Origin of the sequence: Streptomyces changanensis (genome assembly GCF_024600715.1) — a bacterium.
Lineage (GTDB): Bacteria > Actinomycetota > Actinomycetes > Streptomycetales > Streptomycetaceae > Streptomyces > Streptomyces changanensis.
The window spans coordinates 1-57,671 of the sequence record NZ_CP102332.1 but is presented as its reverse complement, the minus strand read 5'-3'; the positions used below and the strand labels follow the sequence as shown (position 1 = coordinate 57,671).

The 57,671-nt window shown below is 71.2% G+C and carries 34 protein-coding genes and 9 pseudogenes; 24 read left to right on the top strand and 19 right to left on the bottom strand.

Annotated elements, in window-relative coordinates; genetic code table 11:
• Positions 1 to 65: 65 nt before the first annotated feature.
• The gene (locus tag NRO40_RS00215) at positions 66 to 683 is read right to left on the bottom strand and encodes a DUF1707 SHOCT-like domain-containing protein (RefSeq protein ID WP_058940133.1); all 618 of its coding nucleotides are present in this window, start codon (positions 681 to 683) and stop codon (positions 66 to 68) included.
• 582 nt (positions 684 to 1,265) lie between these two features.
• Between NRO40_RS00215 and NRO40_RS00210 the strand changes: the two genes are divergently transcribed.
• Positions 1,266 to 4,793, top strand: a complete 3,528-nt coding sequence (locus tag NRO40_RS00210; RefSeq protein ID WP_257375302.1) for an ALF repeat-containing protein — start codon at positions 1,266 to 1,268, stop codon at positions 4,791 to 4,793.
• A 7-nt stretch (positions 4,794 to 4,800) separates the two neighbouring features.
• A complete protein-coding gene (locus NRO40_RS00205) occupies positions 4,801 to 5,211 on the top strand; it encodes a barstar family protein (RefSeq protein WP_058940090.1) in 411 nt (136 codons plus the stop codon).
• Between the two features lie 159 nt (positions 5,212 to 5,370).
• Here NRO40_RS00205 and NRO40_RS00200 read toward each other — a convergent pair whose 3' ends face one another.
• Positions 5,371 to 7,008, bottom strand: a complete 1,638-nt coding sequence (locus tag NRO40_RS00200) for a PfaD family polyunsaturated fatty acid/polyketide biosynthesis protein (protein WP_058940091.1) — start codon at positions 7,006 to 7,008, stop codon at positions 5,371 to 5,373.
• Positions 7,009 to 7,930: 922 nt separating this feature from the next.
• Here NRO40_RS00200 and NRO40_RS00195 point away from each other — a divergent pair.
• The gene (locus NRO40_RS00195; protein WP_058940093.1) at positions 7,931 to 8,428 is read left to right on the top strand and encodes a peptidylprolyl isomerase; all 498 of its coding nucleotides are present in this window, start codon (positions 7,931 to 7,933) and stop codon (positions 8,426 to 8,428) included.
• 1,231 nt (positions 8,429 to 9,659) lie between these two features.
• Complete coding sequence (locus tag NRO40_RS00190; RefSeq protein WP_257375301.1) at positions 9,660 to 11,243, top strand: FG-GAP-like repeat-containing protein; 1,584 nt, start codon at positions 9,660 to 9,662, stop codon at positions 11,241 to 11,243.
• Positions 11,244 to 11,515: 272 nt separating this feature from the next.
• Here NRO40_RS00190 and NRO40_RS00185 read toward each other — a convergent pair whose 3' ends face one another.
• Positions 11,516 to 11,716: a hypothetical protein gene (locus NRO40_RS00185; protein ID WP_079046738.1), complete on the bottom strand. Its 201-nt coding sequence runs from the start codon at positions 11,714 to 11,716 to the stop codon at positions 11,516 to 11,518.
• A 765-nt stretch (positions 11,717 to 12,481) separates the two neighbouring features.
• Between NRO40_RS00185 and NRO40_RS00180 the strand changes: the two genes are divergently transcribed.
• Positions 12,482 to 13,453: an arabinan endo-1,5-alpha-L-arabinosidase gene (locus NRO40_RS00180; RefSeq protein WP_198549240.1), complete on the top strand. Its 972-nt coding sequence runs from the start codon at positions 12,482 to 12,484 to the stop codon at positions 13,451 to 13,453.
• A gap of 654 nt (positions 13,454 to 14,107) precedes the next feature.
• Here NRO40_RS00180 and NRO40_RS00175 read toward each other — a convergent pair.
• Positions 14,108 to 14,584 (bottom strand): Lrp/AsnC family transcriptional regulator, encoded by a 477-nt coding sequence (locus tag NRO40_RS00175; protein WP_058940095.1) that lies wholly within the window; start codon positions 14,582 to 14,584, stop codon positions 14,108 to 14,110.
• Positions 14,585 to 14,694: 110 nt separating this feature from the next.
• Here NRO40_RS00175 and NRO40_RS00170 point away from each other — a divergent pair, with 110 nt between their 5' ends.
• Positions 14,695 to 15,651, top strand: coding sequence for an SMP-30/gluconolactonase/LRE family protein (locus NRO40_RS00170; protein ID WP_058940096.1), 957 nt, complete (start codon positions 14,695 to 14,697; stop codon positions 15,649 to 15,651).
• A gap of 1,393 nt (positions 15,652 to 17,044) precedes the next feature.
• On the opposite strand, the gene NRO40_RS00165 is transcribed toward NRO40_RS00170, so the two are convergent.
• From NRO40_RS00165 to NRO40_RS00145, 5 genes and pseudogenes are all read right to left on the bottom strand, one after another.
• The gene (locus tag NRO40_RS00165) at positions 17,045 to 17,398 is read right to left on the bottom strand and encodes a hypothetical protein (protein WP_058940097.1); all 354 of its coding nucleotides are present in this window, start codon (positions 17,396 to 17,398) and stop codon (positions 17,045 to 17,047) included.
• Positions 17,399 to 17,802: 404 nt separating this feature from the next.
• On the bottom strand, positions 17,803 to 18,309 hold the full coding sequence (locus tag NRO40_RS00160; protein ID WP_058940098.1) for a DUF6624 domain-containing protein: 507 nt from the start codon (positions 18,307 to 18,309) through the stop codon (positions 17,803 to 17,805).
• Between the two features lie 138 nt (positions 18,310 to 18,447).
• Positions 18,448 to 19,058: pseudogene (locus NRO40_RS00155) on the bottom strand (IS5 family transposase); the annotation flags it as partial.
• Between the two features lie 663 nt (positions 19,059 to 19,721).
• Entirely contained in the window at positions 19,722 to 20,552 is an 831-nt protein-coding gene (locus NRO40_RS00150; protein ID WP_058940099.1) for a hypothetical protein, read from the bottom strand.
• A 131-nt stretch (positions 20,553 to 20,683) separates the two neighbouring features.
• Positions 20,684 to 21,100: pseudogene (locus NRO40_RS00145) on the bottom strand (transposase); the annotation flags it as partial.
• A gap of 523 nt (positions 21,101 to 21,623) precedes the next feature.
• Between NRO40_RS00145 and NRO40_RS00140 the strand changes: the two are divergent.
• On the top strand, positions 21,624 to 22,949 hold the full coding sequence (locus NRO40_RS00140) for a pentapeptide repeat-containing protein (protein WP_232790913.1): 1,326 nt from the start codon (positions 21,624 to 21,626) through the stop codon (positions 22,947 to 22,949).
• A gap of 695 nt (positions 22,950 to 23,644) precedes the next feature.
• On the opposite strand, the gene NRO40_RS00135 is transcribed toward NRO40_RS00140, so the two are convergent.
• The gene (locus NRO40_RS00135) at positions 23,645 to 24,550 is read right to left on the bottom strand and encodes a LysR family transcriptional regulator ArgP (protein ID WP_058940136.1); all 906 of its coding nucleotides are present in this window, start codon (positions 24,548 to 24,550) and stop codon (positions 23,645 to 23,647) included.
• A 70-nt stretch (positions 24,551 to 24,620) separates the two neighbouring features.
• Between NRO40_RS00135 and NRO40_RS00130 the strand changes: the two genes are divergently transcribed.
• From NRO40_RS00130 to NRO40_RS00115, 4 genes are all read left to right on the top strand, one after another.
• Positions 24,621 to 25,247 (top strand): LysE/ArgO family amino acid transporter, encoded by a 627-nt coding sequence (locus NRO40_RS00130; protein ID WP_058940101.1) that lies wholly within the window; start codon positions 24,621 to 24,623, stop codon positions 25,245 to 25,247.
• 514 nt (positions 25,248 to 25,761) lie between these two features.
• Positions 25,762 to 26,913, top strand: coding sequence for a methyltransferase domain-containing protein (locus NRO40_RS00125; RefSeq protein WP_058940102.1), 1,152 nt, complete (start codon positions 25,762 to 25,764; stop codon positions 26,911 to 26,913).
• Between the two features lie 309 nt (positions 26,914 to 27,222).
• Positions 27,223 to 27,549, top strand: coding sequence for a dienelactone hydrolase family protein (locus NRO40_RS30490; RefSeq protein ID WP_107114965.1), 327 nt, complete (start codon positions 27,223 to 27,225; stop codon positions 27,547 to 27,549).
• Between the two features lie 424 nt (positions 27,550 to 27,973).
• Positions 27,974 to 30,250 (top strand): FG-GAP repeat domain-containing protein, encoded by a 2,277-nt coding sequence (locus tag NRO40_RS00115; protein WP_157901773.1) that lies wholly within the window; start codon positions 27,974 to 27,976, stop codon positions 30,248 to 30,250.
• 776 nt (positions 30,251 to 31,026) lie between these two features.
• On the opposite strand, the gene NRO40_RS00110 is transcribed toward NRO40_RS00115, so the two are convergent.
• Complete coding sequence (locus tag NRO40_RS00110; RefSeq protein WP_058940105.1) at positions 31,027 to 31,329, bottom strand: helix-turn-helix domain-containing protein; 303 nt, start codon at positions 31,327 to 31,329, stop codon at positions 31,027 to 31,029.
• A gap of 66 nt (positions 31,330 to 31,395) precedes the next feature.
• Between NRO40_RS00110 and map the strand changes: the two genes are divergently transcribed.
• The 8 genes and pseudogenes from map to NRO40_RS00070 all read left to right on the top strand — a co-directional run bounded on the left by map (position 31,396) and on the right by NRO40_RS00070 (position 46,083).
• The gene (map, locus tag NRO40_RS00105) at positions 31,396 to 32,178 is read left to right on the top strand and encodes a type I methionyl aminopeptidase (protein WP_058940106.1); all 783 of its coding nucleotides are present in this window, start codon (positions 31,396 to 31,398) and stop codon (positions 32,176 to 32,178) included.
• A 497-nt stretch (positions 32,179 to 32,675) separates the two neighbouring features.
• A pseudogene (locus NRO40_RS00100) lies at positions 32,676 to 33,387 on the top strand (transposase family protein).
• A 401-nt stretch (positions 33,388 to 33,788) separates the two neighbouring features.
• Positions 33,789 to 34,697: a neutral zinc metallopeptidase gene (locus NRO40_RS00095; RefSeq protein ID WP_257375300.1), complete on the top strand. Its 909-nt coding sequence runs from the start codon at positions 33,789 to 33,791 to the stop codon at positions 34,695 to 34,697.
• Positions 34,698 to 36,215: 1,518 nt separating this feature from the next.
• Positions 36,216 to 37,598, top strand: a pseudogene (locus NRO40_RS00090) (DUF7507 domain-containing protein); the annotation flags it as partial.
• A gap of 1,332 nt (positions 37,599 to 38,930) precedes the next feature.
• A complete protein-coding gene (locus NRO40_RS00085) occupies positions 38,931 to 40,154 on the top strand; it encodes a PLP-dependent cysteine synthase family protein (protein WP_257375299.1) in 1,224 nt (407 codons plus the stop codon).
• A 1,280-nt stretch (positions 40,155 to 41,434) separates the two neighbouring features.
• Positions 41,435 to 42,574 carry a magnesium and cobalt transport protein CorA gene (locus tag NRO40_RS00080; protein ID WP_079046744.1) on the top strand — a complete coding sequence of 380 codons (1,140 nt, stop codon included), beginning with the start codon at positions 41,435 to 41,437 and terminating at the stop codon, positions 42,572 to 42,574.
• Positions 42,575 to 42,777: 203 nt separating this feature from the next.
• Positions 42,778 to 44,760: an APC family permease gene (locus tag NRO40_RS00075; protein ID WP_198549236.1), complete on the top strand. Its 1,983-nt coding sequence runs from the start codon at positions 42,778 to 42,780 to the stop codon at positions 44,758 to 44,760.
• 969 nt (positions 44,761 to 45,729) lie between these two features.
• Positions 45,730 to 46,083 carry a hypothetical protein gene (locus tag NRO40_RS00070; protein ID WP_232790914.1) on the top strand — a complete coding sequence of 118 codons (354 nt, stop codon included), beginning with the start codon at positions 45,730 to 45,732 and terminating at the stop codon, positions 46,081 to 46,083.
• A gap of 280 nt (positions 46,084 to 46,363) precedes the next feature.
• On the opposite strand, the pseudogene NRO40_RS30720 reads toward NRO40_RS00070, so the two are convergent.
• The 4 genes and pseudogenes from NRO40_RS30720 to NRO40_RS00055 form a co-directional block, all read right to left on the bottom strand.
• Positions 46,364 to 46,527, bottom strand: a pseudogene (locus NRO40_RS30720) (IS5/IS1182 family transposase); the annotation flags it as partial.
• Positions 46,528 to 46,561: 34 nt separating this feature from the next.
• A pseudogene (locus NRO40_RS00065) lies at positions 46,562 to 47,047 on the bottom strand (alpha/beta fold hydrolase); the annotation flags it as partial.
• Positions 47,048 to 47,121: 74 nt separating this feature from the next.
• Complete coding sequence (locus NRO40_RS00060) at positions 47,122 to 49,365, bottom strand: glycoside hydrolase family 9 protein (protein WP_058940113.1); 2,244 nt, start codon at positions 49,363 to 49,365, stop codon at positions 47,122 to 47,124.
• Between the two features lie 154 nt (positions 49,366 to 49,519).
• Positions 49,520 to 49,861: pseudogene (locus NRO40_RS00055) on the bottom strand (galactose-binding domain-containing protein); the annotation flags it as partial.
• 251 nt (positions 49,862 to 50,112) lie between these two features.
• Between NRO40_RS00055 and NRO40_RS00050 the strand changes: the two are divergent.
• Entirely contained in the window at positions 50,113 to 50,745 is a 633-nt protein-coding gene (locus NRO40_RS00050) for a carbonic anhydrase (RefSeq protein ID WP_058940115.1), read from the top strand.
• 83 nt (positions 50,746 to 50,828) lie between these two features.
• Here NRO40_RS00050 and NRO40_RS00045 read toward each other — a convergent pair.
• Positions 50,829 to 51,688 (bottom strand): IS5 family transposase gene (locus NRO40_RS00045; protein WP_257375298.1). Its coding sequence is split into 2 segments (ribosomal slippage): positions 50,829 to 51,346 and positions 51,346 to 51,688, totalling 861 coding nucleotides; the frame shifts between segments, so codons are not numbered across the junction.
• 219 nt (positions 51,689 to 51,907) lie between these two features.
• Between NRO40_RS00045 and NRO40_RS00040 the strand changes: the two are divergent.
• Positions 51,908 to 52,063 (top strand): annotated as a pseudogene (locus NRO40_RS00040) (IS701 family transposase); the annotation flags it as partial.
• A 567-nt stretch (positions 52,064 to 52,630) separates the two neighbouring features.
• Here NRO40_RS00040 and NRO40_RS00035 read toward each other — a convergent pair.
• Complete coding sequence (locus NRO40_RS00035; protein WP_058942471.1) at positions 52,631 to 52,909, bottom strand: GlsB/YeaQ/YmgE family stress response membrane protein; 279 nt, start codon at positions 52,907 to 52,909, stop codon at positions 52,631 to 52,633.
• 1,178 nt (positions 52,910 to 54,087) lie between these two features.
• Between NRO40_RS00035 and NRO40_RS00030 the strand changes: the two genes are divergently transcribed.
• Together NRO40_RS00030 and NRO40_RS00025 are read left to right on the top strand one after the other, a co-directional pair.
• Positions 54,088 to 55,080, top strand: a complete 993-nt coding sequence (locus NRO40_RS00030; protein ID WP_058942472.1) for an ArsR/SmtB family transcription factor — start codon at positions 54,088 to 54,090, stop codon at positions 55,078 to 55,080.
• 156 nt (positions 55,081 to 55,236) lie between these two features.
• Positions 55,237 to 55,692, top strand: coding sequence for a peptidase inhibitor family I36 protein (locus NRO40_RS00025; RefSeq protein ID WP_157901857.1), 456 nt, complete (start codon positions 55,237 to 55,239; stop codon positions 55,690 to 55,692).
• Between the two features lie 196 nt (positions 55,693 to 55,888).
• Here the strand turns inward: NRO40_RS00025 and NRO40_RS00020 are convergent, their stop codons facing one another.
• Complete coding sequence (locus NRO40_RS00020) at positions 55,889 to 56,092, bottom strand: hypothetical protein (protein ID WP_408056966.1); 204 nt, start codon at positions 56,090 to 56,092, stop codon at positions 55,889 to 55,891.
• Between the two features lie 28 nt (positions 56,093 to 56,120).
• Between NRO40_RS00020 and NRO40_RS00015 the strand changes: the two genes are divergently transcribed.
• Complete coding sequence (locus NRO40_RS00015) at positions 56,121 to 56,369, top strand: hypothetical protein (protein ID WP_198549352.1); 249 nt, start codon at positions 56,121 to 56,123, stop codon at positions 56,367 to 56,369.
• Between the two features lie 649 nt (positions 56,370 to 57,018).
• Here NRO40_RS00015 and NRO40_RS00005 read toward each other — a convergent pair.
• Positions 57,019 to 57,671: pseudogene (locus NRO40_RS00005) on the bottom strand (transcriptional regulator); the annotation flags it as partial.

Genomic DNA, 57,671 nt, shown 5'->3' with positions numbered 1-57,671 from the left:
GGCGCACCGCAGCCGGGCCGCACGTCCGCCTACGACTCCGATGCCCCCGACTCCGCGGAGACGGCCTAGCCCTGCGCCGGGTTGTCGTGCAGCTTGCGCCGTTCCCCCCGGTTGGGGTGGCGGATCGCCACTCCTCCCGCGCCGCCGGAACCAGTGAGCCGGATCAACGGAGTCCCCGGTAGCCGGTCGGGGGTGGTCTTGTCCGTCAGGCCGCCGACGCCGGGATCCATGCCGCTGGTGTCTGCAGCCCAGGCGTCGGGGATGACGATCGTGACACCGGACGTCTCCCCGTACGCCTCCACTGTGACCTCCGTGCGGCGGCACTCGACCCGGGTGAAGTCGATCTTCACACCCCCCAGGCCTCCGCGAGCGATCACGTGCCCGGGAACTTCCCAGCGTCCGGGGCCGCGAGACGCGCCGTACATGCCGCCCTTGAGTACCAGTGGGGACTGGCTCTCAGGGGAGGTCAGCCTCGGCAAGTCGGCGGTCAGAACGGCCAACTCGGCGTGGGTCTTGGCCGTCAACGCCTGCTCCAGACGGGAATCCAACTCATCGAAATCGATTCGCCCCTCGGCTGCCGCATCGCGCAGCTGCTCCACCACTGCTTCCCGGTCATCGTGAGAGGCGCGGAGTTCTTCTGACGGGGCGGGTCGCGGAGAGGGCTCCGGAGGCTGGGTAGTCATGGCCATGAGGATAAGCGGCCGGCGAACCGGCCGACCGGGACCGGGATCGGGCGGACTGGGCGGGCGGAGACGGCACATTCCAGGTGGTGCCGATGAACGCGCCGGTCTTCCGTGGCCGGCGGGATGAACGACCGCGCCGAGCCTGCCCCCTTCCGTAACACTTTCGACTTCTGCGGCCCCTTGTGTGATCATCCTCAGGCCGTCGCCGCGCTCGCGCCCCGGAAACGGACGGGGGAGGGGACGGGGCAGCGTGGCAGCGCCTCGACCAGGGCGCCCGGCACATCGCGCACGGCGCACGCACGTCATCGAGGACGTCACGCGCCGAGGGGGAACCAGAGGCCCGTTCCGGCCGCGGCCACGAGCGGCTGCCGGAGCCCGGGACGTCAGGCGACCCGCCGTCACATCCACCCGCCGTACCGCCGCGGGCCCCTCGACCAGCGCCGCCCCACGACCACGGGACGGCCGACCACCCGGGGAGGGCCGGGGCGGCGACGCGCGGCGCGTCCCCTCCGAACGACCCTCCGAGAAAGAAGAAGCACCGTGCACATGACGTCACGCGCCGCGCCCAGCAGGCGTGGCATCGTGGCAGCGCTGATGGCCCTGGCGATGGTCCTGGGCATCGACACGCGTCCTGCCGCAGCGGAAGGAGTGCCCGAGTACGACAGATCCGACGTACTCGAGGCGTGGAAGTACGGCGGGCCGGGGGTTCGCAAGGCCGCCGAAGCCGTCCTGACCGGCTCGGACGCGGACGTGCGGACCTTCATGGCCGACCGGCTGCCCGGCATCCACGAGCACGACCTGCGCGTGCAGGTCATGCAGGCCATGGCGATGGGGGGCCCGGGCACCCGGGCCGCCGCCGACGCAGCGCTCGACCATGGAGTGGACGAGCTCCAGGCGTTCCTCGACGACGGGATCCTGCGCCCGTACGACGAGGACCTGCGCGTCCGGGTCATGCAGATCATGGCCAACGGCGGACCCAGCGTGAAGAAGGCCGCCGGCACGGCCCTCCAGGGGTCGTCCGACGACTACCTGGCGTTCATCAACACGGGACAGTTCCCGCCCCGCGCGGACGACAACCGCGTCCAGCTCATGACCCTGATGGCGACGGGCGGGCCGAACGTCAAGAAGCTCGCCCAGCAGGCGATGGACGGCACTGCCGAGGACGTCCAGGAGTTCCTGGACCACGGCTGGCAGGTCGCCGCCGCGCGCGACCAGGAGAACCTGTCCATCGCGCAGCTGGCCGCCCTCGCCGACCGGGCGCAGAAGCAGGCCACGGCGCTGACCGAGACGGCCAAGGAGGAGGCCGCCAAGGCCGAGGCCGCCACCCGCAGGGCGAAGGAGGCTGCCGAGGAGGCGGCCCGCAAGGCCAAGGCGGCCCAGGAGTCGGCCGGTGAGGCGTCCGCGGCCGCGGCCCAGGCGGCTGCCGCCGCCCGCCGGGCGGCCGACTCCGCCCGCACCGCCATCTCCGCGGCCGCGGCGGCCAACCGCTCCGCCCGTGTCGCCGCCACCGCCGCCGCGCAGGCCGCCTACGCGGCCACCCGCGCCGGCAGCGCCGCGTCGGCGGCCCACTCGGCCGCCGCGGCGGCCGCCGGGGACGCCACCCGGGCCAAGCAGGCCCGGGTCGCCGCCGAGAACGCCCGCACCGCCGCGGCCGGCGCCACCAAGGCCGCCGACGCCGCCGAGCAGGCCGGTGTGGCCGCCGACAACGCCGCCAAGGCCGCGGGCGCCGCGGCCAGCGCCGGCACGAACGCGGCAGCGGCGGCAGCGGCCGCCGCGGAGGCCGGCCGCTGGTCCGGACAGGCCGGCGGCAAGGCCGCCGAGGCGCAGGCCGCGGCCGACGCCGCACAGCGCCAGGCCGCCCAGGCCACCCGTGCCGCCAACGCCGCCCAGGCCAACGCCACCCAGGCCGCCGCCGCGGCGCGCCAGTCCCGCAAGGCCGCCAACGACGCCGCCACGTACGCCAGGGCCGCGGCCACGGCCGCCGACAAGGCGGCGGACGAGGCGGGCAAGGCGGTCGACGCCGCCAAGGCGTCCACCGCGGCCGCCAACGCCGCCTCGCAGGCCGCCACCCTCGCGAAGAACGCCTCCGACCAGGCGAAGACCGTTGCCGCTCTCGCCCGCAAGACCGACGCCGAGCGGCTCGCGCAGCAGCAGTTCGAGAACGTCCTGGCCGCCGAGGAGGCCAAGAAGGCCCATGACGAGCACGTCGAGGCCGCCCAGGCGGAAGCCGGGCGCGTCCAGCGGCTGAACGCCGAGACGCAGAAGCTGTGGCAGGAGGCCGCCGCGGCGGCCGACGTCCGCGAAGCGGCCGGCAAGGGCCGCCAGGTCGCCGTCAACCTGCTGGGCTCCTCGGGCCAGTGGGTGCGTACCCAGGCGGAGATCGCCCTCGTGGGCGGCGACGACCAGGCCGCCGCGTTCGCGCGTACCGGGCTCGCCGTGGCCATGGAGCAGGACGACCGCGCCGCCGTGGCGCACGTCGCCGCCACCACGGACAAGCCGGCGCAGCAGCAGGCCGCCCTCGCCGTGCTCGACAAGCCGATCGGCCAGGTGCGCGAGTTCCTCCGCACCCGCCACTACCCGGGCAAGGAGGACGACGACCGCGTCGCCGTGGCCCGCATCATGGCCGCGGGAGGCCGGGGGGTACAGGCCGCGGGCAGCAAGGCACTCGACGGAACCGCCGCCGACCTGCACGAGTTCCTGGAGGTCGGCCAGTACAAGGCGCGCGAGGACGACGACCGCGTCGCCGTCAACCAGGCACTGGCCACCGGTGGCCCCGAGGTGAAGGCGGCGGCCCAGGCGGCCCTCAGCGGTCCCCCCGCGGCGCTGCGCGCGTTCCTCCGGACGGGCCTGCCCCGGGCCCAGCAGCGTGACGCCAACGCCGCCGCGCACGTCGCCGAGATCGACGTCCTCCTCGCGTCGGCGGCCCGGTCGGCCGCCATCGCCCAGCGGGACGCCGCCGAGGCGCAGCGCGTCGCGGCGAACGCCCGCAAGAACGCGGCCGACGCCGTCAAGTGGGCGAACGAGGCGAAGGAGTCCTCCGCCCGGGCGAACACGTACGCCCAGCAGGCGGACGCGGCGGCGGACGAGGCCGAGGCATCGGCGGCCCGCGCCGCGGAGTCGGCGAGGCAGGCGCAGAACGCCGCCGCAGCGGCCCGGGCGGACGCCCGCGCCGCAGGCGTCTCCGCGCAGCAGGCCCAGCGTTCCGCCAGCCGGGCCGCGACGTACGCCACGCAGGCCAACGCCTCCGCCTACCAGGCGCAGGTGTCGGCGCAGGCCGCCGACAAGGACGCCGCGGCGGCGGCCAAGGCGTCGACCGAAGCGCTGAAGATCGCGGCCGAGAAGCTGGTCGCAGAGCTGAAGAAGCAGGTCGAGCAGGAGCTCCGCGAGGCCAGCAAGCCGATGACCGACGCGGAGCTGCGCAAGGTCCTCGAGAAGCGCCTGGTGAAGTTCCGGGGGAACCTGCTGAGCGAGGGCGAACTGAAGCCGGGCGAGGTGCTCCTCGTGTGCGGTGCCGACGGCGCCGGAGGCATGGGCTGCATCACCACCACGTACCTCGACCGGCTCATCGCCTGGTTCGTGGGCGCGGAGGACATCGAGCGCTGCCTCAACGAGTTCGAGCCGTCCTGCCTCACCGACCTCGCCATGAACGCGCTCAAGGTGAAGGCGCTCAAGAAGGTCCGGCCCTCCTGCCCGAAGGCCCGTTCGTACAGCGGTGCGGGCACCGTGAAGATGCGGATGGCGTCCGTCTCGGCCGCCTCGTCCACGCCCGCCCCGGGCAGCAGCCCGTGCGTGCCGTGGATCCAGCCCGGATCGCTCCCCGCGGCCGAGGAGCGCGCCCTGACCGACACGCTCGCCCACCTCGACGCCGGTACGGTACCCACCGGGCCGACCGCGACGAAGTGGGGCACGAAGTTCAAGAACTGGGGCAACGACCTGCCCGGCGCCCAGGGCCCGCAGTCGCCCTACCGCGAGTACCGTGTGACGCCGCCGCCGGGCGTCGGCGGCGCGGGACCGCTCCGGGTCGTCAAGAACATCCAGACGGGAGAGGTGTACTACACGTGGACCCACTACGGGGACTCCGGTCCGCCGGCGTTCGTACGCATCCGGTGATGCCGCGGTGAACCTCGAACCGGGCGTGACGTCCGTCCGTACGCGGGACGTCGGACGGATCGTCGAGGCGGCGGAGGCGGAGGACTGCCCGCTGTACCAGTTCTCCACGGAGGACCACCGGGGCGCCCGGGCCTTCTTCGACGCCGTCCGGCACACCCTGCCGCTCGACCCGCCCGTCGTCGGCTCCGGCAGCTGGGACGCCCTCTCCGACTCGTTGTGGGAGGGTATCCACACGCTTCACCGCCGCCGGGTCGCCCTGCTGTGGCGGGACGCGACGGCCTTCCGCGACGGGAGTCCCGAGGACTTCCGGATCGCGGTCGCCGTCCTGGCCGACGTGGTCGAGACGCTGGCGGATCCCACCGCGACGGTGGGCCGCCCCACGGACGTGTGCGTGTACATCGCCGCGGACGACGACTGAACCGGGCGGGCGGTCACCGCGCCGCGGTGACCGCCCGCCCCACGATCCCCCCGGCACCGTTGCACGCCGCCGGATGTGTCCCCGGACACCGTCATCGCGGCCGGCTGACCGGCCGGACGAGCCCGGCCGCGCAGTACGGCCGGGCTCGTCCCAGACCGCTCACGAGCGGGGGCGTGGAGGACGAGGTCGTCGCCGCCGCGCGCGTGGATCACACGGGGGGCAGCGGTACGCGGCGCAGGCAGCCGGAAGGCGCAGTCCCGTCACCCGCAACTGGGTCACCCGCGTGTGGAAGGCCGCGGCACGCATCAGATGGTCCGCGATGGAGACGACCTGGCGATTGTCGGGCAGCGCGAGGGCGGTGCCCGCCGTCCAGCCGTTGAAGGCCCCCATCGCCGGCCCGCACCAGATCTGCCAGTCACCCCGGCGCTCCTCGGCACCGGAGATCGCCCAGCGGCTGGCCATGGCGAGGTACCAGCGGAAAACCATGGCCATGCGGTACTTGGGGTCCTGCTCGGCCCGGCGGTGCCAGTCCGGCTGGTGGGCCAGCAGGTAGTCGGCCGTGTCCTGCCAAGCCGTGGCCAGGGGGCGTCTCAGGATCCGTTCCTCGACGTCGCGGCGCTCTCGGGCCGGGAGCTCGTCGAGACCGGCGTGCTCCCGGTAGAGGCGGTACAGCCGTGCGGCGGTGCCGGCGAACCGGGTTCCCCGGCTGAGGACCTGCACCGTGCCGCCCTGCTCGAACAGATCGGCGGCCGGAGCCATGGTGTAGTCGGTGAGCCCTGCCTGGGCCAGCAGCCGTTTGACGCCAGGCGACGTGCCCGCCTCCGTCGCGCTCTGGTTGACCGACCCCGTGACGACGTAACAGGCTCCCAGCGTGAAGGCGGCGGTGATCGCTTCGGGAGTCGCGATCCCTCCCGCCGCGCCGATCCCGATCCGTTCGGCGGAGGGGTGTTCACGGGCCACACGGTCACGGAGCCGCAGGATGGCGGGGAGGGCGACGACCAGTGGGCGGCGGTCGGTATGGCCGCCGGAGTCCGCCTCGACGGTGATGTCGTCGGCCATGGGAAGGTGGCGGGCGAGCTCGGCCTGGAGCTGAGTCACCTCGCCCCGGGCCACCAGGTCCGCCACGAGATCCTCCGGAGCCGGCCGCATGAAGAGCTCCGCGACTTCCTGGCGGGAGACCTTCGCCACGACGCGGTGTTCGGCGCGTACCCCGCCGGCGGAGTCCCGCCGCAGCCCGGTCAGCCGGTAGCGGACCAGGTCCGGGGTCAGTCGGACGAACGCGGAAGCCTCCACGCAGGGCACTCGGTGCCGCAGGCACGCGTCGACGCAGGCGCGTTCCTGTTCCGGAGAGACCGGATGGTGGATCAGGTTGCAGGCGTACGGCGTCCCGGTGCCGCCGAGCGAGCGCGCCAACCGTGCCAGTGCCTGGTCCACGCGGTCCTCCGGCAGACCGGCGGCGCCGAACGAGGCGAGGTAGCCGGCCCTGGCCAGGCGCAGTACCAGCTCCTCGGAGGCGATGCCCCCGGCCATCGCCCCGGCCATGTACGCGTATCGCAGGCCGTGCCGACGTCGGAAATCCGATGAGCCGAGCCGCTCGGGCGGCTGCGGGGCCGCAACCGCGAGGAGCGTGGTCCCGTTCCCCGGCCCGGGTGGGTGAGGCGTCACACCGACCCGGCCTCCACTGCCGACGACGTAGCACGGGCGGTCGAGATCGGCGAGGACGGCGTACACACCGTCGGCCTCGTAGTGGACATCGGTGTGGTCGCCGTCCTGCCGGACGGTCGTTGGCGTGGTCATCGGGTCTCCTCGGCCGGCTGTCGCAACGCCGCTGGACGGATGTCGAGTTCGGTGGGCCCGGGCTTGGGCGCGACACCGGTGGGCCCGGCTGCGGCGACCGTCGTCCGCAGGCCGGAAGGGGAGTCGCCCTGCGGCGCGACAGGTCCGTGGTCGTGCCGCGTGCCGGGCCGAGAGCCGGGCGCGCCGGCCCGCCTGATCAGCCACGCGTCGATGGCCTGGTGCGCGGTGAGGACCTCACTGTGTGCGCGCTGGACTTGCCGCGCCAGGCGCATGATGAGGGCGGCCGCCTCCGCCTCGGCGTCACAGCCGGCTCCGGCCCGCAGCGCCGTCAGTACGGGCGCCCGGCGGGCGGGCGGTCGCCTCGGACACGACCGGTGCGCCCGGGGTGGGCCCGGACGGGACGGCTTCGGCCCCGGGGGCTTCGGGCGGGGACGACGCGGTGCCGGGCGTGGGTGTGCCGGCGGGCTGGTGGCACCCTCACGCCGACGGAATGGCGGACCTACCTCCCGGGCGTCCCGTACCGGCGGGTGCTGAGCGCGGCGGCGGCCCGGTCCGTGGGGCGCCGCGGTCGGCTCAGGACGCCGCTCGACTGCCCGGGCCGGCCGCCGCCGGAGCCGGCCCGCTGCCACGCCGCACGCCATCGTCCCGCGACCGGTACACCCGCCTCGTCGGACCGCGCTCACCCGCCCCGCCGGACGCGGGCCTTCGCCGGGGCGGGGTGGGCCTCGCACGCGCCCGGCGCCCCCGCCGGGCCCGGCTCACGGCCCGGTGGCCGCCCGCACGTCGCCCGGTCCGCGTGCCGGCTCCCGGCGACCCGGGGGCCCGGCTCCCACCCCTCCCGCCCGGCGCCGATCTGCTGCCGTTCCGCCCCTGGACGGGTCCGCGTGCACGACACGCGCCAGAGCCTGGCAGGATCCTCCTCATGTCCACCAACGTTTTCTTTGACATCACCATCGACGGCGACGCCGCGGGCCGGATCGTCTTCAAGCTGTACGACGACGTCGTCCCCAAGACGACCCGGAACTTCCGTGAGCTGGCCACCGGCGAGCACGGCTTCGGCTACGAGGGCTCGGGCTTCCACCGGGTCATCCCCGACTTCATGCTCCAGGGCGGCGACTTCACCCGGGGCGACGGGACCGGCGGCAAGAGCATCTACGGCGAGAAGTTCGCCGACGAGAACTTCACACTCAAGCACGACAAGCCGTTCCTGCTGTCCATGGCGAACGCCGGCCGGAACACCAACGGCTCCCAGTTCTTCATCACCACGGTGCTCACGCCGTGGCTGGACGGCAAGCACGTGGTCTTCGGCGAGGTAGTCGAGGGCCAGGACCTGGTGACGAGGATCGAGTCGCTGGGCTCGCCCTCCGGTGCCACCCGGGCGAAGATCGTCATTGCCTCCTCGGGCGTCGTGGGCGAGTAACGACGAAGTCCGGGCATCACCGCGCCCAGCCGATCCCAGGCTCGGCGGGCGCGGTGAGCGATGCCACACCGCCGGCCGGCGCGCCGTCCCCTCCGCCGGCGGGGCGACGGGGCCGAGGGCCGTTGGCGGGGGCGAGGGCCTGACGAACTGCTCCGGTCGGCCCCCGCCGCCCGTCGTCCGGCGCCCCGGCCCGCCCCGGGCGGCCGTGCCACCGGCCGTCCGGCATCCCGTACGCGGGCCCGCGCCCCCCGGCCCCTTGGGCTCCCCGGTTCCCCGGGCTCCCGAGGCCTGCCGGGCCGGACGTTCCTGCGGGCGCGCGCCGGTTGCCCCCGAGCCCTCGGTCGCGGGTGCCGAGTCGATGTCCGCCTGCCTGGCGGGCGGTCGACTACCCGGTTGCCGTCCCGTGACCGCCCGCCGCCTGAGCACCCGTCATCCGGTGGGAGAGCAGCAGCGCATGCTGCTTCGGGCGGACGACGGTCACCGTGCCCGGCGGCCGCCCGTTTCCGTCGTTCCCTGCGCGCCCTGCCCGACGCGCGGGCCAGGCCCGCCTACCCGCACCGCGCGCTCGTCCGGCCAGACCGTCAGATCCCCGACTGTCCGCGTCCTGGCGTTCGGCGAGAGACCGGCCCACCCGCCCACCGTCTGTCCGTCGTCCAAGTCGTCGCCAGGACAACGCCGGGGCCGGGGCCCGCTCCGCTGGTCCCGCCCGGGCCGGTGCTGTCGTTCGGTACCGGATCCGCCCGCGCGGACCTGCTGCTGCCGACGGGAGTGCGGCGGTACGGCCGCGTCGCCCGACCCCCGGCGCGCGGCCGACCTCTCTCACGCGCCGAGCCCGGGAACATCCACAACCCGGCCGACGCGGGGCCCCGCGTCGTCTCCTGCCCGACAGCACCTCCCTGTACGGCGGCACCTGCAACGCCGAGAGGGGATGAGTCGCCGATGTGGCGGAACGTCAACTCAGCCGCCGTGGCGCCACACCGACGCCTCCTGCCGAGGGCACTTGGTGAACAAGGAGGCCATCGTCTGCATCATTTATAAGATCATCTTGTCTCCAGCTTTCCCTCGACACGTCCATAAGGAAGCAGCCATGTCGCGTGCTCGTCCCTTCCGTTTAGGCACCTCGCGGCCTCGGCCGCGATGACATCGCCATGCCCTTGGTGTTGACCACCACCTCCGGTCACGCGGTCACCGGTACGGCGTCCACCGGCACCGCCCACGCGTTCACCGCGAGGTGGAGATCGGCGAGGGTGACAGCCAGCGCGCCTGCTCCGGCGTCCTGATCGACCCCCGGTGGATCATGACGGCCGCATCCTGCTTCGGCAACGGCCTCACGGAGGTCGCGCCCGGCAAGCCCTCGGTGAAGACCGTTGCGACGGTCGGCCGTACCGACCTCACCACCACCGCGGGGCTCGTCACCGATGTCGTCGAGCTCGTTCCCAGACCCGGCCGTGACCTGGTACTGGCCCGCCTGGCGGCCCCCGCGACCGGGGCCGCCCCCGTGCCCGTGGCCACCACCCCGGCCACCGCCGGTGAAACCCTCATCGCGGCGGGATTCGGCCGGACCAAGACGGAATGGGCCCCGCTCCGGCTCCACACCGCCACCTTCCACGTGGACGGGGTGGCGGACACCACCATCGACATCACCGGCAAGACGGCGGGGGACGCCATCTGCAAGGGCGACACCGGTGGCCCCCTGCTGCGCCAGCGAGACGGCCGGTTCGAACTGGTCGGCATCAACAGCCGCTCCTGGCGGAGCGGCTGCTTCGGAGCCGACCCGGCCGAGACCCGCACCGGCGCGATCGACACCCGGGTCGACGGGCTCGGCGCGTGGACCGCCCTGACGACGGGCGCACGCTGGGGCCAGGCCGGCGAGAGCGCCGACGCCTCCCAGGAACTCGCGGGCGACTTCGACGGTGACGGCAAGGCCGACACCGCCGTGCTCCACACCTACCCGCCCGCCGCGGGCGGCGCCAACCACACCGGCCTGTGGACGTTCTCCAGCACCGCCACGAGCACGTACAACCCGGTCAGGCCCTGGGACAACCTCGCCGCCGGGCCGGGATCGTGGAATGGGGACGCGTCCAAGCCTGTGACCGGTGACTTCGACGGTGACGGCAAGACCGACGTCGCGGTCCTGTACGACAACGGCCGGCAGGCGGACGGTACGTACCGCACCACCCTGTGGACCTTCACCGGCAATGGCGCCGGTTTCGACGCGCCGGTGGTGAAGTGGAACTCCGGCACCGGCTCCTGGAACTGGGACCGGTCGAAGCCTGTGGCCGGTGACTTCGACGGTGACGGCAAGACCGACGTCGCGGTCCTGTACGACAACGGCCGGCAGGCGGACGGTACGTACCGCACCACCCTGTGGACCTTCACCGGCAATGGCGCCGGTTTCGACGCGCCGGTGGTGAAGTGGAACTCCGGCACCGGCTCCTGGAACTGGGACCGGTCGAAGCCTGTGGCCGGTGACTTCGACGGTGACGGCAAGACCGACGTCGCGGTCCTGTACGACAACGGCCGGCAGGCGGACGGTACGTACCGCACCACCCTGTGGACCTTCACCGGCAATGGCGCCGGTTTCGACGCGCCGGTGGTGAAGTGGAACTCCGGCACCACCTCGTGGGACTGGAACCGCTCCAAGCCCGTGACCGGTGACTTCAACGGCGATGGCAAGACCGACCTCACCGTCCTCTACGACAACGGTCAGCAGGCGGACGGCGCCCACCGCACCGCCCTGTGGCGGTTCGCCGGCACCGGAACCGGGCTCGCCAACCCCACGCGAGTCTGGGACAGCATCAACATCGCCCGCTGAGCAGGCCGTCGCCCGCCTGGGGACGGTTCCCGCGACCGGCACCGTCCCGGGCGACGCGGGCCCGCGCCCGCTGAGGCACGCTTGCCCGTACGAGGAGGCCCCGGGTGTTCCCGCCCGGGGCCTCCGGCGTGGGCGGGTTCCGTAGGGAGGGCCAGTCCGCGGCCGGCCGCCCCCCGAGCATCCCGGACCACCTCTCGGGATCTCGCGGCACTCCGGACCTGCGCGCCGGGGAAGAGAACGGTGACAGCCCGGGGTAGCTGCGGGTCGGCGGGTCAGAAGAGGGCGTCCTGGTCGGGCTCCTGCCGGGGCAGGTCGGCGCCGTCCTCACCGCGCCACTTCGCCTCCAGGTGCCGCCGCCACCCCGGCGGCGGCGGAAACGGGATGCCCCACTCCGCGAGCTGCTTCTTCGTCCACCCACCGTTCTCGGTCATCGCGGCGGTCACTTCATCCGGGGAGGGCACGTAGCTCGGCACGCGTCCATCATGCACGGCCCGGTACCCCTCCGGGACGCCTTTTCGCCTGCACGGGATTGCCGGTGGCGACGCGGTCCTGGAGGGGTTTAACGCCGTTGCGTCGCCAGGGCGGCCCCTTCGTCGAGGGAGCTGATGGTTCTGCCGGCGCAGGTGGACTGGGGCCCAGCGGCGCATGTGCGTGGCGAGGACCGGACGCTTCCCGGGAACGGCTGCCTTCTCGTCTTCCCCGACGATGACGTCGCGGCGGAGTCCAGCTTCGCGCCTGGCGATGATGGCTGCCGTGTCCTGCATGTGGCGGCCGGATCCGGCGCTTCGTGTGGGGGAAGCAGAAGCCGGCACCGCCTGGGGCGAGATCGTCAACGACTCCTTCCGGACCCGTGGCGAGGACCCGAAAGCCGGGCACCTCCGCAACGTCCGCCGATCCTATGACGTCGCATGACCCCTCCCGCCGAGCACGGCAGACCGTCCGGGGCCGGACGCCTCTGATCACCCGAACCGGCGAGAGCTGCGCGCCGGGCAGCCGGGGACCGACCGTCTCCCTCTGCCCGGGGGCAGCGGCTGTAGGCAGGTGTTTCGGCGGGACGGCAACCGTTCTCGAGTCTGCGGCAACTGTTGGGCAGCCCGTTCCTCACGGGCGCCCCCCACGTACGGACAGATGGGTACACACGCATGACAGAGCTGAACGGCCGCGGCAAGGCGCGGCACCGCCGAAGGAAGACGGTCCTGCTGGCAGGGATTCCGCTGGCGCTGGCCGCCGCAGGGGCCATGGCCTACGGCACGGCTTTCGGGGTGTTCGGAGAGGAGGCACAGCCGAAGGCCGCGGCGGCGCCCTCGAGCGCGTCCGCCTATCCCGGTCCCGGGCGGGTCACCGGTGACGTCGTCGTCCACGATCCGACCATGTTCCGTGCGCCCGACGGGCGTTACCTGCTCCACTCCACCCACGGCAACCTGGAGGTCCGCACCTCCACCGACCGCGTCGCCTTCAGCCGCAAGGGCGACGCCTTCTCGAAGCCGCCCGCTTGGTGGTCGCGCTACTCGGCCGAAAACGACCCGTGGGCACCCGACCTCTCCCATCACGGCGGCCGGTACCTGATGTACTACTCCGTCTCCAAGTTCCACTCCAACACCTCCGCCATCGCCCTCGCCACCTCCACGACCGGCCTGCCGGGCAGCTGGAAGGACCAGGGCATCGTCTACTCCTCGACGGCCGGCAACGACTACAACGCGATCGACCCGGACCTGTTCGTCGATGACGACGGCAAGTGGTGGCTGGCGTTCGGCTCCCACTGGAGCGGGATCAAGATGATCCGTCTCGACCCGGGGACCGGCAAGCAGTACGCGGGGGACACCACCCGCCACTCGCTCGCCTCGCGTTCCGCGGCGCCGAGGGCGGTGGAGGGCCCGACCGTGGTCAAGCGGAACGGGTACTACTACCTTTTCGCCTCGTATGACACCTGTTGCAGCGGTACCGCCTCCACCTACAAGATCAAGGTCGGCCGGGCCACCAAGCCCACCGGGCCCTACTACGACCGCAACGGCGTCGCGATGAACAACGACGGCGGCACCGTGGTCATGGCGTCACACGGATCCGTGATCGGCCCCGGCGGCCAGGACATCATGCCCGACGGCGGCAAGGACCTGCTCGTCTACCACTACTACGACGGCAAGGGCAAGGGTGCTCCGAAGCTCGGGGTCAACCTGCTGAACTGGAGAGGCGGCTGGCCCACCACCTACTGACCGGCGCTCGGCCGCGAGGAGACGGTGGTCCGACGCAAGGACCGCCTGCGCTGCTCCCCGTGCGCGGGGATCGGCCCCAGCCACAGAGGTGGATCTGTGGCTGGGGCCGTCGTACGCGCGCCGCGTCGGGACATGGACCGGGCTGGTCGTACGGTCGTCCCCCTTTACTCGACGTGCCGCTCGGCAGCCTTGCCCGGCGCGTTGTCGTGCTGCCGGCCGGACCGGATGGCAGCTCCCCGTTGCGACGCCGGCCGCTGTCCGGCCGCGCGCGGCCGTGGCGCGCCCAGCCCCAGCCCCGGCCCAGGCCGGTGCCTCCTGCCTCTTCTTCGCGGTCTGCCTGCCGCTGGCCCGCGGACCGCGGCCGTTGCCGCCGCCCTGCCGCCGCGGCACCGTTCTGCCATCGAGCCGCCGTCCCGAAGGCCGCGAGCCCGCTGGGCCGTCGCCGTGTCGCGGGTGCGTCCGCCGTAGGCGTCGTTGTTCCGCCACCGCCTGGCCGGCGTTCACCGGTGGTGCCGGCTTGGGCTGCCGTTCCGTTCCCGGCTCGGCCACCGCGTCCGTCCGTTCCCCTGGGCGGGGCGGTGTTGCCCCGTCCGGTCGCCCCCGGGGTGTCTCGTCCACCGCCGCGCCGCCGGGCGGGTTTGGGCCAGGTACCGCTCAGCCGGCGCTCTGCGGGGAGACGTCCTGCGGATCCGCGGGGAGTGCGGAGACCGGGCGCTCGAAGAAGGTCTCCAGGACGACCGTCGCCTGCGTCCCGCTGACGCCGTCGATCGCGTAGATCCTGCGCAGTACGTCCTGGAGCTGCTCGGTGGTCGCGGTTCTCACCTTCACCAGCACCGACGCGCTGCCCGCGATGACGTGTGCCTCCATGATCTCGGGGAGTGCGGCGAAGCTCTCCGCCGAGTCTCCCATCCATGAGGTCGACTCGACCATCACGTAGGCCAGGACGCCGCACCCGACCGCCGCCGGGTCCACCTCGGCCATCGTGCGTCGGATGACCCCCCGTTCCCGCAGCTTCCTGACCCGCTCGTGAGCGGCACCGGCGGACAGGCCGGCGGCCCGGCCGAGCGCGGCGTACGACTGGGTGGCGTCCTGCTGAAGCTGCGTCAGCAGGATGCGATCGATGTGATCCACAACTCTCCGTTCGGCATGACCTTGTGCAGACCATATGCCATCCTGCAATCTCGCACTTGAGTCGAACCAGATTCTCCATGGTCGCCATTTGTTGGACGGAAGGACACCCGATGTCCGGTGAGAGCCCCGCGCTGTACGAGAGCTTCGACGACCGGTTCCGTGCCGGACGGTGCACGAACGGTGACGAGGGCCTCGAGGTCCTGTACACCGGCTGCCGCTGGGCCGAAGGGCCGGTCTACCTGCCCGCCTGGCGGCAGCTGATCTGGAGCGACATTCCCAACGACCGGATGCTGCGCTGGGACGAGGAGACGGGCTCCGTCAGCGTCTTCCGCCGCTCCGCCGGGCACACGAACGGCAACACCCTGGACCTCGAGGGGCGACTCGTCACCTGCGAGCAGGGAAACCGCCGGGTGACGCGTACCGAGCACGACGGCACCATCACCGTGCTGGCCGACCGCTGGCAGGGAAAGCGCCTGAACAGCCCGAACGACGCGACGGTGAAGTCCGACGGTTCGATCTGGTTCTCCGACCCGGACTTCGGGATCACCAGCGACTACGAGGGCTACCGTGCGCAGAGCGAGATCGGCTCCAACAACGTGTACCGAATCGACCCGGCCACGGGCCGGGTAAGCCTGGTCGCCGACGGCTTCGGCGCGCCGAACGGCCTCGTCTTCTCGCCCGACGAGCGGCAGTTGTACGTCTCCGACACCCAGGCGGGGTTCATTCGGGTCTTCGACGTACGGGACGACGGCACGCTGTCGGACGGCCGCGTCTTCGCGGCGGCCGGAGCCCGCGCGGCGGCCCGCTTCGACAACCTCCGCTTCGATGAGGACGGCCGACTCTGGGCCGCCGCGATGGCGGACGGCGTGCACTGCTACGACCCTGACGGCACACTGATCGGCCGGTTGCACGTGCCGGAGGCGGTGGCCAACATCTCCTGGGGCGCCGCCAAGCGCAACCGTCTGTTCATCACGGCGGAGACCAGCCTCTACTCACTGGTCATGGGCGTCACGGGGACACACCCGACAGGACCCGGGCGCAGGCCCTGGCTGGATCCGGCGCGCTGAGGCACTCGGCCGACGGACGGAGACGGGCGGACGGAACCGTCAAAGGGAACGCGCCCTAAGGGACGGTCGGATACCGGGCCTTCCCGGCACCGGCGGGTCGACGCGGACGCGGGCGATGACGACGTGGGCCCGGGCGCAAGCGTCGCGGTCGCCGGCGGTGACGAGGAAGGCCGGGGATCGACCGTGTCCGTCGCAGACGAGGTGGATCTTGCCGGTCAGCCCGCGCGAGAGCGTCCGAGTACCGGGTGGGAGCGGGGGGCACGCGACTCGGGTGACGTCCGGTACCGGCGTGGCCGAAGGGGCGGTGGCGTGCTTGAGCTGGGTACGGGCCGCCATGCTTCTCGGTTTCGACGGTGGCCCAGTGAGGGTGGACGGCGATGCGGACGGACAGGTCGGTGCAGTCCATCCGCAGCCGCTTGACCGTCTGCTTCTGATCGTCGTCCCAGCCCGGGCTGGCGTCGCGGCCGCCCGTGGTCTCCCCGGTGCGGGGGTGGACGTACTGGGCCGGCCCGGCGTCGGCTCCACGCTCCAGGGCAGCGCGCGGCGCAGGACGGCAGGCGCGGAGGTCGCCTGGTGCAGGCGGGTCCGCGCCGCGCGCAGAGCGCCGGGGAAGTCGTCCGACTCGCCTCCGGTGCCGCGCTTGAGTGGTTCGTCGGCGACGGCGCCGGAGGCTGTGGACCGCCCTGCACGGGCGGGTCTGCTCCGTGCGAGCCTGCCCGACTTCCCCTGGCCGCCGACCGGTACGGCAGAGCGCCTCGTTCTCACCCTCGGGCGCCTCACCTCGGCGCCCTGAGACCAACCGTCAACCCTGCGATGTCACAACCCCGTTGAGGGCCGGTGGGTGCGTGATCTCACGGTGACGGCGTCCGGACCGGAGTGTGGGGCTGCGGAGGGTTCCCGCAGTGTTCCCCGACCGGCGCCCGCGGTGCCGCTTCGGAGCCCTGGCCGCCGCCCGCTGCCTGCCGCGCCCGCCCCGCCCGAGCGCGTGGGTGCCGCGGCCCCGAGGCCCCGAGGCTGGTTGATCTCCTCGGCCATGACCGGCAGGGACATCTGCATGACCAGCACGGACACCTGGTGCGGCGAGGCCTCGTGGCCGCACCGGATCCGCAGCGCGGCGGAACTGCTGGCCGCCCTCGACGGCGACTTGGGGTTGTACTACCTGCACGGCCAGGGACCGGGGCCGGAGCCTTGGAAGGCATCCACGACCGCGTACGCCCGTTGGACGGGGGAGAGGCTCCGCGGCGCTGGCCTGCCCACAGCTCGTCGGATGGCCTGCCAGCCTCCGGGCGGTGTCAGTGGGGGGCGACAGGCCGCGCGCACGGATACTTCTCACGACATCGATCGCTGTGTGACCGTGCCGACACAACCGCCAGGCGGTTTCGCGTACGGCAGGTCACTGCCCATCGGTAATGTAATAGTCGTTCTTGAGGTACTCCAGGGTGTAGCTGCCGAGGTCGCTCTCGGTGAAGGTGGCGGAGGACCTGACCGCTTCGAGCGGCATCTCGATCTTGTCGAGGGTGCGCACGACGACGCGCTGCGGATCGACCGTCGCGGTTTGCAGGGCCTTCTTCTGCTCGGGTGAAATCATCTGGAACACGATGACGTACGTCGATGTGCAGGGACCGAATCCCTGGTCCTGTGCCTTCTTCGCGCCCGGCCCGGCCACTTCGCAGACCGTGTCGATGTCCTCACGCCCAAGGCCGTGGAGGTACTGCTCGTACCGGTGGATCGCGCGCTCTTTCGTCATGGGCGCGGGCTGGTTGCCGGTAGGGGAGGCCGACGGCTGCTCGGTTCCGGCGGACGCGGACGGTACGGCCGACGGCCCTTTCGCCGACGTGGACGCTGGTGGCTGCGAAGGCCCGTGACTGGTGACGGGAAGTTCCAGGAATGCTGGACAGGCCGGGCTGGGCCCAGGTGGTGAGCCGCTCGATGAGGGGAGCGGGTTCCTCGGCGAGGACCTCGCGGACGGCCTGACGCACGGCCTTCTCCGGCAGCGCCGTCACCTCCGGCGCCGCCTCGGCCGCGGTCTCCTCCCCGGCCGGGCCGCCACCTGCTCATCCGACACGATCAGCGACCCAGTCGTGCCGGCGCCCGGCCCAGGCTCCTCCCCCGTTCCTGGACTCCTGTCCGGGCCCGGGCTGGAACAGCGCGTCAGACCAGGGGGAACTTGGCAACGTACTCGTCGAAGGGTTCGATGCCGACTTCTGCACGGAGTTCGTTCATACGCTCGGGCTCTTCACAGGGCCACGGAGTCGGTACCCCGTCCTTCACGCCGGCGATTTGAGTGCCGTAGACCTGCTTGCGGCCCTCATTGACCAGCGTGCGGTCGCGCAGGAAGGCCAGCTCGCGCGGGCTGGCCGAGCCTGCCGACACCGCCTGCTGCATCAGATGGAGGGCGCGCCGCTGAACATCGAGCTGCCGGTCGGCGTGCTGGGCGATCAGCCATGCTGCACGTGCGGCCTCTTCACCGACCAGTTCTGCCGTCGGCCAGCCGTATTCGTCCATGATCTCGCCCAGCCGGTCACCGTGCCGGGCGGTCAGCCGCCGCCAGGCCAGCTGCTCGGCAGGGTCATCGCTGTTCGCGCGGAACGCGGACTGGTGATCGGCCGAGGCCATGTCCGCGAGCTCCACGGCCAGTGCGGCAACGTCGTGCGCCACTCTCGACTCCCGTGTCTGATCGGTGCGTTGTGCCTGTTGCCCGCAAGCTTAAAGGTGCAAATCAGACCTACAGGTCATTCCGAAGAACGATGACAGGCACCTCCCCACAGAGGGATGATGGATCCATCCCCAATGCCGGAGCCGGATCGCCAGGACAGTCACGGTGCCCTGGGGCATAGGCACGTTTGTCGAACCTCGTGGCTACGGCCCGGAAGTTCTTGAGGGCGTTGGTCGTCCGCTCAACTTCACTCCTTCGCTTGTGGATCGTCTCGTCGAAGCCGGTCGGTCGGCCGCCGCGACTGCCGCGACGCTGTCGGTTGGCCGGCTGGCTGCCCTGTCGGGGGATGGTGTGCTTGATCTGCCGTCGACGCCGGCAGCGGCGGTAACGGCGGTAACGGCGCGAGGATTACGCCTTGTCGCCGCCGAGATGATCAGGGCGGGTGCGGGGACGCCCGTCGTCGAGGCGGCCGACGCGGATACGATCCATCACGGGGATGAGCTGTGGGACATCGCCCCACTGGCCCGGAGTGATCAGCAGGGCCAGCGGAGGACGCCCGCCCCCTACGGCGAGATGAATCTTGCCGGTGAGACCGCTCCGAAATCGTCCGGGCCCTCGCCGGGACGGTGCTGCCGGGGCGTGCGTCCTTTCCCGGCGCCCGCGGGGTTCCCTACGCGCTTTCGGCGGCATGCTGGTGGGCTCGGCAGGAGGTGGAGTCCACCCTCACCATGGACCAGTCGATACGGCCCTCCGTGCTGCCCGTCCGTCGGCGAGCTGTCGCAGGTGAGGGAGGTCGTCCTGCCTGACCGGCTCGATCCATGTGTGGAGGTCTTCTCCGCGGTGCGTGCATCAGAGAGACGAACAGCGAGGAGGTCGGGACCGGTGAGACGGGCCTACGGGGCGGGAACAGACTGGTAGAGAGGCGACGAGACAGCGTGGCGGCCGGAGGGCGGCGGTGGGGTACGGGCCGTGGCAGGGGCAGCGACCGACCGCCGGACCGGACGGCAGCGGACGACGCGCGGCGGGGCGGTGCGGGGCGGGGCAGCGGTGGTGCCAGGCGCGGCGACGGGGCGGCGAGACGACGGACAGCGGCACCCGTGACAGTGGCGCGGGAGTGGAGCCGCCCTGCCGCCCTGGCTACCGCTCGCCGGTCTGCCCTCGCCGCCGTCCGTCCTCCACCGGCGCCAGGTGGCAATCGAGGAACCCCTCGGCGGGCGGCGGTGGAGTGGGCGGGCCGGAGGCGGAGCGGCGCTGCAAGGGGTCGGGGCAGCGGGGCGCCGGCCCGGTGTCCCGGTTGGACGGCGGTGGGGGCCTCGGCCCGGCGGTTCAGAGATGCTCTTGATTGGCGTTGTGCGGCGGCCGTGGCCGCCAGGCTGGGGCCACTGGGTGAGTCCGGTGGCCCCGGCCGGATATGTCAGCGAGGGTCGTTCAGGAGGTTGCTGATCTGTTCGTGGAGTTCGTGCGGCAGGTGGATGGTCCAGCGGTCGGCGGCCTCGGCGGCCAGGTCGCGGCTCCAGCGCCAGCTGTTGCGTGCCGCCGTGCGCACGTCCTGGTCGCAGGCGGTAGCCGTGGTGGAGGCGTAGCGATGGCGGTCAGTGTCGGGCAGGTCCTGTTCGAGCGCGCGGCTGGGGGTGAGCCAGTGGGCCGTGCTGTTGCGCAACAGACGGCAGAGCTGGAGCTGCTGGGGTGCGATGACGGTGTGCAGCAGGGCGTGGGCGCGGGCGATCTCGCCGCGGGCCAGGACGTGGGCGAGCATGAGCGTCCAGTTGGTCAGCTCGTCGGTGAGCTGCTGGGCGGTGGTCACCGGCTCGGGCGGCTGGAAGGTGGCCAGCTGTCGGGCGGCCTGGGTGAGCTGGCCGGTGCGGTCGAGCAGGATGGCGTCGTCGGGGCGGGGTAGGTGCACCATCCCTTGCCAGGTGGGGACTTCGTCGATGCCGGGACCGGCCGGGGTGAGGTGGAACTCGCCGCGCATCAGGTCGTCGAAGATGACGGCGAGGACGCCGTACATGTTGGTGTAGGAGAGCTGGAGCGGTGCGAGCTGTGCCAGAAAGCCGGGGCCGTCGAAGTCGGCGAGGCAGTCGTCCTGGATGTAGAGGTACGCCTCGATGTCGGAATGGGCGTCGGCCTCACCCACGGTCCACGAGCCGTAGAGCAGTACGCCCTCCAGCCGGGGGTCGGCGTGGGCGAGCTGTCGCAGGCGTGCGATGCGGTCGTCCAGGGCGGAACGAGCAGAGTGAACGGACATGGTGTGGTCGTGTCTCCTGAGGTGAGCGCGCGGGCACGCTGACGGGGCCCGGCACCTGCCGGGCGAATGTCTGTGGACCGTCAGGGTCCGCTCAGGAGAAGTTGCCCATAATCGAGATCATAGGGGACGGCTCAGCCGCCGAGTCGGCGGCAGGGGATGAGGGTGGCCGCGATACCGGCGAAGGCCAGGAAATGCTCGGCCCTGCGCTCGTAGCGCTGGTGCAGGCGGCGGCACCCGGACAGCCACGCCGCCGTCCGCTCCACGGTCCACCGGTGGCGGCCCAGCTTCTGGGAGGACTCGATGCCTCTGCGGGCGAGGCGCGGGGTGATGTTGCGCGAGCGGGGCCATTCCCGCGGGTCGTCGTAGTCGTAGCCCTTGTCGCCATGGAGCTCGGCGGGCCGCCGGTCGGCGGGGCCCGCGCCGGGAGCGATGGGCGGTATGCCCTGTACCAGGGCTTCAAGTCCCTGACTGCCGTGCGTCATCGCGGCGCAGATGCCGATCGAGAGGGGCAGACCGGTCCGCTCGTTGATCAAGTGGCTCTTTGCACCGGATGATTTCTTGGTGGGCACGAACGGCCGCTGAACATGACAGCGGCGGGCACACTGCGGGCGGGGCGGGGCGGGGCGGCGGAACGGATCCGCCACCGGGGCCGGAGCGGCAGAGGAGCAATGGAGCGGCCCAGCGCAGCACGCGGCTGGACAACGGCCCCGCCGGCGGCGCGAACGACGACGGCGACCCGGCGGCCGGACGACGACCTCACAGCGGCGACGCAGCGCCGTAGGGCGGCGGCGGCCCGGGGCGGCGGGGCGGCGGGGCGCGGCCGGACATGGGTGCGGCGACTGGGTAGGGGACCTGACGGCGGCGGTCGGGTGGGCGGTCGAGACGACGTGCGTGGCGGCTGGCGGTGGCCGGGGGGAGGCCGAACGGCGCGAGCCGGCTGCGCGGCCCGGCGGTGGCCCGGCCGGACGGCGGTGGGTGCCTCGGTGGCGGCGACACGGCGACGGGCCGCTCGTAGCCTCTGATCCACCACACCCAACCCCACGAGCGCCGACTGCAACTGCCGATGCCCGAGTGCTTGTCTCCACCCTCATGACAGCCAGCCGAAGGCCGCGATCCGTCCCGAATGATCAGGAGTTGCGACTATGGAAGGTCGGCCGGGCCCTGACCGTCACCTTCGTCGCCGCGATCCTGGGCGCAGGCTGCGTTTTCTACAGCTTGGTTGTCCTGCTGGACTTCCAGGAGATCGACAGCACCGCGAAGCTCGACGCCAAGACGCTCTTCGACTTGGTGAAACTTTCCTTCGGCGTGGTTGCCGGGGCCGGCGCGCTCGTCGCCCTCGTCGTCGCCTACCGCCGCCAGCGCGTCGACGAAGCCGGCGCCCACCGCGAAGCCACCCGCCTCCACACCGAACGCTTCTCCCAGGCTGTCGACAAACTCGGCTCCGAGTCCCCAGCCGTCCGACTCGGCGGCGTCCACGCCTTGGCCGGCCTCGCCGACGACGCTCCCGACCACAGCCTGCGTCAGACATGCATCGACGTTCTGTGCGCCTACCTCCAGCTTCCCTTCACCCCTGACCCCGGCAACGACCCCGCCCACCAAGAGGAACACCACCGCTATCTGGCTTTTCGCAACGTCCGGCACACGATCCTGCGCCTCATCGGCGACCATTACCGACGCCCCCAGGGAACTCACCGCTCCTGGCAGGGATGCGACCTCGATCTCACCGGCGTCACCATCGACTGCAACACAGACTTCAGCCGCGCGGTGTTCTCCGGCGGCACGGTGTCCTTCGACGACGTGGTGTTCTCCGGCGGTGCGATGTCCTTCGATGGCGCGGTGTTCTCCGGCGGCAAGGTGTCCTTCCGCCGGACGACGTTCTCCGGGGGCAAGGTGTCCTTCCGCCGCGCGGTGTTCTCCGGCGGCACGGTGTCCCTCGTGGACGCGACGTTCTCCGGCGGCACGGTGTCCTTCGACCACACGACGTTCCTCAGCGGCAAGGTGTTCCTTGACGGCGCGACGTTCCTCAGCGGCAGGGTGTCCTTCGGCTGTGCGGTGTTCTCCGGCGGCACGGTGTCCTTCGGCGCCGCGGAGTTCTCCGGCGGCACGGTGTCTTTCCGTCGCGCGGAGTTCTCCGGTGGCAGGGTGGTCTTCGGCGGTGCGTTGTTCTCCGGTGGCACGGTGGCCTTCGGCCTCGCGGCGTTCTCCAGGGGCGCGGTGTCGTTCCGCGGCGCGACGTTCTCCGGTGACGAGGTGTCCTTCACCAGCGTGAGGTTCTTCGGCGGCGACGTGTCCTTCGGCGAAGCGACGGGTCCAGCCCCCTCAGGGCTGCTCGCTGCTGTCATCACTGCTTCTGTGCCGGTCGTCCTTCCCTCTGCTTGGCTTCCCGTGAATCCATAGGAGAGGGGCGAGAACGCCGCCCCCCTCGATGACGGCACCGCGGGCGGCCAGGGTGGGCCGGAGCCGCCTGAGGCGGCGAGCCATTGACCATCCCTTTCGGCAGCGAGGTAGTCACCGAAGCGAACCGGTTGAAGGTCGTCAGCCCGCCCGACGAGGAAAAACGCATCGTGCCGATTCTGGATGCCGGTATGGAGTTATGGAGGCGGTGGCACCCTACCGTCGGCCGCCCCCGCAAGGCCGCGAAGGGCCGCTCACGAGCCGGGAAGCCAGGCCATGTCCACTGTCCGTCCCGTGACGAATGTCGACGTCACCGCCTACGCGTAGGTGGTCCAAGGCGTCGATGCTCGACAACAGTGCGGCCCTTGGCCTCACACCGGGGCGGTTGCCGTCGCCCGGACCCGTATGCCGACCGGTGGGGGCGCCGGGTCGTTCATACGCCTCGTCCTCTCGGCCGCGGCAGCCGCCCGTGTTGTACCTGGCGGCAGGATGCGCACCGGGGTTTATACCGCCCTTGCCGTACCGAAGGGTGGGCTGCCGGCATGTGGTGCAGGGGGCCTACCCGGTCAGGACGACGAGTGGCATCCGGGGTCTCGGCGGCCTCCGCGGGCCGGGTGGGGGAAGGGGGCGAGGCGTAGCTGGGCCCTGCTGCGACGGGATGGCGGTTACTCCGCCGGGACGCAGGAGGAGGGCCGGCGTCAATCCGGAGTGTGCAGGGATTCGGCTGCTGCGGCGGCGATGGTCTTGGCCACGAGTTCGAGCGCCGGCACATCGAGCTTCCACTGTTGCCAGTAGAGCGGCACATCCACGGGGCGCCCTGGCGACAACTGCGTGAGGGCGCCCGACTGCAGCAACGGTTCCGCTTGTGGTTCCGGGACCAAGCCCCAGCCAAGACCGGCGGCCACTGCGTCACAGAAGCCCTCCGACGTGGGCACGTGGTGCCGGAGCCGGCCGGCGCCCGACCCGTCAGGCGTGAGGGATCGGACGAACCGGTCCTGCAGCTCGTCACGCCGGTCGAAAAGGATCACTGGCGCGTCGGGCAGGCAGCGCTCGAGCGGGCCGTTCGACAGGTGGTGCGCTGCGAACCGCGGGCTGGCCACCGGCAGGTATCGCGCCAGACCCAACGGGCGCACCGTGCAGCCCACCACGGGCTCGGCCGACGACGTCACGGCCGCCATCACTTTCCCCTCGCGCAGCAGCGCCGCGGTGTGGGCCTCGTCCTCGCGGTGCAGGTCGAAGCAGATCGGCGGGCTCTGGGGCACCCGTGTGAGGGCCGGGAGGAACCAGGTGGCCAGGGAATCCGCGTTCACCGCGATCGGCAGCCGGGTCCCGTGCGGCCGGGCTGCGAGTCCCAGTTCCCTCTGAGCATCCCGCTCCAGGGTGGTCAGCTGGCGCGCGAAGCGCACCACCACCTGCCCGGACTCTGTCGGTCGGACCGGCTTCGTGCGCATCAGTAGCACCCGGCCGGTGCGCTGTTCGAGCGCTTTGACCCTCTGGCTGACCGCGGAAGGTGTCACATGCAGAGCCGCAGCGGCAGCGTCGAAGGTGCCCTCGTCGACGACGGCGAGCAGCGTACGCACCTGGTCGAGGGGGAGCTCAGTCATCACAATGGCTAATGATACGTAAGAACATTTAGCTGTACTAAGGCCGAGGTCCTCCCTAGCGTCGGACGGCATGAGCAGCGGCATTCTTCCGGCGGCCATCGCCGGCTTCGGTACAGGCTTGTCCCTCATCGTCGCCATCGGCGCACAGAACGCGTTCGTGCTGCGGCAGGGAGCGCGCGGGCAGGCGGTTTTTGCGGTGGTAGGCATCTGTGCCGTATCCGACGCGGTCCTCATCGCCCTCGGCGTTGCCGGGCTTGGGGCCGTGGTCGGCGCGTGGCCCGCAGCACTGACCGCGGTCGGCTTGGCCGGCGGCGGCTTCCTGATCTGCTACGGCGTTCTGGCTGCTCGCCGAGCAATGCGACCTGCCGCCGGACAAGCGCTGACGACGAAGGGCGCCCTGGCGGGTTCCGTCCGCACCGCGGTGCTCACTTGCCTGGCCATGACCTGGCTCAACCCGCACGTCTACCTGGACACCGTGCTGCTGCTGGGCTCGGTCGCCGCCGACCGCGGCTCACTGCGCTGGGTCTTCGGCCTGGGCGCGATGCTGGCGAGCTTGGTGTGGTTCACAGGTCTCGGCTACGGCGCCCGACTCCTCAGCGGCGTCCTGTCTCGCCCCATCGCCTGGCGAGTGCTGGACACCTTGGTCGCAGCCACCATGCTCGCGATGGGTGCCATGCTCCTGGCCCGCACCCTGTGACCCTGTCCCCAGCGGAGGACTCCAACGGTGTGAGGCGCCGAGGGCTGTGGAGAACCGGCATTCGCCGGGCCGGCACATCAATGGTGACCACCCACCGTCAATGCGAACCGACGTCCCTATCACTCATGATCACGTCGTCGCGCCCGGAGCCGTCGGGGCTACCCGGCCCGCCGGTGCCGAGGCCACCCCCGCTCCGGTGCGCGGGGTCGGACACTGCGTGGCTGCCTTACTGAGCCGTCGGCCGTGCCGGCCTCGAGAGGCGCTGACCGGGGGTACCGCGGCCGGCGTCTGCTTCCGTCGGGCGTGCGTCGGATCCGGTCAATGACGCCGAAGCGAGGACACGTTCCGTTGCAGGCCGTCACCATGGGTGGCATCACCTTCACCGTCACCGGGAGGTCGCTATGGGTGGTCACAGCAAGCCGGCACCGGACCCGTCGACGGGGACCCCGCCGCCGGGCAACGCGGACGGGCAGGTGCCGCCTCCGCTTCCGTCTGACGGGAAGCACAAGAAGTAGTGAGCGTCGAGGAGCACGCGCGGCGGCAGGCAGCCGCCATGGAGCGCAACGGCTGCTGGCCAGGGCACTCGCCGTGGGTCCGTTCCGCCATGACCGCCCTGCCGCGGCACGTATTCACGCCCGACACGGTGTGGACGTGGGACGGCCACGCGTGGGAGCCGCTGACGCGGTCGGTCGATGAGAAGCGGTGGGCCGCTGCCGTCTACCAAGGCCCGTTCGACGCCACGGTCACGCAACTCGAGGGCGGATTGCCCTCGTCGAGTCTGTCGTGCCCGTCGGTGGTCGCCGACATGCTGGACTCCCTCCGCCTCGACCCCGGCCACCGTGTCCTGGAACTCGGGACCGGGACGGGGTGGAACGCCGCTCTGCTCGCGCATCGGGCGGGGCCCGGGGTGGTGACCAGCGTGGAGGTGGACCTGCACCTGGCCGCCGAGGCGGAGCGCCGCTTGGCGGCGGCCGGGCTCGTCGTCGCCGTGCATGTCGGTGACGGCGCTGCCGGGTGGCTGCAAGGGAGTCCGTTCGACCGCGTGATCGCCACCTACGCGGTGGAGGAGGTGCCGTGGGCGTGGGTGGAACAGACCCGGCCGGGCGGACGGATCGTCACACCGTGGGGGCGCCTTGGGCACGTCGCGCTGACCGTGGCCGATGACGGGGCCTCGGCGGAGGGGTGGGTGCAGGGGCTGGGGATGTTCATGCCCGCCCGCGGCGTCGAGCAGGGCCTGGAGCTGCACCGGGTCCGCGAGCGCCATCCCTGCGGCCCCAAGGATGCCGTCTTCGGCCGGGCGGCCGCGGGGCTGGCCGACGCGAGCCTGCTGTTCGCGCTGCGCGTCCTCCTGCCCGATGTACGGGTCTCCACCGACAGAGGCGCCGCGGCGGCGACCGCCTGGCTCCACGACGCTCACTCCTCCTGGGCCTGCCTCACCGATCACCCGGACGGGCGGACGACCGTCGAGCGGGGCGGGCCACGCCACCTGCACGAGGAGATCGCCGGTGCCTGGGAGCAGTGGGAGCAAGCCGGTCGGCCCTCGCTGTACGACTTCGGCATGACCCGCACCGAGCACGAACAGTGGATCTGGAGCGAGGTCGACGGGGTACGCCGCCGCTGGGAGCCGACCTTGGCGCCCCGGCCCGTACCCGGCGCCGCCGCCTGACACCGCCGCGCGGCCACCGCGCGGCGCGATACGCCCCCGGGCTGGCACGCCCGAACCGGGAGAGGATGGCGGGTGCTGGACCCGGCGGGGCAGCAGCCGCAGCAACGGGCGTGGCGGAGCCAGCGGATCAGGCCACAGGGTGAACACTGACGCAAGCGGACGCCGTACCAGCTGGTGCCCGACACTGTCACCCCGGGCCCGGCGACCTGGTCCCGCGCTCCGGCGGATGGTGCGGGGGCGGGCGCCTCGGAGCGTGCCGGGTCGGCCACTAGCCGGACCTGATCCGGCCCGGCCGGATCACTCGGCGTTCTGCCGGCGCAGAAGCTGACCCAGACCCGCCCCGGCGCGAAGGGCGCGCTGCTGCTCGAGGCGTGCGTCCCGGTCTCGGAGTTCGGCGGCGCCTGGCCCCAGGGCGTCCCGGTCCAGATTCACGGCATGGACGCGGATCCGTTCTTCGCCGGGGAGGGGGACGTGGACGCCGCCCGAGCGGTCGTCAGGGCGGCTGCCGATGCCGAGCTGTTCCTCTGCCCCGGTGACAGGCACCTGTTCACCGACAGCAGCCTCCCGTCCTACGACGAACAGTCCGCGATGAGGGTTCACCACCGGGTGCTCGGCTTCCTCGACCGCGTCGAGTAGGGGTTCGACGACCTGGTCCTGTCGGCGGCGGGGCGGCCGTCCGCATGAGTTCGATGACGAAGACACCGGCACGGATCGCGCCTGCGTCGCGCCCACGATGGCGGGCCCGCTGCCAGGATCGCGTGCTCCCGGTCAGCGACATGACGGCGGATCACCCGGCGGGAGCTGCCCACAAGGCCGCGCTGCCGATCCCCACTGCGCGTACCCCTCCAAGGGCACGGGCGACCGGCGCGTCCCCTTCCGCTCGCGTGAGCAGGTCGGTGTGTACGTGGACGGCACCGAACGCCGGTACGACAACTTCGCCTGAGCGCCACCTCCGTCAGCCCGACGACATCGCCACCCAGCACAACCTTCTGACGTGATCATGAGTCCGACCGGGCGTGCAGCTCCTGCTGCGCGCCCGATCGCTTGAGAGGAACCCGTTTTGATCCACGTTCGTCCCGCCCGACAGCAACTCGTCGCGGCCGTCTCCACCGTTGTGGCCGTGACCGTCGGTGCGGGCCTCGTGACGGCGCCCGCGATCGCCGCGACGCCCACCGCCGCCGTCGCCGCGGCCGCCGGATCCGCCGACGCCCGGGCGACCGTCGACGGCGTGATCTCCCTTCCCCGCACCGACCAGATCCTCAGTGTCGGCCCGACCGGGTTTCTGTCGGTGGAGCGCCGATGGGACCACACGTACTACCGCTGGACCAGCACCGTCGACGGCACCACCACGACGCTCCCGGAGTGGTACAGCGGGTACCGCGGTGGCGGTTCCGACACCGTCGTCGCCAAGGAGGACGGCACGACCCGGTACCTGCTCCATGACATGTCGTCGCCGGGCAGCGACCCCGCGGTCGTCAACCAGACCGACACCCGGCTCTTCTGGAAGGGCGTGGTCGGCAGGACTCTCGTCTTCTCGTCCTGGGACAGCCAGAGCAAGGTGGGCCAGCTCCGTCTGATCGGCGAGGGGAACCAGGCGGGCAGCGACCGGCAGGTGACCGGCCTCACGCCGAACGCGAGGGTCCAGAGCGTCGAGGCCCTGTCGGACAGCTCGGCGCTCGTCCGGTACGTCTCGGCGGACGCCGACACCGACCGCTCCTACCTCGCCGTCGTGGACGTCGCCACCGCCTCCGTCGTCGAGAAGCGGGAGGTGGGCGTGTCCGCGTACGACACCGACATGGCCCTCTCCGGGGACCGCTGGGTCTGGGTCGACGCCCCGACGTCCGCGCACGCCAAGCTCATGCACGCCACCCGCGACGGTTCGGGGAGCACGCCGGCCGTGGAGGCGGCCGACCTGGGCAACTCCGTCCGCCCGCACATCGGCGTCCTGGGGGACTGGGTCACGTACGCGGCTCCGGGCGGCGCCGCCGCGACCGAAGCGTCCCCGCGCTTCGCGCTCAGTGCCGTCAGCCTCGTCGACGGAGCCACGGTCAAGCTCCTCGACCACGCCTCGTCCACCGTCCCCACCGCCGACGGCGCGCTCCTGGTGCGCGGCGGTACGGTCGCCCACGGCGAGGGGGTCTACCGGATCGCACTCGGGGCGGACGGCAAGCCCGCCGCCACGCTCATCGCGAGCACCGGTGAGCCGACCGCGCTCACGTTGCACACCGCGGCCACTCCCCAGGTCGTCGACCTCGACCAGAACAACGGTCAGGCCCTGCTCCGCTGGGTGCTCTCCCGGACCAACGCCCAGGGCTCGGTGACGGTGCGTCATGTCGCCACGGGCCGCAGCGTGCGGCACGACTTCGCGCAGGCGGCCGCCTACGAGGGCAAGGGATCCGTCGACTTCCGCTGGGACGGGATGCTCCCCAACGCCCAGGGCATGAAGGAGTTCGCGCCCAGCGGCGACTACGCCTGGGACTTCACCGCCTCCCCGCTCAACGGCATCGGCCCGGACGTCGCGCAGACCGGCACCTTCAAGGTCGCCCGCACGGCCGGCCTGCACGACTACACGGACAACAGCACACCAGACCTGCTCTCCCGTGACGCCGCGGGCGTGCTGTGGCGCGACGACTCGGCCAAGGTGGCGTCCGCGCCGCAGCCGTACTCGACGGGGCGGGTGAAGGTCGGCGGCGGCTGGCAGATCTACAACCAGCTGGAGGCCGTCGGGAACATCGCCGGCAGCCCGGCCGGCGACCTCGTCGCCCGTGACAAGGACGGCGTGCTCTGGCTCTACCAGGGCAACGGAAACGGCAACTTCGCCGCCCGTACGAAGATCGGCGTCGGCTGGCAGATCTACCCCAGCATGACCGGCGGCAGTGACCTCGACGGCGACGGGAAGTCCGACCTCCTCGCCACCGACGCCGCCGGCGACGTGTGGTTCTACAGGGGCACGGGCAGCGCGAGCGCGCCGTTCGCATCCCGCAAGAAGATCGACTCGGGCTGGGGGATCTACAACCAGCTCACCGCCACCGGCCACATCACCGGCACCTCCGCCGGAGACCTCGTCGCCCGCGACAAGGCCGGCGTCCTGTGGCTGTACGAGGGCAAGGGCGACGGCACCTTCGCGCCGCGTACCAGGATCGGCGCGGGCTGGGGCGTCTTCACCCACCTCGTCGGCATCGGCGACGCCGACCGCGACGGGCGGGCCGATCTCTACGCGGTCGGAACCTCGGGCGCCAAGTTCTACGCGGGCACCGGCGACACGGCGGCCCCCTTCAAGCCCGCTGCCCCGGGCAACCTGCTCTGGGACTCGGCACCCGTCGACTCGGTTCTCTGACGACGTCGACCTCCATCCGGTGACCCAGTCCTGACGGGAGGTCGGCACGGTCGCCCGGATGGGTCCTTTCGCCGCGGCGCTCCTTGGCGGCGTCCCAGGCGCCGGTGAGGGCGGATACGAGCAGCAGCCCGCATCCGCCCTCGTCAGGTGCCGTGAGGGACGGGTCTCGGCTTCCTGCCCCGGCGCTCGCCCGCTGTCGTCCGGAGCCCGCCTTGCCGGGCGACTGTCGGAACCCAGCCCGCACACGCCCCGTTCGCTCCGGCCGCGCCTTGCGGCCCGGCCCGGCCGCGCGGCGGCCTGCGGCTTGGCTCGTCGGCCGCCGCGCCGTGACTCACGGCCACGGGGTGGTCGTCCGGTCGCCCCGCCGCTGCTTCTCTTTCACCGCCCCGCGCCGCGAGGTCGTCGTCCAACCGTCGCCCAGCAGCCGTCCGGCGCGGCGCGTGCCCGGTTGTCGCTGGTCCTCCGTCGCGCCCGGGCTGCCGCCTGTCGTTCCTTGGCCACCCGGCCGCCCGGTCGCCGTGGTGGGGTGGCTCTTTCCGCCTGTCCCGGCGCCATGGCCGCCGCGACCTTGGCGCTCGCCTGCCGGCGCCTCGCCGACGGCCTTCCCCTGACTGATGGCACAGGGTTGCGCGCCGCCGAACGGACCACCGACATCGCGAGACACCGGCCGGGTCGCCGCCACCAAGCCGTCGTCATGCTTTCTCCGCCCACCGGGGGCTGGGCTGCCCCGTCCGGTCGCCGGCCGTCCGAGGCGCGACCTCCTGCGGTATCGGGGCCTACGAGGCCAGCCGCTCTTGTGTTTGATGACCGGATTCGGTCGCTCCCAGGCCACGTTCGGGCTGGCTGATCTCGGCCCACACCGCGTCGAGTGAGAGGCCGAGGACGTCGGCGATCGCTGCGATGGTCGGGAAGGCAGGGGTGGCCACGCGGCCCGTCTCGATCTTCCGGAGGGTTTCCGGTGAGATCCGTGCGGCCAGGGCGGTATCGAGCATCGAGCGCTCTCCCCTGGCCCGTCGCAGGAGGGCGCCGAGGCGTTCTCCGCGTTCGACTTCTGCGGGAGTGAGCGGCAATCTGACCATGATCCCGATTCTAATACCGGTACAGTATGGCCGGTATAGTTATTGGCGGCGTGAGAAGGGCGCTACGTGATCGAGATTCTGAACCCCACCCTGCTGGCCCGGGCAAGAAACACAGGTGCCCTGGTCGCCGACATCCTGCAGACGCTGAAGAGCCGCAGCGTGATCGGCACGAACCTTCTGGACATCGACCGGTGGGCCAAGGCCATGATCGTCGAGGCCGGAGCCACGTCTTGTTATGTCGACTACGAGCCATCCTTCGGACGCGGCCCGTTCGGTCACCACATCTGCACAGGCGTCAACGACGCCGCACTCCACGGACGGCCGCACGACTACACGCTTGCTGACGGCGATCTGCTGACCCTCGACCTCGCCGTCTCCACAGGTGGAGTCGCTGCAGACGCCGCCATCAGCTTCATCGTGGGCGACGTAAGACCCCCGGAGAGCGTCGCGATGATCAGTACAACCGAACGCGCGCTGGCCGCAGGGATCGCCGCTGCCGGGCCCGGGGCTCGCATCGGCGACATATCCCATGCCATCGGCACGGTCCTCAGTGAGGCCGGCTACCCGATCAACACCGAGTTCGGAGGTCACGGCATCGGATCGACGATGCACCAGGACCCGCACGTCTCGAACACCGGACGGCCGGGCCGTGGATACAAACTGCGCCCCGGGCTGCTGCTGGCACTGGAGCCGTGGGTCATGGCGGACACCGCTCAACTCGTCACTGATGCCGATGGGTGGACGCTCCGCAGCGCGACAGGCTGCCGGGCAGCACACAGTGAGCACACGATCGCTATCACTCATGACGGAGCCGAGATTCTCACCTTGCCGAGGCAGGATCAGCCGTGAGCTTGGAGCCCTCCGTCCCTCTTCTTCAAGCACCTGGCGGGCTTGTGAATGGTCGACGATCCGGGCCTACGGCTCTGACGGCGTCGACCGCCCGGCGGAGCGGGCGCGGGCAGCGGCTGTAGCGGTGTGAACCCGGGTGCGGCCAGTGGTCGACACAGCGCCGGCGGCCGTCGACACCGTCCCCGTGGCGCACGTGTGGCGTGGCGCGGTCAAGCACCACCACCTGCTCGCCGAAGCCCGCCGCCCCTCTCACGCGCTGCGTGTCCGACCCACCAGCCCGGCCTGGACGAGACGATCGCCTAGAGCGGCGTCGACCACTTCACCCGCCCCCGGCGGGGCCGGATGGCGACCGCCGACCTGCGTGCCCTGTACCCACCGCAACCGGGCCGCGTTCCCCTGAAGCGTGTTGCAGAGGGCTGCGGATCGGGCATTTCCCCTGTGTCGCCGGGGTGTTGAAGGCTGAGCCGTTGTGGGTGGTGACGTTCACGGGTCTGCGGATGCGGCAGTTCGAGCGGCTGCTGAAGGTCGTGCGGGAGCGGGGTGGGGACGGGCCCGGGGGCGGCCGGCCGTGGTGCCTTCCGCCGGCCGACCGGATACTGCTGGTGGCCGTCTACTACCGCACGAACCTCGCCATGCGGCAGCTCGCGCCGCTGTTCGGCGTCCCGCCGGCGACAGTGTGCCGGGTCATCCAGCGGATGCGGCCGCTCCTGGCCATCGAGCCGGCTACCCGCCCTGCCGATGTGGTCGAGCGGTTGTGGATCGTGGACGGCACCCTGACCCCGGTCCGCGACCGGAAGGTCGCAGCCTCCTCACGCAACTACCGGTTCTCCGTGAACGTGCAGGTCATCATCGCCGACACGAAACTCGTCATCGCGGCGGCCAGGCCGGTCCCCGGGACGACCGTGGACGCGAAGGCATAGCGGGACTCCGGTCTTTGGCCGAGCGAGGCGAAGGCATGACCGTGCCGGGCGACGGGGCCTGCCTCACACCGGCCTCGTCGTCCCGCACCGCAAACGTCCCGGACGGGCACTCCTGCCCGGTGAGGAAGAGGACAACGCCGAACACCGACGGGTCCGGGCCCGCGTCGAGCACGCCTTCGCCCGCATGAAGCACTGCAAGATCCTCCGCGACTTCCGACAGCCCGGCAACAGGCTCCATCACGCCGTCCAGGCCGTCGCCCACATGCACAACCTCGCCCTGGGCGCATGATCAGACCACCCCCAAAACCAGCCCTGACCAGCCTGAACACAACCTTCCGCAACACGCTTTAGGCGGCGTACACGCCCTGGTCGGTCTCGCCGACGACGCACTCACCCGGGAACCACGCCAGTCTTCATCGACGTCCTGTGCGCCTATCGTGCCCCCCCGGCAAACTCGACCGCTCCTTCATGAGCAGCCCGCAGCAGTGTCCTGGCCGGCTCAGACGAAGCGAGGCTCCCGGTGTCGCGTCCGGGGCGCGAAGTGGTCGACGGTCAGGGCCGCTGGCGGTCGGGCGCGAGCGCGATGATCAGCAGGCAGGACAGGCGCCCGCTGGACAACACGGGCCGATGGTCACCCGCTCAGCGGTACCCAAGGTGCACCAGGGCATCGTGCCGCGTACACCGGAAACCATGAAGCTGACTGCGTCCATACGCTTTTTCGCCAGCGGGCTCCTGCTGGCGAGCACTGTTGTGGGGTGCACGCCTGCGGCATCTTCCCCTGGTGGGGGGCGCGCGGCACCCGCTACCGTGCCGCCGGATGACATCACCGAAAGGCTGGGTGACCAGCACGTGCCACCGGCGCAGGAGGGTGCTTCCGTACTGCAAAGCTCTGGGCAGCCGACCCAAGAGGTCGTGGCGGCCTACGTGACCGACGTCGTCCAAGACGCCGACAGGCTTTGGACCGACTTCTTCACGCGACAGATGAATCTTCGTGAGCCATTGGTGAGCTACGTGGTCATCACCCCCGAGCAGCAACCGATTCGCAGCAAGTGCCCCGCGCCGGGAGGCGGCCCTCTCGATATCGCTCATGACACGCCCAACGCTTACTACTGCTCGGCCGACGAGCGTTCCCCCGGCTACTTGGGAACCATCTATCTACCCGTCACCACCATGCAGAAGATGTGGACAGGAAAGGTCCTGGGGAACATCTCGAAGCGGGGAGGGGACTTCGCCGCTGCCATCGTGACCGCTCACGAATTCGGTCACCACGTAGTCGACGAACTCCATGCGCAGTACAGCGAACGCGACCAAGTCGCCTACGGGCGTCCGGCTGGGAAGTGGACTGAGCTGATCGCCGACTGCATGGCGGGCGTGTGGGCGACCCACGCCTACCACAGCGGCTACCTCACGGCCGAAAACTATGAAGAGGCCGTCTCCGCATTGGAGGCGATCGGGGACTACCAGTACTACGCACCCGACCACCACGGCACACCGCAAGAGCGCAAGGAAGCGCTCCTCACCGGGTACAACGGCATCCCAAATCGCCACGCCCCTGGAGCGCCAAGCGCGTGCGTGGAGAAATACTGGAAAACGGGTTGAACCCCGCTCGGAAGCAAATGGCTGCCACAATCGGAAGCTGAGGAGGTGGCTCCGGCGTAACCGTCTCAACGCCTCTCCGGCCGGGAGGTCACACACGCATGACATCGTCGACACGGGCGGCCACAACGGATCGGCACACGGCCGCGCGAAAGGCCTACGTGGGCACCAGTACCGACGAGCCGGCTATGGCCGCAGTCCGGGTTGGGCTGCCCACCCTCTGTTGACCGGTCCAAAAGCCGTCAGAGCCTGCCGCCACGAGGTCACCGGTCGTGTCCGTCCCCCGGTCCGGGGGATGGCGGGCGCAGCCGGTCCGGGCAGGCATTCGGCGTCGTCCTCGGCGGGCTCAGGTTCACCTTCCGTCTCCGCGGACCGCATTCGGGCAGATGGTTGATTACGGAGACGTATGCACAACTGCCGCAGTGAATGCCGAATTTACTGCGGCAGAGCCCCTGCCGTGATCACCGCGCCCTGCGGCGGACCATTCCGGCCGCCGGGGCGAGGTGTACGCACCCGGGTGGTGCCCCTGTCCGCCCCGCCCGTGTCCCACCGGCCCGAATATGTTCCCGCCGGGGATCCCTGGGCGGTCCGGGAGTAGCAGCCTGCGGGCGACCAGCGCCGCGAGGGCCAGTGCCACCGTCGCCGCGAGCCATCCGCCAAGGCCCGCCAAGGGGCCAACCTCCGCGGGCATCACCACGGCCAGCACCGGCGGGGCCGTACCGGCGGCCGCCAGTACCGGGACCCACCACCACGCCTCACGTCCGGAGGAACGGCGGCCGAGCCACGCGGCCACCGCCAAAAGGCCGACAACGACAAGTCTCACCTCGCCGACCGAGCTGACCCGGCCAGCGACGTGGCGGCAGATCGGCAACGCCACCGACCTTCCGCTGACGGGCGGGTACCGCGTCCTCGTCGAGTGGACCTGTACAGCGGCGGCCGAAGCCCGTGCCCTGACGGGCTGGCGAAGACCGGCTGTGGCCGGGTGCACCTGCAGTGGGACACCCCTCGACGGGCTGGACCGGGTGGGCCGGAAGCACCCGGGCGTCACCGTCGGTCAGACGCCGATCGGCGCGGCGACCGGGACAGTGGTGCAGCTCTTCATCCCGATCACCGGCCCTGGCCGCCGAGTCCGCAGTCGGGCAGTCGGTTGCGCGACAAACCTTGGTTGCCGCCTGTGCGGCCACCTACGTCAACATGACGCCTTTAGATTCACTCGATTGAATGGCGGGTTCGGTCGTGTCGTGACCCTTTTCGGTCGTTCACCGGGTGGCTTCTGATCACGCCGGGAACCTGTGTGCAGCTCGTGGTGTGAGCCGGCGGGTCTTGGCTGTGGCAGGCCGTCACGTGCCCTGTGCACTTGCCCGCCAAACCTGCCTCGTAGGGATGGCCGGGACCCTGGGCCGGTCACTGTCAGTCAACTGCTGATGTGTGCTGTCCTTCCGTGCTGTCAGCCTCCCGCCGCCCTGCCCGAAATTCGGGACTGGTCGGTGGGCGCCCCAGCGGTATGCAAGGGGGAAGACGATGACCACTCCTGTCCCACTCCGTGTAGCGCTCGTCAACGGCAGCTTCGAGGAACCTGCCGTCACCAACTTCGAGATCCTCCCCGACGCCTCCCAGACACAAGCGGCTCGTCGCGTGCCGGGCTGGCTCACCACGGCGCCCGACCACATGATCGAACTGTGGCGCTCCGGCTTCAACGGCGTCCCCGCGGCCGAGGGAGCCCAGTTCGCCGAGCTCAACGCCAACCACGTGTCGACGCTCTACCAGGACCTGCCGACCACGCCCGGCACGACGCTGTACTGGCGGCTGTACCACCGCGGCCGGCTCGGTCAGGACACGATGGCGCTGGACATCGGTGCGCCGGGGACGGTGGTCGAGCAGCGGCGATTCACCGACGGCAACAGCGCCTGGGGCTACTACACCGGCACCTACACGGTGCCGGCCGGCCAGACCACGACCAGGTTCGCCTTCCGGTCCATCGCGTCAGCGGGCGGCAACCAGGGTGTGGGGAACTTCCTGGACGGGGTGTTCTTCGGCACCGCGCCGCTGGTGGTACTCACCAAGTCCGCGATCCCCGAGGGGCCGCTGGACGTGGGGGACGTCATCACGTACCGCATCACCGCCAGGAACGAAGGCGGCGGCGCGGCCGAGAACCTCGTCCTGACCGACGCCATCCCGGCCGGCACCACGTACGTACCCGGGTCGCTGCGCATCGTCGACGGCCCCAACGCCGGCCCCAAGACGGACCAGGCCGGCGACGACCAGGCGTCTGTCGGCGCCGAGGACAATCGGGTCGTCTTCCGCGTCGGCAACGGGGCCACCAGCGGGCAGGGAGGCAGCCTGCCCAGCACCGAGACCGCACCCGCGGGCACCACGGTGGAGTACCGGGTCCGGATCGACGAGGCGAGCGCCGGCAGGCGCGTCACCAACACGGCGACGGCCACGTACGAAAACCGCCTCGGCCCGACCCCCGAGCCGCTGACCGCCACCTCCAACGAGGCGGTCACCGAGGTCCGCGCGGCTGCCGACCTGAGGATCGTCAAGTCCGCGGACGCCACCACCGTCACCGTCGGTCAGACCGTTACCTACCGCATCACCATCCGTAACACCGGCCCCAATGCGGCCACGGGCGCCACCGTCACCGACCACCTGCCCGACAACCTCGCCTTCGTCTCCGCCACCGCCACCACCGGCACCTACGACCCGGACAGCGGCCGGTGGACCATCGGCGACCTGGCCGAAGGCGCCACCGCCACCCTCACCCTGCGGGCCAAGGCCACCCAGGCCGGACCCCTCACCAACACCGCCACCGCGGACGCCGCCGAGACCGACCCCCGCCCCGGCAACAACACCGACACCGTCACCATCTGTGTGGAGGACGCTTCCCCCTGCTGTGACCCGTGCGGCAAACGCCCGCCGCGGGGATGCGACCCGTGCGGCGGCGTGGACATCGACCCGACCCCCTGCAACGCGCTGAAGTGCACCCAGGCCGGCCTGCTCGTACCGCGCACCCGCGTCGCGGGAACATCGGGACCGGCGCCGGCCCGCATCGCCGACAACCGGCAGTCGGTCGACATCGTCGTGGCGTCCCCGGAAGCGGGCGACTGCCCGCAGGACTACACGGTCCGTGCCTACCTGACACCCCTGCGCGGAGAGGCCGCCACCCCGGTCCCCGACGTCGACCTGCGACCCACCCGCGCCAACGACACTTGGGCCGACACCACCCTGCAGGTCACGCTTCCCCACCCCGGGGTGTACCTGGTGACCGGCGACATCGACACGAACATCTGCGCGACCATCGACTACGGCGGCGGCACGAACCTGTGGACCGAAGTCCGCCTGGTCCACGCGCAGTCCGGCGCCGTCGAGCTCGGCCCCCGCCAGTCGGCACAGCACCAGTTCCGCGCGGCGAGCGACACCCGCTTCCAGCACTGCATGCACGGCCCCACACCCCTGACCGGTCTGGTCACCGTGTCCGAGGCGCAGGGATCCAAGACGGTCCGTGTGCAGGCCGTCCTCCACGGCGGCGGACCCGGCAACGGCCTGGACGACGCCACACTCGAAGCCTCCGCCTTCCAGGGCGACCGCTCCTACCTGACGTACGTGAAGATCGCGGACTGACACCTTCCACCGGTCCCGGAGCGGCACCCGCCGCTCCGGGGCCGGTGCCTTCCCTGCGCGACCGCCGCCGGATCTCTCCGGCACCCGACAGACGCCCTGCACACATGCCCTGGACACGCGTGTGCTCGCTGGCGGTCAACCGGACCGCCAGCGAGCACACGGACGGTTCACGTCACTGGAGCGTGCGGATCGACCACCCAGCGCGCAAGGTGAGCGTCTGGCCGACTTCGCCGGTCACTCGGCTCCACAGGTGACGACGCCTGAGCGTCGGGTCATTCGATGTACCGGCACGGTGGTTGACATGAAGGCAAGGTCCCTGTCGCCCAAGACGGCGCCGTCCCCGCCGCGGGGGTTCGGTGTCCTGCGTGTCCGGCTCGCGCAGCGCCGGGAGGTCGGCGCGGGCCTCGATCCGGGCCTGCCTCGCGCAGCTCGGGCCGGGCGGCGTCGTCAACTCAGCCGCGCACCGTGATCGGATCGGCGGATTACCTTATCTGTCCTGCATTTGTCAACCAAGTGTGCGACATCGGTACATCACGTCCTATGTTGGCTTGTGGCTGACGTCCCGAGAAGAGAGCGGTTCAGCCTCCCAGCCGTCCACCCGAGCAGGAGGTCGACGTGACGGTGCCAGAACTCGAGGTGCTGCCTTACGAGGCGGAGATGACGCGCGGCGCGCTCGCATCACCGGGCCCGGCCATGGGGGCCGGCGACGAGCCGCCCGGTGCGCAGGATCTCGACAACAGGCACTACCAGGATCAGCGGACGTGGGTGGCCGAACGCGGCACGCGCATTCTGCAGATGCCGCACACGCCGACCCCGCTGCGGGAGATCAGGCTTCCGGATGCACTGGCCGGGTTGAAGCTGTACATCAAGGACGAGACAGCTCATCCATCCCAGAGCCACAAGCACCGGCTCGCCGAGGCCCTTTTCCTCAACGCCCTCGTCAACGGCTGGCTGACCAGCGGTCACCCCGTCGTGGAGGCGTCCAGCGGGTCGACGGCCATCTCCGAGGCGTGGTTCTGCCGTGAACTCGGCCTGCCCTTCGTCGCCGTTGTTCCGGTAGGTACCGCGGACAGGAAGAAAAAGAAGATCACCGAGTTGGGCGGGAAGGTCGAAGAGGTACCTGGACCCGAGATCTCGTCCGTGGCCCGGAAGATCGCCCGGGAGACCGGCGGCCACTTCATGGACCAGTTCACCTATGCAGAGCGGGCCTACGACTGGCGTGGGAAGCACAGCCTCGCGGCTGAAGTGATCGGGGCCGTGGACCCGGACTGGTTCGTGATGGGTGCCGGCACGGGCGGAACCGTGACCTCCTTGGCCCGCCACGCCCGATTCACGAACCGGAAGGTCAAGGTCTGTGTCACCGACCCGGAGAACTCCGCGTTCTTCCCCGGCTGGCGGGAGAACAACCGCGGGGCGACCGCCCGGGGGTCCCGTATCGAAGGGATCGGCCGCCCGGTGGTCGAGCCCTCCTTCCTCTTTCCGCTCGTCAACCGGATGATCCAGGTGCCGGACCCCGCGTCGATCGCCACCATGAGGGTGGCCGCCGACCGTCTGGGGGTACGACCCGGGGCATCGACCGGCACCGCCCTGTTCGGGGCGTTGAAGATCCTTCACGAGATGCACGAACGGGGTGAGCGCGGCACGGTCGTCACCGTGCTGTGCGACCCGGGCGAACGCTATCTCGACACCTACTACGACGACGAGTGGCTGAGGCAGCGCGGGATCGATCACACCCCGTGGCTCCCGGTGATCGAGACCTTCCTCGACAACGGCGTCTGGGCGCTACCGACGACCTGGCCGGAGCCTTCGCGGCCGGCGGCCGTCCTGTGGAACATGTGACAGAGCCAGGAGCGACAACCCAACGGGCTTTCCGGAATGCACCCCTGAGGACCGTTGGGTAGCTGCACCCTCCGGCGCGAGGGCGTCGCACTGGTTCCCCGTACATGATGAGTGCCCAGGAGCTCGCGCCGAAAGGGCCGCGTCGAGGAGGACCAGCCGATGAGCGCGCAGCCCGGCCACGCACCCGGTCCCCGTACGCCCCCGCGCCCGGGGGTCCGGGCGAACTCCTCGCCCAGCCGCGCGCCGACCGGCGCGCGGACACCTCGGTGCCGGCCTTCGAGCAGGAGTGGGCAGCCGCGCTGAGGAGCCCCGCCGCTCGTTCTCCTCCCGCCGCTGTACGTGGCCATCCAGGACTAGCAGGGCCATCGGGGACGGGAACGCCCTTGTCCTTGAGCGCGCGGGCGTGCAGCAGCATGTCGCCGTCGACGACCTGTGGCCGCCCGCCGGGGTTGCCCTTGGTTGCGGCGGCGAGCAGGGCGAAGAACATCGCGCCCATGCCGTTGGGGTCGTAGATGCCGTGAGCGGTCCCGTGAGAAGTGCGAGCTGGACGCCAGCGGTCCGGAGCTGATCGGACAGGGTCATCGGCTGGGCGGCGTTGTGGGCCAGGCGCTTGAGTCCGTGGACGGTGAGGATGACCTCCTGGCCGCGGGCGGCCTCTTTGCTGTCGTACGGCAGCTTCAGCGCCTTCCCCTGTTCCGGCCGGGTCTTGACCCTGGTGGAGGACTTCACGGAGAAGATCCGCTTGCAGAGCAGTTCGAGCGCGTCGAGTGACTCTGCAACTCCTGCTGGGCGATCGAGCAGCGCGCGTAGCCGATCCGGATCGGCTTGGCTGCTGCGACGGCCGGCATCGCGTGGAAGGGCGAGTCCGGCTTCCACGGCCACCCCGGGCCCGGTTCTCCGGCACGGGGAAGCCGACTTCCTCGCCGCAGCTCGGCGGCCCAAGCGCAATCGGTATCGGTGACGGCCCAGAAGCCCCTCTGCCGCCGGGTCCGGTCGAGGACGATCGCCGCCTCTGTCGCCGCCGGCATGGTCATGCGTACAGATTGCGTAAGGGCTCTGCTGCGGCGGCCCTGCCGTCCCGTTACGCGCTATACGCTGCTCAGCGGGCTGTCCGCATTGCGTCGAAGGGTGGTGGAGTCCGCGATGAGCGGTGAACCTCCCGGTCGCATGCCGCACGGTGCCGCCTGCCTTGGGACCTAGCAGGGCCAGGGGGTGGCGCCGGCGGCATGCCGCGCCTCACGTCACTTCCCGATCGTCCTGCCCCGAAGGGCTTCCCCCTCATGTCTGAGCGTCGTCTGCGCCGCCTGCGCGCCTTCACCCCGGCCAAGCCCGCCCGGCCTCCCGCCTCCACACCGCCCACGGGCGAGCTCTCCACCCCCCAGCCGAATGGGCGGAAGAGCAGTGTGATCACGGCAGCTCTGTACGAGGACGGCCAGCGCACCAGCGCCCACGACTCGCTGATGGAGAACTTCCGGGAACTGCGCAGGCACCCAGGCGGTATGGCGTGGATCGGCCTGCACCGGCCCGACCCCGCGGAGCTGCAGTCCCTGGCTGCGGAGTTCGATCTGCACCCATTGGCGATCGATGACGCGCTGGAAGCGCACCAGCGGCCGAAGCCGGAACGCTACGGCGACACCCTGCTCGCCTTCCTGCGTGCGGCGCGCTACATGGCCGCTGATGAGGAGGTCGACTTCGGGGGGCTGCACGTGTTCGTCGGCCGCGATCTCGTCATCACCGTCCGCCACGGCGCCGCCCCCGACCTGGCCGCGGTCCGCGCCCGGGTGGAGAACAGCCCGCCGGACCTGCTCGAGCGCGGCCCGGAAGCAGTCCTGTGCGCGATCATGGACGCGGTCGTCGACGGCTACGCTCCCGTCGTCGCCGGCCTGCAGAACGACATCGACGAGATCGAGACCGAGGTCTTCGGCAACGCCCCAGGCGTCTCGCGCCGCATCTACGAGCTGTCCCGCGAAGTTGTGGACTCCCAGCGTGCCACCCACCCGCTGGTCGCGATCCCGGCCGGGCTGTCGGCCGGGTTCGAGAAGCACGACATCGACGAGGAACTGCGCCGCCATCTTCGCGATGTCGCAGACCACGCCACGCACGTCACCGAACGCGTCGACGGATTCAAGCAGGCCCTGCAGGACATCCTCACCGTCAACGCCACCCTGGTCACCCAGCAGCAGAACGAGGAGATGAAGGCCCTGGCCGAGGCCGGCCACGCCCAGAACGAGGAGATCAAGAAGGTCTCCTCATGGGCCGCCCTCCTCTTCGCCCCCACCCTGGTCGGCACCATCTACGGCATGAACTTCGACCACATGCCCGAACTCACCTGGCGCTACGGCTACCCGGCCGTCCTCACGGTCATCGTGCTCGTGTGCACCGTCATCTACCGCGCCCTACGCCGCAACAAATGGCTCTGACCAGCACCGCGCCAGATCAGACGCCCCAGAGCACCAGCCAGGACGTGCGCCTGCAACGAGGGCAGCCGTAGGTCCGGACAGCGGTGTGTCACGTGCCGGGTCGGTGAGGCTCCGACTGGTCGCGTGTTCGATGATCATGCCGTGGCGCCACTCGCTGCTGCCACAGAAGAAAGGCCCTCGGGCCGTGAGAGAAAGTGATGGGGATGTCGAAGGACGCGCAAGGCCCGGCTGTACCGGAAGTCGTGGAGAGTCCGGCGCTGCGACCTCAGCCCGCTGGGGGTCTGGCGCAGTGGCTGCTGCGGCATCGAGTGCAGCCGGTCGGACCGGCGGCCGGGGAGGCGCACGCGGAGCCGCACGCGTGGTGGAAGGTGATGTGCCTGACCGGTGTCGACTACTTCTCCAGCCTGGCCTACGTCCCGGCGATCGCCGCGCTCGCCGCCGGGGCGGTCTCCCCACTGGCGACCCTGTTGATCGTCGCGCTGACTCTGCTGGGGATGCTGCCGATGTACCGGCGGGTGGCGAAGGCGAGCCCGCACGGTGCCGGGTCGGTGGCGATGCTGGAGGACCTGCTGCCGTTTTGGTGGGGCAAGTTGTTCGTCCTCGTCCTGCTCGGTTTCGTCGCCACCTCGTGGATCATCACCATCACCCTGTCCACCGCCGACGCCTCCGTCCACGTGGTGGAAAACCCCTTCTTCCCCGCGGTGCTCCACGGCCATGAAGTGGCCCTCACCGTCGGACTGCTGCTCATCCTCGGTGGGGTGTTCCTCCTCGGGTTCAGCGAAGCCGTCAAGGTCGCCATCCCTCTGGTAGCCGTCTTCCTGGCGCTCAACGCCGTCATCATCGGTGTCGGCCTGGCCCATGTGATCAGCACCCCGGAGGCGTTCTCCGCCTGGACCGACGCTCTCGGCGAGATGGGCGGTTTCGGTGACCTGGCCGGGCCGGCGCTGCTGGCGTTCCCGCTGCTGGTACTGGGCCTGTCGGGCTTCGAGACCGGCGTGAGCATGATGCCGCTGGTCGCCGCGAGCGGCACCGATCCCGAACAGCGCCTGCAGTCCCGGATCCGCAACACCCGCAAACTGCTCACTGCCGCCGCCCTGATCATGAGCGTCTATCTGCTGTCCGCGAGCTTCGTCACCACCGTCCTCATCCCCGATGACGAGTTCGAGCCGGGCGGCGCCGCCAACGGCCGCGCGCTGGCCTGGCTGGCCCACGAGCACGTCGGCGAAGTCTTCGGCACGGTCTATGACATCAGCACCATCCTCATCCTGTGGTTCGCCGGCGCCTCCGCCATGGCAGGACTGATCAACATCGTGCCCCGCTACCTGCCCGACTACGGCATGGCCCCCGAATGGGGACGAGCGGTCCGCCCCGTTGTCATCGTCTACACCGCCATCTCCATCGGCATCACCATCGCCTTCAACGCCGACGTCGACAAGCAGGCCGGCGCCTACGCCACCGGCATCCTCGCCATGATGGTCTCCGGCGCTTTCGCCGTCACCGTCTCCGTCATCCGCCGCCGCGAGCGCCTGGCCGGCACCGGGTTCGCGGTGCTCACCGCGATCCTGCTCTACGCCCTGCTGGCCAACATCGTCGACAAGCCCGACGGCATCGCGATATCCGGCGTGTTCATCGCCGGCATCATCGCCGTCTCGCTGATCTCCCGGGTCTCGCGCACCACCGAACTGCGCGCTGACCGCATCGTCTTCGACGAGGCCGCCCGCCGGTTCATCACCGACACCCTTGCCCACGATGAGTCCATCAACATCATCGCCAACCGCCGCCGGGCCGGCGATGCCGCCGAGTATTCCGCCAAGGAAGACGAACAGCGCCACACCAACCCGGTCCCCGGACGAGCCGACGTCCTCTTCCTGGAGATCGACGTCGTCGACCCCTCCGACTTCAGCGAAGCCCTCACCGTCCACGGTGTCGAAGTCGATGGCTACCGGATCCTGCGCGCCGACGCCCCCGCCGCACCGAACGCCATCGCCGCGATCCTTTTGGCCCTGCGCGATGCCACCGGTGTCCAGCCGCACTGCTACTTCGCCTGGGCCGAGGGCAGCCCGCTCGTCCACATGTTCCGCTACTTCCTTCTCGGTCGCGGTGACACCGCCCCCGTCACCCGCGAGATCGTCCGCAAGCACGAACCCGACCCCGACCGCCGCCCCGGCATCCACGTCGGCGGCTGACCCGCCGCCCGCCAGGACAGCGGACCACTGACAGGACTACGGGCTATCGAGGGCGCGCCCGGACATGGCGGCGGACCGGGGGCTGTGGAGGCGGGTGGAGGCATGGCGGACGCGGGCGGGCGCGGCGGTCCGGCGAGGAACGGGCGTAGCGTGCGGGCAGCCAGCGGTGCGGCGGGCCCGTGGGGCTGCAGCGGGAGCAGGCCACGGTGGGACGGCGCAACCCGGGCGCCGGGGAGCCGGCGAGCTGCCCGGGCACAGCCCGGCCATAGAACCCGAAGGGGGCGGTCACAAACGGCGCGGCGGCCGCGCGACAGCTCGGCGTTGTGGCGGGGGACCGGCAGCCAGCGGTAGGAGCGCGGCGGTCGGATGACGGCCCGGAGCGTGGCGGCGGCCGGGGCGGGGGGGGGGGGCACCACTGGCCGAGATATGGGCCCGTGCTTCCCCATCCGCCCACGCCGCCCGGCATCCGCTCCACCGGCGCTCGTCTTGCCGCCCATCCAGGCAACCCCGGCGCCCATCACCGCGCCGCCGCCTTGGTAGTGGTCGTTGCCGGTGCGTCCGCTGGTCCTGCGACCGTGCCCACCGGCCGCGCCCGGGGCCCGGTCGGTTCCGGCCCTCGCCCGGCCGCTGCACCGTCCGCGCCGCACCGCCCGGGTAAGGGGCCGCCGTAGCACCGTTGCCGGCGCGGCGGCTCCGGCCGTCGCCGTTCCGCCCGGTGGCGCAATGTCGTCCACGCCTCCCAATGTCTCGGCGTGCGGCTCCGAAGCCGCGCCGCCCTACTGCCGCGTACGGTTTTCGTGCTTGCCGCCCGCGCCGGCAGCGGCCGGCCCCGCCATCCCACGCCCGCCGCAGGTGGGATCGCACGATGCCCGTGCGCGCCGGGGGTGCGCGCCGGGGCGGCTACCGCTGGGCGGGTGAGCGCTCCGGGCCGGGCGTGTAGGGGGGAGGGGAGCGGCTAGTCATACGAGTATGACCACGCATTCGATGAGTACTGCGCAAGTTCGGGTTGGCGTTCGAACCTTCACCGATGTCGAACGGGTGTTTCGTCATCTGGAGGCTGAGGCGGCCGGGCCCGATCAGCAGACGCAGTTCTCCCGCGGGGCCTTGGCCGGCTATTTGTGGGCGCTGGGGCGCGGCGGGCCTGCGCCCATCACCGCGCAAGCGGGGGATGAGGCACCGGCTCTGGAGGATCTGACAGCGGAAGTGGAAGCCGCGACGGTGCAGATGGAGGACTCCACCCAGCGCACCGTCCCCCGGGACTACATTCACGGGGTGCGCGAAGCGCTCGCGTGGGTGTGCGGACTCGCCGACCAGCACCCCTGAACGACAAAGGCCGGCACTGCCCCGGGCGTGCCCGTCACCCCCGCCCGCGGCGGGCACGCTCCCCATCCGGTACCCCAAGGTTCTGCACAACGGGGCGATCCTCGTAGGCGCGGACACCGGCCGACGGGTCGATACCTCAGCGGCCGAACCGGCCCGACTGCGAGCGGGTGGCCCCGCGACTGCCTGGAGCCCTCCACCACACCGGAGGTCTTCGCCATGATCAAGGCCCAGCAGTGTCAACAACGCTCGTGATCAATACACCTAGGTTCTGTCTCTTTGGTTAGCGTCGTGCCCAGATGAGGATGGCGGCGAGGTGAGTGCGGCCTGGTAGGCGATGGCGAGTTTGTCGCATCGTATGGCCAGGCCGCGCCACTGTTCGAGGCGGTTGATGCACCGCTCGACGGTGTTGCGCTGCTTGTAGGCATCGGCATCGAAGCCGGGCGGGTGCGTGGTCAAAGAAGCGGTTGTCGGTGTCGACGGGGGTCTCGCGGACGTCCGCGTAAGGGCGGGGGAGGGGGTCGATCGTGGCGGCGATGACCTGGCAGGCGTAGCCGTCAGAGGACGGGTCGGCAGCAACGTCGATGAGGGTGTCGATCAGGCGGAGCCCGGAGGTGTCGGCGAGGAGCAGCGTCCGGACGAGCTCGGCGTGGTGCCGGTAGAGCTCCAGCACCACGGTCCCGCCCCAGGACGGACCGAGGACGTGCGCCGGACCCAGGTCCACGTCCTCGACGACCGCCGCCGGACAGCGGGTGTAGTCGGCCAGGGCCAAGGAGGGCGGTACGTCGGAGGAGCGCCCGGCGCCCGGTTCGTCCCAGGCGACGACCGTGAACTCGTCGCCCAGGTCCTCGGTCTGCGGGCGGAACAGGCGGGCGTCCGTCGTGGCGCCGTGCGCGAGCACGAGGGGCGGGCCCCGGCCCACCCGGTCGTACGCGACCTCGATGCCGTCGACCCGCACCGCTGGCATGCCACCAGGCTACGCGCGCGTGCCGGGGGCGTCCTGTCGGCGGACTCCCCCGGCACACGGCCGGTCACCGCTGCCTACCCCTGGTCCGCCACGAAGGAGGCCATGCGGGTCAGGGCGGCGTTCCAGTTGATCGTGTGCTCGTTGGTCGACCAGGACTGGATGTCGTCGATGTAGCAGAACTGGCCGACGCAGCCCTGCAGTTTGCTCTGCGCGTAGGGGTCCTGGATGCTCGAGTTCGGCCCGCCCGCGAGGGTGCCCTTCGGCGGGTTGGGCTGGTTCGGGTCGAGCTGGCGGGCGTACCAGCGGCTGTGCTGGTTCTGCGCGCTGACCTCGCCGTAGCCGGTGACGTAGGAGATGTTCAGGGCGTTGCGGCCCAGGATGTAGTCCATGCTCTGCAGCGCGCCATCGCGGTACTTCGAGGCGCCGGTGATGTCGTACGCGGTGGCGAGGACGACGGCGATGTTGAGGACCTGGTGACTGGAGCCCCAGTCGTAGACGTTGCCGTCCGGCGCGTACGGCATGCCGTAGGGGTGTGCCTTCAGGGTCGCCAGATAGCGGTCGGCGCCCTTGACGACGGACTGGCGCACCTCGTCCCGGCCTGGCAGCTTGTTCGGCACCGTCGCGAGGTCGAGGCGTCCCGCGGCCCCGGTGCGAGCCCAGTCGAACCCGAGGGGCTGGAAGAGGTCGGCCCCGTGGACCGGGGACTTCAGGACGTACTCCCGGAACTGCCTCTCCCCCGTGGAGAGGTACAGCTCGGCGGCCGCCCAGTAGAAGTCGTCGGCGACGTCACGATCGGGGTAGGCACCGCCGCCGATGCCGTCGTTCTCGGAGGCATAGCGGTCGGGGTGGGCGAGCGCCGCCGACCAGGCCTTGCGGGCGGCCGCCAGGGCTCGGCCGGCGAACGCCTTGTCGTAGGGCCGGTACAGGCGGGCCGCCTGCGCGGCCGTCGCGGCCAGGTTCAGGGTGGCGGCGGTGGACGGCGGGTGCAGTTCGCGCTTCTGCGGGTCGTCGCTGGGCAGCAGCGGCAGGCCGGTCCACTGTTCATCGTGCATCTTGTGGTGGGCCATGCCGGCCAGCGGCTTGCCGTCCGGTACCTGCATCCTGAGCAGGAAGTCCAGCTCCCAGCGCGCCTCGTCGAGGAGGTCCGGCACCCTGTTGCCGCTCTCGGGGATGTCCAGCGTGCCATCGCCGAGCTTGCCGGCGTCGCCGGTACGGGCGTGCAGCGCGCGCTCGTAGGTGCTCAGCAGCTCCCAGGTGGATATGCCGCCGTTGACGACGTACTTGCCGTGATCACCGGCGTCGTACCAGCCGCCGCTGACGTCCAGCGAGTATTCGCAGACACCGGGCTGACACGGCACGTCGGTGTCGCCCTTGTTGGGTGCCACGCCCACGTGCCCGGCCGGGCGGCCGTAGCCGGGCCGCAGGTCGTCGCGTATCGCGATGCCGCTGCGCTGGGTGTAGTAGTACTTCGCCGAGTCGATCCGGAGCCGCTCGTAGGCGCTCGCGTCGATGTCGAAGGGCCGGCTGGTCTCGCCGTCGGCGACGAGGGTGAGGCCCGAGCCCTTCTTGCGGTACGCGCCGAAGTCGATCGAGTGGACGTTCTGCCCGGAGGAGGCGTCGAGGCCGCGCGGCACGGTCGTGCCCCGGGCGACCACCGTCCCGCCGGAGTTCTTGAGCTCCCAGGGCAGCTTCGCCGTGGCATCGGTGACCAACGTGGCGTTCTTCGGCCCGGCGGGCAGGTAGGCGACCTGGTTGACGCGGACCCGGGGCCCGGTGTCGGGCTCGTACGGTTCCGGCGCCACCCCGCCCAGCAGCGAGACGTCGTCCATGCAGAAGCGCCAGGCGTCCGCGCTGCCGCCGAGCTGGAAGCCGACTTGGCCCCGGTCGGTGTCGACGGGCGAGGTGAAGGTGTAGGAATAGGTGTCGCCGGAGACGCTGAGCTGCGGTGTCACCTCGTGGTACGTGTCGTACGGTTCCACCGACAGGCCCACGATCGCCCGGACCACGTGTCCGGCGGGTGTCCCGGTCGCGCTGAAGGAGAAGCGGTAGGACTCCCCCTTCACGAGGGTGATGTCGTTCTGCCCGACGGCGGCGTCCCAGCGGTTGGTGGTGCCGCCGGGGACGTCGGCGCAGAGCCGGCCGTCGGACAGGCCGGCGGTGACGTTGGGGGTCGTCCACCACGGATCGGTGGTGGTGTCGAAGGTGCCGTTCCTGACCTGCTCGGTCTCTTCCGCCCCGGCCGGCGCCGAGGGCAACGCGGTGAGGGCCGTCGCCAGCAGGGCCGGCAGGGACAGCAGGGCGGTTCTGCGTCGTTTCACGACTGGGCTCCTCGGGGGAGGGGCGGGTGACGCTCGGCGTGGGAGCGCTCCCAGAACTGACGCACGCCATGGTTGTGGCTGATGCGACGCCCCGTCAACGGTCCGGACAGGACAGGCCGTCACCGGCTCCGTCCGGCCCGCTGCGCGCGAGGGGTCAGGCGGCCGGTGTCTCCAGGTGGTCGATGCGGATGGCGCCCCGGGCCTCGTCCGGGTGGCGGCTGGTCAGAGTGAGCCGGAGCCGCGAGCCGCGCACGGCACTGAAGGTGATCACGGTCGCGTCGCCGGAGGCCGTGGCCCAGTCGGTCGCGGCATCCCGCACGGCCTGCCAGGAGCGGCCGTTCCACACCGCCACCTCGATCGCCGCGGGCAGGCTGTGCGTGGCGTCCAACGGTGAAGGAGACGTCCACCCGGTCGAAGTCGCGCGTACGTCCGTGGTCGACCGACACCCAGTCCTCGGTGCGCGCCCGTCGAAGGCGGGCAGCAGGGCTGTGGCCTCGTGCCGATCCCCGGATCGCGCCGTGCAGCCACCGCCCGCGCCCCCGCGCTTCAGGCCGTTGTCGCGCTGCCATCAGCGGGCTGTGACGCGCGCCGCGCTGCCGCCCATGCCGCGCCGCGCGTCCGCTGCGTCCCATCGCCCGGCTCACGCCGGGCAGGACTCCCCAGACGCAGAGGGCCGCCACGGAGCGTGCGAAACGCGGGCGTGAGGCCCCCGGGGTACGGGCGGAGGCCGGATCCTATGCTGCCGTCATGCCGAGAACTTCGCCCGCCATGGCCTTCGACTCCCTCCTGTCCGGCAACAAGCGCTTTGTAGCCGGCGCACCTGAGCATCCCAATCAGGACGCCGCCCGGCGTACAGAGCTCGCTCCTGGGCAGGACCCCTTTGCCGTCGTGCTGGGGTGCTCCGACTCGCGGCTGGCCGCCGAGATCATCTTCGACCAGGGGCTCGGGGACCTCTTCGTCGTCCGTACCGCCGGGCATGTTCTGGGGTCGGAGGTGCTGGGGAGTGTGGAGTACGCGACGAGTGTGCTCGGCGCCCGCCTGGTCGTCGTCCTCGGACACGACTCGTGCGGCGCCGTCGCGGCCGCCCGGGCGGCCGTGGAGGATGGCCTGTCCGTCGGCGGCTTCGTCCGCGACGTCGTCGAACGCGTCACCCCGAGCATCCTTGCCGCCCGCGCGGCCGGACTGACCTCCGAGAGCGACGTGGACGAGCACATCCGCCACACGGTTGACCTGCTTCTCGACCGCTCACGCCTGCTCTCGCAGCAGGTCGAAGCAGGGGAAGTGGCCGTTGTAGGCCTCGGCTACCAGCTCGCCGAAGGCAGCGCACGGCTCGTCACGTCACGCGGCGACATCACCGAAGAGGGCGAAACAGGCTCATGACGCAGTACGTCGACTGCACGGAGCCCGTCCACCCCGCCGCTCAGCCGCGCGCCGACCGGCACGCCTAGGTTCTGTCTCTTTGGTCAGTGTCGGGTCCAGATGAGGATGCCGGCGAGGTGGAGTGCGGCCTGGTAGGCGAGGGCGAGTTCGTCGGTTCGTGTGGCCAGGCCGCGCCACTGCTTGAGGCGGTTGATGCACCGCTCGACGGTGTTCCGCTGCTTGTAGGCTTCGCGGTCGAAGCCTGGCGGGCGGCCGTCTCGGCGGGCGCGCCGCAAGCGGTGGCCGATCTGGTCGGACGGCTGCGGGATGACCGCCCGGATTCCCCGGTGACGCAGATGAGCTCGGATGGCGCGGGATGAGTAGGCGCGGTCGGCGAGTACGGCGACGGGTCGGGTTCGCGGCCGGCCGGGGCCGCGGCGGGGCACGCGCATGCGGGACATCACCGTTTCGAAAGCGGGTGCGTCCCCGGCCTGGCCAGCGGTGACGGTGAAGGCCAGAGGGCGTGCACGGCCGTCTGCGGCCAGGTGGACCTTGGTACTCAGGCCCCCGCGGGAGCGTCCGAGGGCGTGATCGGCGGGCTCACCGTAGTGGGCCGCCCCTTTTTCCGTGCTCCGGCTGCGTGCTGGTGGGCCCGGACGACGGTGGAGTCCACCGACATCGTCCAGTCGATGTCGTCGTCGGCGTCCGCCGCTGACAGAACGGCGGCGAGGTCGTCTCCCAGGTACCGTCGACCCCCCCACCTGATCAGCCGTTTGTGGGCGGTCTGGAACGGGCCGAGCTCGTCGGGCAGGTCCCACCAGGGCGAGTTGGTGTGGTACTTCCACGCGATGGCCTCCAGGGTGCGGCGGTGGCCGGCCCACCGCCGTCCGCGAACCGGATCGGCCGGCATCAGCGGCTCGATCCGGTCCCACATCGCATCAGTGATCACTAATCGGACAGACACATCCGATCAACTGATGAACCCATCAAAGAGACACGCTCTAGTCGACGAGGGCATACCCCTCATGTGGGTGCCCGGGCCGCAGACGGTGCGCGCCCTGCTGGAAGCGCCGGATGCTGCCACTCGGCGCCGCATCATCGGCCGACGTTGGAAGGGCATCGTCAACGACTGCGAGGCGGTACTTGAAGACCGCCCCACCGCTGCCCGGTCACTGTGCCGCTCCCGCTCACCTGCAACGAAATCCAACGACTGTTCATCACGCTCGTCATCCAACGCGTCTTTGACCCTGTCCACCGGCTTGGCTGGTCCGTCTGGCGACGCCGCCACCAGGCCCGATCCCAGACCAGCCACGACCGACGACAAGCCGCTCAAGCATGAAGATCACGATCTACGGCTGGAGTACTAGCTGGGTAGGGTGATCACCACTCCAGGGCGGTGATCTGCACGATGTACACGCGCTCGCGACGGACGACGATCTGGTAGGTGATCATGCCGCCGGGAAGCGTGAGAGTGGCGCCTTTGGGGTCGAGTCCCCGGTGGTCCCTCCTGATGTCCCACCCTCGGCGTTGCGCCGTCGGGTGGCCGCTGGCTTCCCGGCGTCGACCCGGCGCGGCCTGGCCGCGGCCCGGACGCCTGCCGTTCTGTCGCCGAGCCCGGCCGTGCGCTGCCGGACTGCTGCCGGACTGCCGCCGGGCGGTGCCTCCAGGTCGGTGCCCCGTGGCGCCGCTCCCTCGCCGCACCACCGCCGCTGTGCTGGTGGGTGTTTCCGGATCCCGTCGCGCGGCCCCGCGTGCCGACCGCCGTCGTGCCACAGTCCTCCTGCCACCCCGATACGGGCCAGGTTGAAGACCAGGTGGACGGCCGCAAGGGTGTCTGCCGCACAACAGCGGAACGGCTCCGCCCTCGGAAGAGGGGGAGCCGTTTTCCGTCCAGGGTGAGACCGTGTCAGGCGTGGCTGTGGTGGCGCTTGTTACCGGCGACGAGTCGGTAGACGGCGAGGAGAATGACCGACCCGATGATGGCAGCGATCCAGGTGGAGAGATCGAAGAAGCCATCAATGGAGTCGACGCCGAAGAGGACCTTGCCGAGGAAACCGCCGAGCAGACCGCCGGCGACGCCGATGAGCATGGTGATGATGACTCCGCCCGGGTCCTTGCCGGGCATCAGCGCCTTGGCGATGAAGCCCGCGAGCAGACCTATGAGGATCCAAGCCACAATGCCCATGATGTGTCTCCTACCTGGGTGAATAAAGACGGTGTCAACGAACGTCTGCACCGTGCGCGGGTTTCCAAACACCCTGGCTTCCCCTTGCCCGCTCCGGGAAGCGACTGCAAGCCACTGGATGGCGCTCGCGAGTCAGGCCACCGCTCCGGGCGCGTCGTGCAGGATCGCGGGCGGTAGCCCCAGCCATTCGCAATCGTTTCGCGGTATGCACACGCAGGCGTCCCGCCGTCGGTGTCTGCTTCGCGTTGCCGTGGCGGCCGTGCTGATCGAGATGCGTCACGCCGACCTGCTGCTGGGCTCGGGTCCACGCCACGAGCCTGGAGCGGCGGACGCAAACCAACGAACCGGCGAGATGTTTCGTCCTGCTTCCCGTGCTGATCGACCGTGCGGCGTGCCACCACCGTGAGGGCGACACCGAGCCGCCGCCGCGCCGGCCGCCGTCGGTTCACTGCCGGATCACCGTCTCGTTGGCGCCGGGTTATGTCGCGAGCTGCTGCCACATGCCGCCCCTTGTCCTCCGTCCACCATGCCGGCACCCAGATCCGGTATTCCGACGCCGCGCTGTAGGCGTACCGTCCGGCGGCCTCGGGATCGAGAACTGCCGCCCCGCCGCGGTGCACCGCGGCGTCCTGGCCCCGCCCGACTGCTACCGGCGAGAGACCACCCGCCGTCAGCTGCCTGCGCCCTGCCGCCGATTCGCCGCCGTGCCGCCATCCCGTTACCCCGCCGCCGTACCACCGCCGGAGCGAATCCGACCGTCCGCTCGCACCCGACGGTCCGCCCGCGCACTGGCGGCCGCGGTCCGCCCGGTCCGGCGGGGCATATTCCCTTCGATCCTCCCCAGTGGTCGACGGACACAGAGCCCAGCGGCACCGACAACCGCCGTGCGGCGAACACAGACTCCAGCGCCGTCCTGCGCCGCCGGTACGGCCACGCGGTCGTGTCGGTGCCGGACAGCCGCAGCAGATCGAACGCGGGGCGACAGCGAGCAAGCCGGGGCCCGCCGACGACCGAGTCATCCACCGCGGACACCCTGAACGCCGCAACATGAAAGGTCCGGAAAAAGGACCGTTGCGAGCCCTGCCCATCCCGCCCGACAATACTTCGGTCGCCACGGAAGCGGCGGTCCGGACCGACACCACACCAAAGGTGTCCCCACCCCGAGACGGGGGTCTGTGGTGCTGCGCATCCATTTCACCGCCGAGGATCTCGCCCGCACGCGAGTGGCCGCCACCATCGGGGCCGCCGCGGAGACGTATTACAGCCTGGAGATGCTTTGCAGGCGCTCCCTCCCGCTGCCCTTCCAACGCTGGCGGGCCACCGTGATCAACCGGCTGGGCGAAGAGGCCCGGCCACTGGTCACACTGCTGCCGGCCCGAGGCCCGGGCCTGGACCTGCTGGCACTGGCCGGCGACTCACCCGACATCGACCACGCCGTGGACGTCCTCCTGCGGGCACCGCGCACCCAGATACGCCGCGAACTGCAACCCGTCACCGTCGACCCTGTCCACCTGCCCTGGGCACGAGCCGTCGCCGACGGAGGCACCGACGCCCGACGGTTGCTGGCCGCCGGCCTCCTGGCCTGCCACCAGGCGACCGTCGCACCGTACTGGGCGGCTTCCCGGTCACGGCTGGACGCTGTACGCGCCCAGTACGCCCACACCTTCCTGGAAGGGGGAGTCGACGCCCTGCTGGCCTCCCTGAGCCCTGCGCTGATGCGCTGGCGCCCACCCGTGCTGGAGGTACGCTACCCCCGCCCGGTGGAGGTCCACCTGGGCGGCAGAGGACTGATCCTCGTACCCACCCTCTTCTCCTGGCGCCAGTCCAGCCTGCTGCACGACCCGTACGACGACGCGTCAGTGCCGCGGTTGACCGTACCCGCAGTGACCGATCCGACCACCGGCGCGGCACTGTCGCCCCCCGAAGGCCCCGTGGCCGACGATGCCCTGGCCGCCCTGCTGGGACGTACCCGGGCCGCCGCGCTGCGCGCGGCCGCCGAGGGCTGCAGCACCACGGAACTGGCCGCGCGACTCGGCGTCTCCCTACCGGCCGTCAGCCAGCACACCAAGGCGTTGCGCGACGCACACCTGATCACCACCAGCCGACGCGGCGGTTCCGTACTGCACATGACCACCGCACTGGGCCGCGAACTGCTGGACGGGAACCGGTGACGCCGCGCGGCCCGGCCCCAGCCCCTTAAGCCATTGCTTAAGGGCATGGCCACACCGCACGGCAACCCGCAGCATTCATGGCATTCCGGTGTGCCTGGGGATGCCCGACGCCGGACCACTGGAGGTACACCACCTTCGACCAAGGGGAGTACGCGCATGACCTCTTCACCGACGTCACCCGAGTCACCGGGTACGAAAACCCGTCCCCGCCGCGCACTGGAACGCGCGGCGATCCTGCTGGGCGCCGTAGGGGTGGCCTTCACCACCACGCAGGCACCCGCGTCGGCGAGCCCCGCGCAGTGCGCCGACAACCGACTGTGCGCGTGGTCCGACGACAACTACCTCGGCATCTTCACCGCGTACACGGCTTCGGCGCCGGCACTCGGCGGCGACAACGACAGGTTCAACTCGCTGTGGAACCGCAACAGCGTCTCCTGGTACGTATACGTGGACGCCTACAACGGGGGAGCTAAGTACTGCGTGCGTCCGGGGTACTCGGTGTCGAAGCTCAACGACTGGTTCGACCTCGACGACAAGATCTCCGCTGTGCAGAAGCTGGGCTCTTCATCCTGCGGTACCGCCACGCCGATCGGTTCGTACAAGGGCTCCTAGCGGGGAGCGGCTGCCGGGCGCGGGGGCACGCCCGCCAGCGCCCGGCAGCCCACGGCGCCGGTTCCGAGTCCGCACGCGTCCACCACGTGCGGACTCGGGCCGCGCCCGGGCATCAGGTCCGGGCAACACAGCGACCGCTGCCATGACAGGGCCGGGCCTCACACGCCCGGCTGCACCAACGCCCACGGCGACGGTGTCACACCCACTGCATGCCCGGCTCCCGTAGCGCAACCCGCTGCTCCTGGTCGAGCTTGTCACGGCGGCTCTTGGTGTTGGAGGCCCACACCCCGAGTTTCATGGTCACCGGTTCCGCCTCCCCGTTGACCGTGATCTCCTCGGCGTGCCCGCGCGGGACCGGCCGGTGGGCGCCCTCTCGGTCGACCCACTGCCCGCGGGCCACCAGCCCACGCTGGAACCCCTGCCGCGCCTTGCGCGAACCCTTCGCCGCGCGCGCGACCACCCGGGCCGCAGTGGCACGCTCAGCAGGCTTCACGCCCAACATCGATCCCGCCGACGAGGGCCGAGGAACGGACCTCGGGACATTGATTCTCGACGAGATCCTGCAACACAGGGACGGCTGCAGCCACGAGATCGCCTGCTGGGACGGCACCCTCACCATCGTCTGCCATGACCTCCAGGCAACCTGGACTGAGACCACCTGCTCAAGCACGACGTAGGCGCGACAGCTCGTGGGGATTGTCGAGCGGCTGGTGCCGGATGAGCTGTGGGAGCCGTTCCAGAGAGTGGTGCCGGAAGCGCCGTCGCGGCCCCAAGGAGGTGGGCGGCGCCGGCATGGCGACCGGGAGGTTCTGGCAGCGATGGTGCCGCCGCAGTCTGGTTGTGCTCTGCTGCCGTCCCGTCCGCCACGCCATCGGGGCTCGGCGGCGGGCGGCGCCGTCCCACCGCCGCCTCCTGCCCGCTGTTCCGTTGCTGCCCGCCGCCGGCCCCCCGTCGGTGGCCGGTCGTGCCAGGGGTCCTCATCAACGGCAAGACCGCCGACCAGATGCTCCGCGAAGGACGTCCTGTCCAGATCGTCAACAACGCAATTCGCGAAGCCCACGGCTGACCCCCGCGGTGCTGCGGCACCCCACGCCGCCGCGGAGGCCGACGTCGGCCACGACGCTGCGCCTGCTCAAAGCGAGCGCGCTGTGACTTGGGCCGCCCCGCCGGCTGTGAGCCCGCGGCCGCACGTGCCCGCACCACCGCGCCGCACGCGGGGGACACCGCGCATCCTGGAGGAAGTGGCAGCACGGCCGCAGGCAGAAGGCGCTCAAGCGCAGCGCCACGGACCCTGTGGGGCTGGGCGCCTGTTCCGCCGCACGGGCGTCAGATGATCCGTGTCACTGCGGCGTGCAGTTCGCGTACGCCGCTGGTGCGCGGGTGCCGTTCGGCGAGCTCGGTGACGATGCGGCGGATCGCTGGCCGGTCGCGAACTTCGCCGGGGCTGGCCCGGTAGGCGTCCAGCAGTGCGTGGGCGGCCTGCTCGGGCCGCTGCCAGGCCCACCAGGCGCGCGCCATGTCGGTACCCAGACGGGCCTTGCGCTCACCGGTCGGGAACTGCTCCGGCCGCAGGTTCTTCCCGGCATTGAGTGCGGCGCCAGCGTCCCCGAGTGCCCAGTGCACACCGACCGCATACAGGTCGACGGCGGCCGGGCAGATGGCGAACAGCCGGCCAGGTAGAGCGGCCTGGGGCAGGCGACGGGCGGCACGGCGGGCTTCCTCCGCCATCGCCAGGGCCTCGGTGCGCTGCCCGGCCCGGGCTGCGGTGTAGGCCAGGGTGCACAGCATCTGTGCGTAGGCGGCGGCCGTGGCGTCGGTGCGCAGCCCGCTTGCCTCGAGGTCGTCGGTCACCGAGGACATCAGGCGCTGAGCGGCGCCGTGCTGGTCCTGGTGGCGCAGCACGATGGCCAGTTCCCGTGCCGCGGCCGCAGCTGCGAGCGGGGAGCCGGAGATCTCGGCCCAGGTACGGGCACGGTCCG

Bases quoted from the DNA above. Each gene is read 5' to 3' on its own strand.
- NRO40_RS00215 (WP_058940133.1), bottom strand. From the start codon at position 683: ATGACTACCCAGCCTCCGGAGCCCTCTCCGCGACCCGCCCCGTCAGAA.
- NRO40_RS00200 (WP_058940091.1), bottom strand. From the start codon at position 7,008: ATGACCACGCCAACGACCGTCCGGCAGGACGGCGACCACACCGATGTC.
- NRO40_RS00195 (WP_058940093.1), top strand. From the start codon at position 7,931: ATGTCCACCAACGTTTTCTTTGACATCACCATCGACGGCGACGCCGCG.
- NRO40_RS00180 (WP_198549240.1), top strand. From the start codon at position 12,482: ATGGCCTACGGCACGGCTTTCGGGGTGTTCGGAGAGGAGGCACAGCCG.
- NRO40_RS00170 (WP_058940096.1), top strand. From the start codon at position 14,695: ATGTCCGGTGAGAGCCCCGCGCTGTACGAGAGCTTCGACGACCGGTTC.
- NRO40_RS00165 (WP_058940097.1), bottom strand. From the start codon at position 17,398: ATGACGAAAGAGCGCGCGATCCACCGGTACGAGCAGTACCTCCACGGC.
- NRO40_RS00150 (WP_058940099.1), bottom strand. From the start codon at position 20,552: ATGTCCGTTCACTCTGCTCGTTCCGCCCTGGACGACCGCATCGCACGC.
- NRO40_RS00135 (WP_058940136.1), bottom strand. From the start codon at position 24,550: ATGACTGAGCTCCCCCTCGACCAGGTGCGTACGCTGCTCGCCGTCGTC.
- NRO40_RS00130 (WP_058940101.1), top strand. From the start codon at position 24,621: ATGAGCAGCGGCATTCTTCCGGCGGCCATCGCCGGCTTCGGTACAGGC.
- NRO40_RS00110 (WP_058940105.1), bottom strand. From the start codon at position 31,329: ATGGTCAGATTGCCGCTCACTCCCGCAGAAGTCGAACGCGGAGAACGC.
- NRO40_RS00095 (WP_257375300.1), top strand. From the start codon at position 33,789: ATGAAGCTGACTGCGTCCATACGCTTTTTCGCCAGCGGGCTCCTGCTG.
- NRO40_RS00080 (WP_079046744.1), top strand. From the start codon at position 41,435: ATGTCTGAGCGTCGTCTGCGCCGCCTGCGCGCCTTCACCCCGGCCAAG.
- NRO40_RS00075 (WP_198549236.1), top strand. From the start codon at position 42,778: ATGTCGAAGGACGCGCAAGGCCCGGCTGTACCGGAAGTCGTGGAGAGT.
- NRO40_RS00070 (WP_232790914.1), top strand. From the start codon at position 45,730: ATGACCACGCATTCGATGAGTACTGCGCAAGTTCGGGTTGGCGTTCGA.
- NRO40_RS00050 (WP_058940115.1), top strand. From the start codon at position 50,113: ATGCCGAGAACTTCGCCCGCCATGGCCTTCGACTCCCTCCTGTCCGGC.
- NRO40_RS00035 (WP_058942471.1), bottom strand. From the start codon at position 52,909: ATGGGCATTGTGGCTTGGATCCTCATAGGTCTGCTCGCGGGCTTCATC.
- NRO40_RS00025 (WP_157901857.1), top strand. From the start codon at position 55,237: ATGACCTCTTCACCGACGTCACCCGAGTCACCGGGTACGAAAACCCGT.